This is a genomic window from uncultured Helicobacter sp. (genome assembly GCF_949282165.1).
GTDB lineage: Bacteria > Campylobacterota > Campylobacteria > Campylobacterales > Helicobacteraceae > Helicobacter_F.
Window position 1 is genome coordinate 1 of record NZ_CASDOV010000014.1, and the last position, 43303, is coordinate 43303.

Consider the following 43303-nt stretch of genomic DNA (forward strand, 5'->3'; position numbering starts at 1 on the left):
GCTATCAAAGACGCGATTAAGCTCTGGGAGATCGTTACCTATGGCAGTTGAGAGCAAGTCTAGGAGTTGATTGACTGAATCTTTTAGTGTGTTTAGCTGAGGATTGGCACCACTTAGGGTGATGCGTCTATCAGCATATCCTTCACGAGTGTGGTTGATGACTTCTAGGGATTGGGAGACGAGGGCGGAGTCTTTGTCGAGATCGCTTTGGGTTTTTTCTATCCCCTCATTGATAGCCACCGCCATCGCGCCGAGCTCGTCATTGGCTCTAGGTTTGAGCGGTGCGGGGCATTTATCACTCTCGTGGCGCAAGCACGCGAAAAATCCAAAGAGATGATGGGAGATCGCGTGGATACGCGCAAGAATATTGAATTTGACATAAAAATACACAAAAAGCACCAACACAAGCAGCGAGACGAAAATACCCGTGATAATAGTCGTCTGCAGGCTATGTAAAGACGCATACACAGAATCTTTGGGTGCTACCACAAGCACACTCCAAAAAATCCCCGTATTCACACCCACTTCAAAGGTTTTGAGCTCCACGAGCATTTCTGCACCTTGGTAGTTTTCATATTCAAACAAGCCGTGAGATTTTTTCTCAATCGCCTTGTTGAGTTCTTGTGCGCTGGGGTGGTTATTGATCTCTTTAAACTTCGCGCCCATAACCTTAGAGTCGGGATGCACGGCAATCGTTTCATCAGCAGAAAGCACAGCTCTATAATCCCTGCTAAATGCCGACATCTCTTGAGAGAGCAGAACCTCTGAAATCTCACTCAAATCGATAAAAATCCCCGCCACACCCACAAGATTGCCTTTGTTTTTGAGAGGGACATTCACTGCAAAGCCAAATCTATCGCCCTGCTTGCCTATATTAACAAGTCTCGGATCGCCAATACTTTGTGCGCCTTTTGCAATGGCTTCCTTGACACTGCCAAAGGATAAAACACTCATATCTGCGTTCAGCAGCTCCACCCCACCCACTATATCGGGCTCGTTGTCCTTGGCTAGCACCATAAAATGCCCATTTTCTAGCTTGTTGCGGGGGTTAGTGATATTGTCGCCTATGTATTTGCTATCGGTGACATACGCGTAGGCATACATACCGAATTGGTTGGCATCAAGCATATTTTTGACTTGCGCTTCAAGCCTCTCCTGTGCCACCGCTCCGCTACTATGCGCGATAATCTCTTCGATTCTCGGAGCGATGCTGGAAAGCGACATATGCACGCCATTGATGTTAGAATCTACAACGATTTTTGCTTTGTCAGCGACGGCTGAGAGGAGCTTTTCTGTCGTGATGGTTTGCTCCTTATCGACATTAGTCGTGATGAGAAACATAAGTCCAAGCATACATAAAAGCACGATAGACGCGATGCTTAAGACGATTTTTGTCCCGAGCTTGAGTGTCATTGGAAGTCCTTTTTGTTGTGGAGTTGATGATGAGGCAAAAGGGTAATTATAAACAAAAAAAAAAAAAACGCAACTTAATTTTGTCAAATTATCATACTTTTGTGCGCTTGTCGTTGTGAGCTGGCTAACGCGGGGCTGCGGGGTGTGGTGTATGCCTCATTTGCTATGTGTGCGTGGCGTTGGGGGCGTTTGGGTAGGGATTGCTTAGATTCTAGTGAGGATTAGGGAATGCTTTTTGTTTATGCCGAGGTATCTTAGAAGTTTTAAGGAAGCTTAATGCAAAGTGGATTTTACAACACAACGGGCGGTATGGTAACGCAGTTTAGCCGTCTTGATCTCATCTCAAACAACCTTGCTAATCTCAATACCAATGGCTTCAAGCGCGATGATGTCGTCATAGGCGACTATCTGCGCCTCTATCAGACGCACAAGCACGAGCTACCACTCCACAACCACACGCGCGAGGCGGCAAAATTCCTCAATCGCTCGCTTGATAGGGTGCCAATCATCAGCGAGGAATACACCGATAGGAGCCTAGGCTCTATGGCACAGACGGAGAATCCACTAGACTTCGCCCTGCGGGATTCTAATGCGTTTTTTGCCGTGCTCACGCCCGAGGGTGTGCGATATACGCGTGATGGGAGCTTCACGCTTGATGCTAATGGAATGCTTGTCACCAAAGAGGGCTTTGCTGTGCTCTCTCGCGCGGGACTTGATAGCGAGGGGGGTATCAGTATCGGGCAGGGGTTGCATATAGAAGTCGATCCGAGTGGCAATATCTACACGCGCAGCCTTAATAACGACGCCATAGGCGAGATTGCACCCATTGGCTCGCTAGCGGTGGTGGGCTTTGAAAACCCTCGCTACCTTAAGAAAGTGGGCAAAAATCTCTATGAATTCCCACAAGAGAGGCTTAGTGAGCGGCAAAACTTCCAAGATCGCGCTGTGGTGGCACAGGGCTTTATTGAAAAGAGCAATGTCAATGCGGTGCTTGAGATGAGCGCGCTTATCGAGACAAATCGCCTCGTGGATATGTATCAAAAGGTGATGAAGTCCCATATGGACGAGCTCAATAGCGAGGCGATCACCAAGCTCGCGGTGCGTGCTTAGGGTGTGGGATTGTATCATTTAATGCAATTTTGCTAGCGTAAAATTACAATCGCTCGCAGAGAGTGAATCTCCGCTCGCTCTGGCTTACGTGCTCACTCACTGCATTTTTTAGCAAGTTTATAGAATCTCTTAGTGTGAGCGCGTCAGGAATGCCGCTTGGCAATGGTGTAGATTCTATAAACCCACACTTTTGGCAGATTGTTGCCACTCTCGCGAGATGAATCCGCTCTCAGCGCTGCGTGTTTGGGGGATTACAGAATCTAGCCATTTGGATTCTGTAATCCCCTTTGGCGGTTGCGATTTCCTAGATTCTATCGCCTAAGCGCATTGTGAGAATCTAAGCCCACGCAAATACGCATTAATCCGCATTTCACATTTATCTCACAAATTATTAAGTATAATTCTCATTAACAAAAACTTGCAATAAAAGGATCGTGTGATGAAGTTTGACAAATCTCTGTGGATGAAAGTGCATTTGTATCTAAGTCTATTCTTTTTGCCTGCCGCGCTTATCTATGCGCTCACTGGGGCTTTGTATATCTTTGATGTGCGTGAAAATGCCGATGCGAGGATAGAGGAGTTTGTGCTCCCCTCTGCGCCCCAAAAGGGCGAGGAGCAGGAGGCAATCCTCTCTGTCCTAAGAGCGCATAATCTCAAAATCCCAAATGATACACAAGTGCGCATACAAAGAGGCAGCGCGACTATGGGCTCTATCAAATACAGTGCGAGTATCACGACAAATAAGCAGGGTGAATCGATTGTGCGCGTCACTGATAGGGGCTTGTATGGGATTTTGCTCCTTATGCACAAGTCAAAAGGCAAATTTTACTTTGACATCATTGCGGTAGGCTTTTCGCTCTCGCTTGTGGTGTTTTATCTCTCTGGGCTTATTATCACTTCATTTTGTAAGAAAAAGCGCAAGCAGGCTTTGGGTGCATTTGCGCTTGGGCTTGCTATCACAGCGCTTGCGGTGTGGGCTAGTATCTAGCCATAATCTCGCGCACGCGCACACACGCCTCGTGCAAATCGCTAGATTCTATGTAGTGGGCGTAGGATTGTTTTTTATACACTTTGTCGTAATACTGCTCTAGGAGGATTTGCGCGACTTTTGGCTTGTCATCGCGCTCAAAGGCTTGCTTTGCTTCAAGCCAAAATTTCTTTTGCATAAATGGTGCGATTTTTTGCATTGCGTGGGCAAAAAACGCCTCATCTATGTGCTGATAGTAGCGCAAGATTCTGTGTATGCGTAGCTCTAGGGGTGCGTGTAGATAAATCCTTGGTGCGCGCTGATAGGCGTCATACAGAGGCTTTGGCACGATGAGGCTGCCTAGCTTTTTGCTCTCGCCCTCTATGAGCACCTTTTTGCCCTCTAGCTCCCTTAGGCGCGCATATAGCGTGTTTTCAAACATCGCCACGCTTGGCTGCGCACCATAAATCGCCCCAAAGCTCGAGCCGCAATGCTTGGCAAGGGATTCTATATCTAGGGAATCTTCATAGAGTGCTAGCAGCTCGCTTTTGCCACTCCCAGTAGGCCCTATGAGTGTGAAAAACTGCATATTGGGCGTTTTGGCGAGATAGTCTAGGACAAACTTTCTGTATGCCTTGTAGCCATTTTGTAAGCGGATAGTGCGGTAGCCGACATTGGCGAGAATCGTCTGTAGTGAGAGGCTACGCATACCGCCTCTGGCGCAGTAGATTCTGATAATGTGTGCGGGAGTGAGATTGAGAGTGGGGAGGGTGCGCGCGATATTTTGACAGATGAGCGCGGCACCTAGGAGCTTTGCCTCGAAAGGATTGTGTTTATAGAGCGTGCCCACCCTCTCACGCTCCTCATCGCTTAGCACCGCGAGATTGCACGCTCCGGGGATATGAGAGTGCGCAAACTCACTAGGACTACGCACATCGATGACAACCTCCGCGCGAGAGTTCGCACTCGGACTTTTAATCTCCAAAAACCCTTGCGCGTCAAGAATCTGCATGGATAGCAAAACGCAACTTAGGATTGTTTGATGGTTTTAAAGTTTCTGACATTTTCCTCGCGTGCCTTTTTGCGCTTGAGCGCGGCTTCGTAGCGTTTGATCTCGGTAGGGGTTTTGGGCTCAAAGGGCGGGATTGTTTTTTTCTCGCCGCTCTTGGTATCGATAGCCACCATTGTGAAGTAGCAAGTGTTACAATGTGTAACAAAGTGGTTTTTGATATCCTCGCTTACGACTTTGATACCCACTTCACAGCTTGTTTTGCCCACATAATTCACGCTTGCAAGGAATGTGATGAGTGAGCCAATGGGAATGGGGTGCTTAAAGATGAGATTATCCACGCTAAGGGTTACCACGCCGTGCCCACAATAGCGCGTTGCACACGCGTATGCGACTTGATCTAGGAGCTTCATCAGCTCCCCGCCATGTACCACACCGCTAAAATTTGCCATATTTGGACTTGCCAAAATACTCATAGTTAGACAACGCGAGTCAAAAATATCTTCCATAATCCTGCCTTTTGTTAAAGTTAATGCCCCATATTATGCACTTAGGAAAGTTAATAAACTAAGCATTGGAGACAAAATTATGGGGCTATGATACGATTTATATCGTTATACACCCCAAGGCTCATAATCCCAAGCAGCAGTGCCAATCCGGCTATCATAATGGCACTTGTGATGCGCTCGCTTGGCTTTTTGCGCGTGAGGGATTGATAGAGGGTAAAGAGGATATGCCCGCCATCAAGGGGCGGTATGGGGAGGAGATTGAAAATCCCGAGGTTTATAGAGATGAGCGCGCTTAGGGCGAGGAGTGCCACCAAATCGCTTTGGGCAAAGGACGCCATCGTGTGCGTGATACCTACCACGCTGCTGATGTTTTGCACACCGATAGCACCGCTGATGAGCTTTTGTAGAGATTGTAAGATGAGTTTGGAAGATTCTATGGTTTTCTCCCACGCCTTTGTGATGGCGTGAAATCCTGTGTAGCGCACGATTTGGGTTTGGTGCGCTGCGGTAATGCCTATGGCATTGTGTTTGATAAATTCACCAAAAACATTGGCAGTCTTAGAATCCACAAGGCGGGGCATAAGCGTGAAGTCTAGCTGCGACTCCCCGCGCTGTGCGCGCATAGAAATCGCACCTATAGAATCCCGCACAAGCTTTGAGAGCTCCTCCCAAGTGTGAATCTCTGCGCCATTAATCTCTAAGATTCTATCTCCGGGCAAAATCCCAGCTTCCTGCGCGGGCATAGAATCTAGCACCTCTCCCACGATGGGCGGCACGCTCATCACGCCATAGAGATACACGCACACATAGAGCAAAAAGCCTAGTAAGAGGTTAAAGCCCGAGCCTGCAAGGAGGATGGCTATGCGCTGCAGGGGGGATTTGGCAAGGAATGAATCGCTACTATGGGCTTGTGTCTGTGAGGTGCTAGATTCTGTAACCTCACTAGTTGCGCTAGATTCTATAAACGCCTCTTGCTGTCCTTTGAGCTGCACATAGCCGCCTAGCGGGATTGCAGAGATGGCATAGAGCGTGCCTTTATACTCAAAGCTCAAAAGCCTTTTGCCAAAGCCTAGGCTAAACACCTCGACTTTTACCCCGCACGCCCGCGCCACGAGAAAGTGCCCAAGCTCGTGAAACACGATAAAAAAGGCTAAGATGACAAGCGCGATGAGCCAGCTCACGCTATGCCTTTAGGCTCTTGTAGTAGTTGATAGTGTATTCTAGCCCCGAATAAAGCGTGAGGAATGCCGCAAACCACAGCAGTGTCTCGCCACCGGGGAAAAAATCTGCGAGCAAAAAGGCGATGGCAGCGATTTGCGCGCCTGTTTTGTATTTGCCAGCATTGGAGGCGGCTACGCTTTTGCCACTTCCTGCAGCTACGACGCGCAAGCCCGTGATAAAAAATTCCCGACTTAAAATCAAAAATATCAGCCACGGCGAGGTACGCTCTAGCACTAAAAGCGCGATAAATGCCGAGAGGATAAGCATCTTGTCCGCCAAAGGATCAAACACCTCGCCAAATAGGGATTTGAGATGATACTCACGCGCGATATATCCGTCAAAAAAATCCGTCAAAGAGGCGATACAAAAGGTGAGCGAGGCAAAGTAGTTGATCCAAGTTTTGTCCATATACGAGGGGAAAATCACATCACTCTCAAGCACGATAAAAAGTAATAATATAGCGAGTAAAATCCGTGAAACGCTTAAGATATTTGGTATATGACGCAAGGGAAGTCCTTTGTTTTTGGGTGCATTATAACAAATTTACATATGCTTTGGGCTAGGTTTAAGTCAATATTTAAGATTTATGGCGTATAATCGCGCCTTTTAATCAGTCGCGGAAGTGGCGAAACTGGCAGACGCACTAGACTTAGGATCTAGCGCCGCAAGGCATGGAGGTTCAAGTCCTCTCTTCCGCACCATACATACGATATTTTCTCCCCGTTCCTAGCTTTACTTACGATTCCACAAAACACAAACCAATCTTTCACACTCCAAAAGTCGCTCTCATAGAGCTTTTGAGGCTGCTCACTCTAGGGCGTGTGTGAGAGTCTAAAATCTGCTTGCTTAGATTCTAAAAACCTTATGGGCATAAGGAATTTTGCAAAAATTCTTGCGTAAAGCGCACGCTGCTTTCTTTGATGAGATGAATCCCATCGTTTGTCGTGTAGTCGCTATGCAGGGGGCTAGGCAAAAATGTGTAGCGCGGGAAGTGTGTCTGCAAAATCTCGCGCTGCTGCAAGGGTTGCCTTAAGCCTGCTAGCTCTGAATCTATGGGCATTTGAAAAAACACGATTTGCGTGCCTAGATTCTCAAAATACTCCAAAAGTTCGTGCAAAAGTGCGAGCTTTGGCTCATAGCCCACGAGTTCTTTTTGGTAGGATTGTATGCTGCTCTCTAGGATAATGCGATACATTCTCTCATCGCGCTTTTGTGCGAGCTTTTCTGCTTCACTCCTGCCAAAGTGCTTTTTTACCACACTTAGCACGAGATTAAGAGGTGCGTAGCGTTCTTGTAGTGCTGGAATGTAGCGACGCAGTCTGTAGCCTATGGGGTGAAAAAGCCTCTCAAGCATAGCGGTGTCGATATCTCGGATAAGCGCGATGTTTTCTTCAATATAAATCGTGTGGGGAATGACGCCAGTGTGCTTGGTGTGCTCTTGGATAAGTTTTAGGCCTGTGAGTGCGCTGCCGCCACCAAAGGCGAGGTTGTAGAGGTGTTTGGGAGTGAGGAGGCTAGATTCTAAACGCGCTGCGAGCGAGGAGCCAACGATCAGGCATTGGGGGGGGGGCAATAGCATATAAATAATCTTGTGCAAAAACCATATTGCCTTGTTGTTGATTCTGAAACGCGAGAACTTGTGGCTTTGCTAGCACTATAAAGGCATTATAGCCCAGAAAAAGGGCTAAAAAAATCCCTAAAATCACAAAGATTTTTTTAAAATTGGAAATAAATAAACGCATTGCTACCTCCGCTATTTGTAGTGATAAAAAAGAGCAAAATCGCATACACGCCGCTAGAATCTAAGAAGTTTTTGTGGTATTTGAGGCTTAAGAGATGATTGGCATAATACGCTCCTATGGGCAAAGAATAGAGCAAAATACAAAGCAAGAGCATAAAATTCATCTCGCCACTTCGCACAACAAACATTTTATGAAGATACCCTAGCACATCAGAGAAGTCATTGAGCTTGAAAAGCAGCCAGCCCAAAGACACGCACGCAAACACAAAAACAGCCCTAAGGATATGCGTGCCTAGGCATTGTTTTAGTCGCACAAACTGCGAGAAAAAACGCTCCATCACAAGCAAAATCCCATGATATAAGCCCCACACCATATACGAGAGTGCTGCGCCGTGCCAAAATCCTCCCAAAATCATCACTATCATGAGATTTGCATAAGTGCGCGCTTTGCCCTTCCTATTGCCCCCAAGGGGGATATAGAGGTATTCTTTGAGCCATGAGGAGAGTGAAATATGCCACCTAGTCCAAAACTCCGAGAATGAAGCCGCAATATAGGGGAAGTTGAAGTTTTTGGGTAGCTTATAGCCAAAGAGCTTGGCCACACCGATGGCTATGAGGCTATATCCTGCAAAATCTGCAAAAATCTGCATACTATACCCTAGTAGCAGTCCGGCCAAAGTGATAGTGTTGTAGGCTTCAAAATACGGATAGGCTATCCAAAATGTCTGATCTTTGAGGTTATCTGCGATAACCATTTTGAGAAAATAGCCTATGATGATGACTTTGAGCGCGCCAATCCACGCAATGTCTCTAGGGTGTTTTGTGTGAATCTGTGGATAAAACTCGTGTGCTTTTAAAACCGGGCCTGCGACAAGTTGGGGGAAAAATGCGATAAAAAAGAGCGTTTTGTGATAATGTGTCCAAAAGTTACACGCATTTACAGAATCTAGAGATTGTTTAGAATGTGTGGGGTTGTTGGCGGGCTTAGATTCTATACATTCTAGAGAATCTAAGCTCTGTGTCCTTGCCCGCCGATACAAATCTACAAGCAGGCTAATCCCTTGGAATGTGTAAAAGGAAATCCCTACGGGTAAGGGAATGGCGATGAGAAACTCCCCTATGCTTGAGAGTGAAGTGTAGTATTCTAGCACTCTGCCAAAAAGTGGGCTGTATTTAAATCCTGCTAGCACGGCTAGATTCACAATCACGCCGCCAAGGGCGTAGAAGTATTTTTGGCCCAAAGTCGCCGCGCTCATCACTTGGTAGCTTGCAAGGGCATTAATCGAAGCCGAGATGATGAGTAGGAGGAGTAGCCACGGCTGCCCATACGCATAAAACACAAAGCTCGCAATGATGAGCACATACACCTGCCAACCGCGCCTAATCACAAAAGGCATATAATACACACAAAGCGTGGCGAGCACCAACACAACAAACGCAACACTATTAAAAAGCATATAGCCCTCACTTTCATGATGTTTGTAATATCCACAAAGCGCGGATTATAGCATATTCTGCAATGCTAATGTGAGGAGGGGGGATAGATTCTGTGTGCTATCGTAGCAAATTCTTTAAAGGCAGGGATTGTAAGAGAAGCCTTTGGTTAAGCCTATCAAGCTGCTGGCGTAGATAGCGCTCTTTGGCGTCCATAGGGTAGATTCTATCCCATTCTTGCATTTGCGCGCGCGTGTGAGAATCTAGAGGGATACCATAAGTCTTTGCCATATACAGATAGCTACGCGCGATATAGCCCTTAGAATATGTCGCGGGATAAAATCTCTGTGCCTGCCTATCTGCATACACCTCACAATCCCCATATTGCGTGAATTGCGTGGATTTGGGCGCGTTGGCATACGCATAGTTGCGCCTGTCGCGGTTGATTTGCCCAATCGTTGGCACGATATTTTGCACATCGGATTCCATTTTTTGGAAGTATGAATCTTTTTGGCATTTTTTGCGTCCGCCCTGCTTCCAGCACGCGAGGTGCTTGCCAAAAGTGTGCGCAGGCATAATGTGCTCCCACTCTATCGCGGAATGCTTAAAATCTAGCGAATCTTTGGGTAGGGGCTTTAGCTGCAGCTTGCCACGATATAAGCGCACGCTAAAGGGGATTTGACAATAAAAATCTTTGCGGAATGAGGAGTCTAAAAGTAGGTAGAGCTGCCTTAGCTCTTGCTTGGCGTCAGAAAATGTAGGGCTCGCTCCAAGCGGCAATGCCAAAAGGCATAAAACCGCAAGGCAAGCCAAAAGGCGCATTAGCGCGTGCTACTTAAATGGCTACTTGATGGGGTGCAGCTCGTTTGCGTAGAAAGACACAGAGCTCATACCCTCTTTGCTCGCCCACTCATAGGCTTTAGAGACAAAGTCCCAATTGATATGACTCCAGAACTTCTCCAAATACGCAGGGCGCGCGTTTCTATGATCGATATAATACGCGTGCTCCCACACATCAACCACGAGCAAAGGCACTTTAGATTCTGTGATTGGGGTTTGTGCGTTGCTTGTTTGCACGATTTCAAGCTTTTTGTTTGCTGTGTTATACACGAGCCAATTCCAGCCAGAGCCAAAGAGCGTCGTGCTAGAAGCGATGAATTTTTCTTTAAATCCTTCAAGCGAGCCAAACTCCGCATCGATAGCAGCCTTTAGCTCAGCGCTTGCGCTGCCACCCTTAGGCGCGATACAATCCCAATAAAAATCGTGATTATACACCTGCGCTGCGTTGTTAAACACGCCCCCACTCGCCCCTAGGATAATATCCACCAATCCTTTGCCCGCAAACTCTGTGTTGGCGATGAGATTGTTGAGATTGGTAACATAGGTTTGATGATGCTTGCCATAGTGGTAGCTAAACGCCTCGGGGCTCAAAAAATCTCCAAAATCCTTGTCGCTATAAGGTAGGGTTCTAAGACTAAACATTTTCTTCTCCTTGCTTAATTTGTCGCTTATAAAAGCGGGGGCATTGTAGCACCAAAAGGTTACAATTATTTTAACACGATGGGTTTGTTTGCGAGTTTGTCTGCACAGAGTCGTGCGATTTGTGAGGTGGTTGGAGGTGGGTTGCGGAGTGGGTTGAGCGCAAAATTTAGGAGCTTTAATAAAACTTTGTAAATAATTGGGATACAATGAAACCTTAAATCTATCTAAAAGGAGAGGAGATGAAAAAGAACATCGTGTTTTTCGAGGCAAGGGGCGGCAGCGATAAGGGTCCTGATGGGTATAGAAAAGACACTATGCCAATGGTAAATGCACTTAAGGCTAAGGGGTGGGATGCGGAAGTGGTGTTTTTTACTGATGAGATTTTACGTGACGAAGTAGAGCGAAACAAAATCTATGAGCACGTCAAAAATACCGCTGATGGCTATGTCTCACGCGTCAATCCGGGGAATCTAAAGGAGGAAAAGCTCTACTTTGATGTGCTTCGCAAGCTCTGTGAATCTGGGTTAGTGGGTATGCCTCACCCCGATGCGATGATAGGCTATGGGGCTAAGGACGCGCTCACTAAGCTAGCTGATACGCAGCTTGTGCCTAGCGATACCTATGCGTATTATGACCCCACAGAGGCTAAGAGAATCGGCGTGGCGTGGAGTGATAAGCATGACTTTAAAAAGACTTTCCCCAAAACCCTAGCTAAGGGCGAGCGGGTGCTAAAGCAAAACCGCGGCTCCACGGGTGAAGGGATTTGGCGTGTGCGATTAGAATCTGCGAGCGAGTATGGCAAGCTAGATTCACTCCCGCTTGATACCAAAATCATCTGCACCGAGGCTAAGGACAATCACACCGAGGAGCGACAATTAGGCGAGTTTATGGACTTTTGTGAGCATTATTTGGTAGGCGATAATGGAATGCTTGTGGATATGACTTTCTTGCCGCGGATTAAAGAGGGCGAGATTAGAATCCTAATGCTCTATAAAACCCCTGTGTATGTCGTGCATAAAAAGCCTGCAGAGGGCGGCGATGCGTTTTCCGCGACGCTCTTTAGCGGGGCAAAATACCGCTATGATGAGCCAAAAGATTGGCAGAGCTTAATCGATTGGTTCTTAGCCCAACTCCCTGAAATCCGCTCAAAACTTGGGAATTACGATTTGCCACTGATTTGGACGGCGGATTTTATCCTCGATACAGATTCTGAGGGCAAGGATAAATATGTGCTAGGCGAGATCAACTGCTCGTGCGTGGGATTCACTTCGCCAGCGGAGTTTATGGAAAAGATTGCCGTGATGGTGGGGGATAATATTGTCAATATTGTGAGTGAGAAAATTAAGTAGGCATTCGGCTTTGCGCGATAAATCGTTGATTCTGCGTTCGGTGCTCGGTCACTTACGCTAAGTAAGCTCCCTTCGCCCCTCACTTGAAAGCAACGATTTCTCATCGCAAATCCTAGAATGCCTAGAATGCCTAGAATGCCTTTAAGATAAGGCGTGGAATCTAAGGTAAAGACAAGCTCGGGATTAGGTAGCTCCATGCGCGCTCAAAATCCCTGTGCTGCCCCTTGTCTCTACTTGCAGTGATGTGAGCTTGGCAAACGAGACGACATTCAAGCCTTGCGCACAAAGCAAAGATTCTTTAGCAATCCTAGAATGTCTATTAAACCAAATATATGGGGTAACTCCCACTCCCACACCCGCCAAAAGCTCCACAAGTCCCACTGCAACGACTAATTTTTGCTAGCAATAGTGGCCTTACATAATCCACACCAAGCTAAGAAGGCAAAGCCAAGCGCGGAGTCTCAAGCGGATTTAGAATCCAAAGAAAGTCTAGAATCTAGTTTTGGTAATCTAGATTCTAAATCAGAATCTAACTCCACAAAATCCACTCCCACAGAAACCAATCAAAGATTCATAAAAGCAAAATTTAGATTCTAAGCCTCCCCTAGATTCTAAATCTATTGAAGTGGATTCTACATTGCTTTTTTGAATCTTGAGTGGATTGCGTGGGGGGGGGTAGATACTGCAATGTCTTAGAATCTGTAAGGCTAGATTCTAAATCCAAATTGCTAAAGCTAGATTCTAAATCTGTCCTAGATTCTATTACCTTAATGCAATTTTGCTAGAGCAGGCTTGGTATCGTGCTTTGGGGCGGAGTCCTCGCTCCCTGACTCACGCGTATCAAACCTAGAATCTATGGACTGAGCCTACTTAGATTCTATAATGCTTGCTTGCGACTCTATGACATAGCCGTTTTTAAATATCCACCAGCTTAGCGCGCGCCCCTGCTGAAGGCGTCTAAAAACCCTCTGTGCGAGCTCTTTGTCTTTGTCGCGCTCTAGTCCTTGTGCAAAATACTCAATCTGCTTGCCATCATAGATAAAGCGATTGTTTGCCACCACATCATCGCCAAAGGCTTGGTGCGCGTCGGTTTGGTAAATGCTATGTTTGTTGCTAAGAAGCGGGGTGCCAAAGCTCGTGTATGTGTGCCCATCGGGTGCGATGAGCTCTAGGATGGTTGGCATAATATCGATATGTGATCCCGTGTTGGCGATGGTGATTGGCTGCAGGCTTGGTGCGTAGAGGATAAAGGGCACGCTATGTTTGCTTTTAAGCGAGGGGGAGGGGGATTGGCTATGATTGGCAGTGAGGACAAAGAGCGTATTTGGGAATCTCGCGCTAATGTCTTGGATAAATTTGTGCAGCAGCTTATCCTGCTCGTAGGCATAGCGCAGGGAGGGCACATCGGTGTGCTTTGCGATCTGTGGGTTGGCTTGCAAAAACGCCTCTATGCGCTCTGTGAGCGCGTCTTGGGGTGTGGATTCTTCTTTGGGGTAGGGCGCGGTAAGGATAAAGTTAAAGCTGCGCTGCTGATAATTGATAAAGAGCTTGTCGCGCACGAAGTTTAAAAGATGGCGGTTGTAAGCACCCTGCGCGTGCTCATAGGGGGATTGGTAGGCGCGTGTTTTGGCGTTTTGGACAATGTGCGTATCATAAAAGCTCTCGCTAAAGCCCTGTGCACGCACAAACTCATCGAATTTTTGCCAGTGCTCGGCACTCGCGCCAAAGAAAAAGGAGGTTTTGTAGCCTAGGGAGTTGAAGTTGGTGGCTAGGGCGGTTTGGAAGCTCTGAATCTGTCCGGAGAGCAGGTGCAGGGGGATACCAATGTCAAAAAGCCCGCTTATTTGGACTTGGGTGTTGGTGATGGCTTGGGAGGCGTTTTGCAAAAACACATTTGCCTTAAACGCGCCCTTGCTTAGGAGGGATTTGAGCGCACTGCACGCCTCGATCTCATCAAACTCCTTATCGCAATACCAGCCATTCAGTCCATCAACGACGATATAAAAAATATGCTCGATTTTTGTGCTTGAAGGGTTGGTAACGCTCTTTTGGAGGAGGGTTTGGAGGTCGTAATGCTCCAAATCCGTGCTGATGTCAAAAAACTCGCCAAGGGCTTGTATGGGCGTCTGCTCGACATAATCACTAAATGCGGAATGCTCGATCTGTCGGTATATTTTATAGGCTTGTGTGAGATCTCTAAGTGCGCCGGGCAGGGATTTTTGCAAGATTCTATCAGTCGTGTGGGCTTTGAAGTCTTGGGCGAGGTTTTTCACTCTCTTATCGCTAAGCACAAAGACTTCCCAGCTTATGAAACACACAAGCAGTATGGCGGGCTGCAGGATTGTGGGGCGTTGTGAGCCAAAAGTGATATACGATCGCTTTGTGTGCAAAAACTCCACGATTTTAAACCCCATACGCATAAGCCCCAAAAACACCAAGCACCCCATAAGCAGTGCAAAAAGCTTCCAAGGCGCGTGCTCACTCCAAAGTGAGAGCATAAAGGAGGAGAGGCTATCGGTAGAAAAAAGCGTGGTATTAAAAGTATCGCCATAAACGCGATAAAATCCCGCCTCGCTCACGCCCACGCACACACTCACCACCACACACAGCGAGATAAAAAGCCGCAAAATCTTGCGCCCTGTGGGGAGCTGACACAAAAACAGCCCAAGCACAAAATACACAAGGCTTGCTATTCCAACGATTTTGCCATCGTATAACAATCCATAAAAAAAGGCACGAAAATAAGCAAGGATAGAATCTGCAAGCCCCGAAGTCTCGGAGGCATCGGAGCTAGAGAGTCCCGCATAGAGCACAAAGCCCAAACGCAGTGAAAAAAACAGCCCATACATCACAAGCGCGAATACCACGCTTTTCCATAATAATTCCCTAAACCAATGCGCGTTTTTCATAATCTTTTTGGCAATGTAAAAATCATAAAGAGCGTGTATCCCACGCTATAAAGCCATAGATATGGGCAAAACACCACCTCGATAATGCTTTTATCATCCCCCCCCCCTAATAGAATAATGCAACTCACAGCAAAAAAGATTCCCATTACAGAATCTAGGGCAATCATCACGCCCATAACGCCTAGAATGATGAGATTCTGATAGAGTGGCTCAAAGTGGTAGATATCAAGGCTAGGCGCGATATTGAGCGCGCCTAGCAGGAGTGCTGCCCCAAAGAGCGCATACAAAACAAAGCTAATGGGCTTAAGCGGTGCTAGGGCTCTAATGCCAAAATCTAGCGCAAGCACGCGCCATAGGGCACCGAGTGCTATGAGCACGCACAATAGGCTTGGCGCGCCAAAAAACGCATACACCATCTCTATGGCACTATAATGCGCAAAAAACAGCGGCACACTGCCTATGATCGCGCACAAGAGGCAGATGAGGTATTTTGGCACGATTTTTTGTGTGTAATGCGCGCTTATACGCACCACCACCGCTAGATACACAATCCACAGCCAAAGCATCAGCGCACCTTCCTATGTGCGAAGTAAAAATCATCAAATTCTATAAAGGGCTCTTCTTTTTGCTCCTGAAAAAAGGTGGGGTTTTTTTCTTTTGCTTGCGCGATGAGCTCATAAATGCTATCAAGGCGCAGCTTGGTGTATTTGATCTGCTTGCGGTTGTAGGTGTAGGTTATGTAGAGATTGTCTCTATCGAGCACCGCAGCGGGGTAGCTCACCTCGCCATTGCGCTCTTTGCTCACATCAAGCGTGAGCAGACGCTCAAAAATCCCCTTATGAGAATCTTTTAGCCAAAAGAGGCTAAGCGAGGCGCGCGCGTGGATATGTATGTCCTCGCCATAGAGCTCATAGAGCTCAAGCAGGGGGTTATCAAAGCCATCATTGTGGATGAGCACGACTTCCTCCCCGATATTGACAAACACGCTTGAGCTATCATAATTCCTAAGATTGGTGCGCACGGGCTTGTGCCATACATTGCCCATCTCATCGCAAGCCTGCAGGTAGGCAAAGTCGCTCTTGTATGAGCGCGAGAATTCAAGGCATTGCGCGGGGCTAGTGGCGACTATGCTAGGCTGGAGCTGCCCGCGTAGATTGTTTAGGCGTTTGGCAAATCGCATTTGCCCCTGCGCGTCAAAGAAGGCGACAAGCGGGTATTTGTCCGCGAGCTCGTGATAGAGCGGGAGCATAAAGCCGCCATCTTGGAGCAAAACCGCTGGCGTGCGCACCAAATGTGAAAAATTTGCCAATATCCCTAGGCGCAATTCCCCAATGTATGTGAGGCTCTCTAGCTCCTCATCAAAGCGTAGTTGATAGATTTTAGAAGTGCTCCACCCTCCTAGACTCACACCCACGACAAATAAATGCACCCTGCCCAAAGTATCCATAAACGCCACGGGATTGCCTAGCTTTTTGATAAACTTCCCGCTTTGGCGTGATAGCCACTCTGGCGTGAGGATTGCCTTTGGCTCACTCCACGACTTCGCGCCCTTATACAAAAAACTCTGATAGATTTTCACATCGCGCGCGCCCTCTCTATTCCCGGCAAAAAAGAGCACCATAAGGCGCGTCCCCAAATCCACAAGCGAGCTTGCGTGCGCGATTTTTTCAAAATTTGGCACGAGTAGGAAGTCCTGCAGGGATTGTGCAAAATCTTCAGTCGGGGCGTTTGGGGTAAGGATAGAATCGTGTGAGGAGAGCGCGTGTGAATCTAGGCTATATGGGACAAATGGCGTGGTGTTGGTGTGATGGGGCTCATAGAATCTATAAGTGAGCGCGCCTAGCACCAACGCGCAAATCCCAAAGGATAGGAGTTTTACCGCTCGCATTAAGGGCTAAATGTCTTTGATAAATCGCGCGATACGCTCTATGCCTGCTTGAATCTGCTCAATCCCGCACGCAAAGGAAAAGCGCACATAGCCATCTTGCCCAAACGCACTGCCGGGCACTAACGCCACGCCTTGGGCTTGGAGCAGCTCTTGGCAAAAGCGCATAGAATCCCCGCCAAATTTGCCAACCCCTTGGATATTTGGGAAGAGATAAAACGCGCCCTGTGGCTTTTGGAGTGTGATACCCGGCAGCGTGCTAAAGAGCTTGTAAGCCACTTCCATACGCTCTTTAAACGCGAGGCGCATCTCCTCTATATCCGCCGCACACTCCTTGCTGAGCGCGACTACGCTAGCCTTTTGTGCGATAGAATTGACATTTGAGGTGCATTGGCTTTGGAGATTGTCGATGTATTTGACAAGCTGCTTGTCCTTGCACGCGAGATAGCCCACGCGCCACCCCGTCATCGCCACTGCCTTGCTTAGTCCATTGATCACAATCGTGCGCTCACACATATCCTGACTAACCGCCGCAGCCGAGCAAAAAGTCGTATCGTAGATGAGTTTTTCATAGATTTCATCGCTAAGCACCCAAATGCCACTCCCTGCCAAAACCTGCCCAATCTCCTCTAGCTCCTCCTTGCTATACACCACGCCCGTGGGATTTGAAGGGGAGTTTAGCACGAGGATTTTTGTTTTTGGCGTGATGGCTTCTTTGAGCTGCTTTGGGGTGATTTTGAAGTTGCTTTTTTCATCGGTGGGGATGAAGACATTTTTGCCGCCGCAGTAGGTTACGATCTCGGGGTAGCTCACCCAATAGGGTGCTGGGATAATCACCTCATCGCCCTCGCACACAAGCGCGGAAAATACATTAAAGAGCGAGTGCTTGGCACCATTGCTTACAAGTATCTCGTTAGGCTCGTAATGCAAGCCGTTTTCGCGCTCGAGCTTTGCACAGATCGCCTTAAGCAGCTCGGGTATGCCGCTCACCGCTGTGTAGTGCGTAAATCCGCTGTTAAGCGCTCTAATCGCCTCATCTTTAATGGGCTTTGGCGTGTCAAAATCGGGCTCGCCAGCAGAAAAGCTTAGGATATCTTTGCCCTGTGCTTTGAGCTCGCGTGCTAGGGAGCTGATGGCAATCGTCGTGGATTCACTAAGAAGCTGGATTCTAGGTGCGTATGTGGGATTTGGCATACTCTCTCCTTTGTGTTGTGCGTTTGCAAATGGTCTTGATTGTAGTATATATTTACTTGTAGAAAACTTATAAGATTCTAAAGCCTTGGGATTGTGGGAGGTGCGCAAAGCGGTATTAAATAAATGGGCTTTGGGTTAGAGAATTTGCTCTATTACTAAGTGGTACTCCCGGATGTGGCTTATGGTATAGATTCTAGAATCTCCTCAAAGGCTAAAGTGTGGGCATGCAATGGAGGGAGTGAGGATTTTAAGCATCTGCGGGCAAAAATATGAGTGAAAAATAAGGGCGCAGTTTTTGTAACAAACACACAATCTAGCTTAGGCAATGTGTAGATTCTATACGAGCGTATAAGTGGAGGGGAGTGGGGATTGCTCCCCACAAGCGATATGTAAGTTTTGTCATGGCAAAGCTTGTATCGACTCTAGACAAGCTTATTGCTTTTGCGCCAGATTTTCATTTTCTCTGCCGCAGCGATGAGATCCTCACGGAAGTTGGGGTGCGCCACCGAGATAATCGCCTCGCATTTATGCCAAGTTGAGAGCCCTTTGAGATTGACTTTGCCATACTCGGTTACGAGATAATGCACATTGGCGCGCGTGGCGGTTACGATACTACCAGATTCTAAGGTTGGCAAAATGCGAGACTTGAGCGCACCATCTTTGCCCACAAAGGTTGAGGTGCAGCAGATAAAGCTCTTGCCATTTTTAGCCAAATACGCTCCTAGCACAAAATCTAGCTGCCCGCCCGCACCGCTTATGTGCCTTGTGCCCGAAGATTCTGAATTTACTTGTCCAAAAAGATCGACATCTACGGCATTGTTGATAGAGACGAAGTTCTCAAGCGATGAAATTGTGCGTATGTCGTTGGTATAATCCACGGGTGCGCTCATACACTCGGGATTGTCGTCCAAGAAGTCATAGAGCTTTTGACTTCCCATAGCAAAGGAGTAGGTTTGTCGTCCTTTATCAATATTTTTCTTGCTGCCATTGATTTTGCCCGCTAGGCTCATCTCGACAAACGCATCGGCATACATCTCGGTATGCACGCCGAGATCTTTGAGATCGGATTTGGCGATATAAGAACCCACGATATTTGGCATACCACCGATTCCTAATTGGATACAGCTACCATTGCGGATTTCCTCTACGATGAGTTTGGCTATTTTGTCATCAGCATCGCTAGTTTTGGCTGGCGGGAGGGCGATGGGCTGTGGATTGTCGCCCTCGACGATGATATCCACTTGCGAGATATGCACATCTGCGCCCATACCGCCTAGGCAACGCGGCATATTGGCATTAACCTCGATGATGACAATCTCTGCCATCTCCACACAGGCTTGCATATGAGAAGCCGAGGGGCCGAAGTTAAAATACCCATGCTTATCCATCGGCGCGACTTGCATAATCACGACATTGGGGCGCGGTGCGTTGTCACGATAATAGCGTGGCAGTTCTGAATAGCGCATCGGTGCATAAAATCCAAGTCCCTCATCGATGAGTTTGCGTCCCACGCCGCTTGCGTGCCAAGTATGCCAGCAGACATGAGGAGCGGGATTTTCTACTTTGAAAACCTCGGGAACCTGCAGGAGTATGCCCCCACGCAGTTTCACATCTTGCAAGTCTTTGATACGTTCGCTCAAGGCCTTGTCGCACGCCACAGGTGTGGTAACCGCCCAACCATAATCCACCCAATCCCCAGATTTTATGACACTTACCGCTTCTTTGGCGGTTTTTAGTTTTTGTCGGTATAGTTGTGTAAAATCCATCATAGCTTCCTTATGTAAGTTTTGATAACCTTAAGCCCACAATGGGGCTTTACTAGAGCGCGAAGAGATCGCTAAACTCATTAAAGGGCATAGATTCTAATGTCGCTTGGTTGGCGCAGATTTCCTTAATCTTAGCGCATTTTTTGGGGCTAAGCTTGCGTGCGATATTGCGCTCAAACTTCGCGACAAGCACAGGGATTCCCTCATCTCTCCTGCGGCGGTGCCCGATAGGATACTCCACCTCTACCTTTTGGCTCTTGCTGCCATCTTTGTAGAAAATCTGCACGGCATTGGCGATGGAGCGCTTATCAGATTCTAGATATTCCTTAGTGTATCTATCATCGACTTCTACCACCATTTTTTCACGCAGTGCGTCAATACGCGGATCGTTTGCTACGCTATCTTCATAATCTTCAGCGCTCAATCGCCCAAAGATAAGCGGCACAGCTACCATATATTGGATACAATGATCTCTGTCAGCAGGATTAGCGAGCGGTCCGACTTTGTTGATGATTCTATGTCCAGATTCTTGAGTGGTGATGATTATTTTTTCTACAGAATCTAGCCTGTCCTTGACTTCGTCATGGAGTTTGAGCGCGCACTCTACGGCAGTCTGTGCGTGGAATTCTGCAGGGAAGCTGATTTTAAAGAGCACATTCTCCATCACATAGCTGCCAAATTCTTGTGGGATAGTGAGTTTAGTGCCTCGCATTTTCACATCTTCAAAGCCCCAAAACTTCGCACTTAGCGCGCTTGGATAGCCCATCTCGCCACTTAGGGCTTTGAGAGCTAGATTCACACCGCGAGAGCTCGCATCGCCTGCCGCCCAGCTTTTGCGGCTTCCGGTATTTGGCGCGTGGCGATAAGTCCTCAACGCTCCACCATCGATAAATGCGTGGCTCACAGCGTTGCGCACTTCTTCAAAGCTTCCGCCAAGCATCGCACACGCCACCGCCGTAGAAGCGATACGCACGAGCAATACATGATCGAGCCCGACTTTGTTAAAGCAGTTATCCAGTGCGAGCACACCTTGGATCTCGTGCGCCTTTATCATCGCACTTAGCGCGTCTTTTACCGTGAGAGGTGCTTTGCCCTCAGCGATATTTTTGCGGCTAAGGTAATCTGCTACCGCCCAAATCGCTCCGAGATTATCGCTTGGGTGCCCCCACTCTGCGGCAAGCCAAGTGTCGTTAAAATCAAGCCATCTAACCATCGCTCCGACATTAAATGCCGCCCTCTCTGGCTCTAGCTGATAGCTAGTCCCCGGTATTTTTGCTCCCAAAGGGCGGAACTCCGCGCCCTCTACCACAGGTCCTAATAGCTTAGTGCAAGCGGGAAACTCCAATGCCAAAAGCCCGCAGCCAATCGTATCCATAAGGCAGTAGCGCGCGGTTTCATACGCGAGTTTAGAATCTATCTTATACTCTAGCGCGTATTTTGCGATTTTTGTTAGTAACTCATCAAATTCTGGTCGTTTTGTGTCTAATATTCCCATATCAGCACTCATTGTGTTCTCCTTAGTTAAGTTAAAGTTAGTTTGGTTAAGGCATTCAGCTTTCCGCGATAAATGCGGGAGCTGCGAAAAAGACTGCGGGTCATTACCGCTTAGGTAACTCCCCTTGTCTTTTCCTTGCAACCCACATTTCTCATCGGAAATCTTAGAATGCCAAGGGGCAAGCCAAGCGCAGAATCTAGGGCAAGTTCAGAATCTACTAAATGCTTAGATTCTAGATTCAGAAGTTGAGAATCTAAAAAAGCTTTAGATTCTAAAAAATCTCAAGAATTATAGAATCTGCCATTTTAGAGAATCTCATCAAGGCTTGCCAGAAATTCTAGGATTGTGCGTAAGATTTGCTTGTTTTGCAAATGAGCGCGCCGGGAGCTACCTTAAGCGGTAGTGACCAAGCGCGAATGCAGCAATCAAGCAAAGATTGCGTGCAAGCCGAATTTCTAAACCTCTAGCGGTCTTCGATTCTTATATACGCCTTATTCTCCGGTCCCGTATATTCCGAACTCGGGCGTATGAGCTTGTTATCAGCACGCTGCTCATACACATGCGCGAGCCAACCACTCGTGCGGCTCATAATGAAAATGGGCGTGAAATACGAAGTGGGAATGCCCATGAAGTGATACGCAGACGCGCTATAAAAATCGAGATTTGGGAATAGCTTTTTCTCATCCCACATAATCTTTTCAATCGCCTCGCTGATAGGATAGAGGAGTTTGGTATCCCCCACATCATCGCCAAGCTTTTTGCTCCATTCTTTGATCACGACATTGCGCGGATCTGCCTTGACATACACGCGGTGTCCAAAGCCCATAATCTTAGCCTTATTAGCAAGCTTTTCATAGATGCCTTTTGTGGCTTCCTCTACGCTTTTGAACTCTTCTAAGAGATCCATAGCCGCCTCATTTGCCCCGCCATGGAGTGGCCCTCGTAATGCCCCAATAGCTGCAGTGATCGCTGAATACACATCAGAGAGTGTCGCACTCACCACGCGTGAAGTGAAGGTAGAGGCGTTAAACTCGTGCTCGGCATAGAGGATAAGGCTCACATGCATGGCACGCACCCATAGCTCTTTTGGCTCCTTGTTGTGGAGTTTTTCTAGGAAGTATCCACCGATAGAATCTTGCTTAGATTCTGTATCCATCTCTACGCCGCTTTTGTGCCAATGATGCCAAAAGAGCAGGATAGAGGGGAAAATCCCAAGCAAGCGAATGCCGATTTTGAGCTGATCTGGGAAGCTCATCGTGGCCACATTTAGGTTTTCTTGCTCCAAGCAACCTAGCACCGAGCAGCCTGTCCTCATCACATCCATTGGGTGTGCGTCTTTGGGCAGGAGCTTGAGTGCTTCACGCATTTCTTTGGGCAGTGCGCGCGCTTTGATAAGCTCGGCTTTAAAATCCGCCAACTCCGCTTTGGTGGGCAATGTGCTCTTAAGTAGCAGGTAGGCTACTTCCTCAAACTCCGCGTGTTTGGCCAAATCATAAATGTCATAGCCACGATAGTTTAGCCCATGCCCTGTGCCAACGGTGCAAATTGCAGATTTTCCAGCGATAACTCCAGCTAGTCCGCCAACTTTTCCTTTTGCTGCTTCTCCCATAATGTCTCCTTATGTTTTAGATTTAAGATTATTTTTTAAACAACGCATCGAGCTTTTGCTCATAGGCGTGGTAGCCTAGCATTTCATAGAGCTCATCGCGTGTTTGCATTTTTTCAATACTTGCTTTTTGTGAGCCGTTTGCCAAAATGTCGTTAAAGACTTCAAGCGCGGCTTTATTCATCGCGCGTGCGGCACTTAGCGGGTAGAGCACCATAGAGATTCCCACGCCCTTGAGCTCATCGGTGGTAAAATATGGTGTCTTCCCAAACTCTGTGATATTTGCTAACACAGGGACTTTGATCACATCTGTAAATTGCTTATACTCCTCAAGCGTGTGGATAGCCTCCGCAAAGATCATATCCGCACCAGCCTCCACATAGGCTAATGCCCGCTCTATCGCGGCTTGCTGCCCTTCGCTTGCGTGTGCATCGGTGCGCGCCATCACGACAAATTCAGAATCTATCTTGCCATCAATAGCGGCTTTAATCCTATCGCACATCTCCTCTTTGCTCACAAGCTCCTTGTTTGGGCGGTGTCCGCAACGCTTTTGGGCGACTTGATCCTCTATGTGGCAGCCTGCCGCGCCAGAGCGCGTGAGATCTTTTATCGTGCGTGCGATATTAAATGCCCCGCCCCAGCCCGTATCGGCATCCACAAGCAGTGGCAAATCGCTCACATTGGTGATCCTGCGCACATCGACACACACATCTTCAAGCGAGCTAATGCCAAGATCGGGCACGCCCAAACTCATTGCAGCCAACGCCCCACCGCTTAGGTATAATGCCTTGGCACCGCTTTTTTGTGCTTGTATGGCAGAGTAGGCATTGATCACGCCCAGAATCTGTAAGGGGTGATTGTTTTTGAGGGCTTCTCTGAATTTTTTTCCAGCACTCATTTTCGCTCCTTTTTCCCAAATTTGAGATTACTTAAATCGTAACCTGCTTTTATTGTAGGCAAAAAGTTATAAATAGACTAGGGGTTGTGTCTCATTTTTGCACAAAAAAATTTTAACTTTTTGGAATCTAGATTTTTACAGAGGGAGAATTTCCCTTAAAATAGGGAAACTCATCGTGTTACATTAGGAAACATTTATTGTGATGCAAGTTTTTGCTATGGCAAAAACTTGTTGCCGCTCGCTCCGCTGCGCGTGTATATACGCAATCTTTGGTGAGATTTTGTGGTTTTCTAGTGCTAGCGCGTCAGGAATGCCGCTTGGCAATGGCGTAGATTCTATACACCGAGCTAGATTCTATTGTGAAGCGTTTATGAAACATTGCGGATTTTTTTGCCAAAAGCAATGCAGGGCTTTTCTACATAGAAATGCGCTAGGGTGGCGATTGCTATGATAAAAGCAAGATAAATGAGTGCGTAGAGGTTTGCAAAGAGCGCATTGCCAAAGTCCAAATACGGCTTTGGGGCATTTGCTATGTAGATTTGCTCCCAAAGCCCAAATTTTTTGGCCAAAGCTTTGGTGAGAATGCCCATAAGAAACATACTAAAGGCGTGTGTGATATAAATGCTATAAGATATTTTTCCAAAAAACACAAAAGGCTTAAGACATAAGAGCTTGCTTATGCTTGCCCCCCCCCCCAATAGCATTAGAGGATACAGCAGATAGAGCAAAAACGAGCACCACAAAAGGAAACACGATGATGGAGGCGCCATCTAGGCCTATTTGAAAAATCGCCAAAAGCGCAACAAGTCCCATAACCTCGGCTATGCGCAGCAGTATCGGGGGTAGGGAGATATGTCGGAGTTTGGCAAAAATAAGATACACAACGCACCCAGCAAAGAAAAACAAAATCCCCTTTTGTGCCTCGCCTCGCAAGACATCTAAATAGTGCGCGAAGCTAAGAATGGGAAGTGTGATAAAAAGCGCGTATCGCACGATTTTGGGCGCAAACATCAAAAGCCCAAAGCACAGATACAAATACCATTCTATGCTAAGACTCCACGAGGGGAAGTTAAATGAAGAAGAATCCGTGTGTGGCAACCAAGATTGCAAAAGTAAGAAATTAGGCAATAGCTCCCCAATCTGTTTGTGCTCACTAAAGGGCGGTATCCCAAAAGAAACAGCAAAGTATGTGTAGGCAATGTATTTGCAGCATTCAAACGCGACAAACAAAAACAGCACAAGCCAATACAAAGGCAAGATTCTAAACGCGCGTGCGGCGAGAAAATCTTTAAACTTAAATGTGTCGTTGTGATACACATAGGCTATGATGAAACCGCTTAAGACAAAAAAGAATGGCACACCCAAATGCCCATGTCTGAAAAATTCTACTTCAGTAAAGGATCGATAGATATGCAAATGAAGCAGGACGACGCTAAGAGCTGCAATGCCTCTAAAGCTATCAAGGGGCGTGAGGTATGAGACTTTCATGTAAAAACTCCTTATGTTGATTTAATGCAAGTTTTTTGCGGTGCAAAAACTTGTTATCACTTGGGCGGAGTGAATCTCCGCTCGCTCCGCTTACGCGAGCATACACGCAATCCTTGGTAAGATTCTGTGGTTTTCTAGTGCTAGCGCGTCAGGAATGCCGCTTGGCAATGGCGTAGATTCTATAAATGTGTTTTGGTAGCACGAGATTCTGTGCTTAAGGATTTACATTCCCAGCATTCCAGCGAAGTCATTAGGCACGCCCATAATGTCCAAAATCGCAGCGATTTGTCCGCGGTGGTGGATGCTATGATTGAGCAAGGCTAGGAAATACTGCGCTATTGGTTTCTCAAAACTCACGCCCGGGAATGAGAGAGTTTTTACCTCGCTAAAATCTGCGATTGCATCGACAAGCTCGATAATCGCCCTATCGGCTTCTTTACGCAAAGCACTAAGGGATTCAAAACTTTTGTCCTGCAAGCCGCTTGCTAGAGCATCTTGGAGATTTTTAACATCTAGGGGATTTGGCGCATAGGCGTTGATAATGCCTAGCAAAATCGCTATATCGCCCTCCAAAATATGGCAAAAAGTGCCGAGCACAGAGGTGTAATACACGCCCACATCTTTTTGGAGCTCGCTAGGGCTTAGATTTTCTAAAACCGCTAGCATATTGTTGTTGGCAAACTGATTGTATCGTGCCTGAAGTCGTAACATCTCTCGCATAAAAACTCCTTTTGTTGTTTTGGGTTGAAGCCCGGCATTGTAGCACAAAAGTAATCACAATCTAGAGCAATGCGAGATTGCTAAACACTCCATAGCCCCCATAGCCCACCATACACAGCCCTGCGAGCGTGTTGAAAAACGCGGGTTTGAGCACGCGCATAAGGCTTGAGGCAAAGAGCGCAAAGGCAAACATCACAAGCGCGCTGGCCACTCCAAAAATCCCCATCACCACAGCCCCACCCATCGCGCTCCCGCTTGCCACCGCGCTTAGGAGGAAGTAATACACAATGCCACAGGGCAAAATGCCATTACACACACCAAGCAGGAAAAACGAGCCCATAGAGCGCGAGCGCAGCAGATAGGCAAAAAGCCCAAAAATCGCCGCGAAAGCGCGCTTTGGGAGGGATTGGCGGTGCGTGGATTGGGCGTCTTTGGCGGAGTGTGAATCTTGTGGAGTATGAGGAGAGAGCGAGGGCTCAAAAATCCTCAAAACATTTGGAAAGAGCAGATAGGCAAAGCCAAAAATGAGCAAAAGCGCGCCCACGCCCACGCCCATAATCGCTTTTGTGTGCATATTTTGGGCAAACACCGCCCCAAAGCCCCCAAACACCGCGCCTAAAGCCATATACGCACACACACGCCCGCAGATATACAGGAGGTGGGAGAGGGCATTACGCAAAAGGGCGCGGGGGTTGTGGAGCTTGGCGCGCGTGTAGGCGACGACTAGCCCGCCACACATACCCACGCAATGCCCAAGTGACGCGACAAGAGCGATGACAAAAATACTCACAAAACTCAAATGCTCCATACTTAAGTGCCTCCTAATATGTTTAATGCAAGTTTTTTGCACCGCAAAAAACTTGCTATCGGGGCGTGAGGCAGAGCCTCCCACCCCTCCGCTTACGCGTTCATACACGGCGTTTTCTATAAACCAAAGATTCTATCAAAAACGCGCCATAGAATCTAAGCAACTTACAGAATCTACTACTTCAAAAAATCTTATCAAGGCTTTGCCAAATATAAACAATAGTGCGTGCGCAAGCACGAGGCCTAAGCAGAATCTAAGTCCTTAGATTCTGCCATTTTTGCGGAGCAAAAATCCAATCAATTATGTAGGTGCGATAGCACCTACCGACACTCGCCCTTGTCGTGTGTGGCAAAGCGTAAGTTTCTTTAGAAAAATGCGTTAAGAAAATGCAGGAGTGTATTTTTAGCATTTTTGCCTAGACAAGGAAAAAGCGAGGCACTCCCCTTGATTGCCGAAAAGAATAAAGCGCCGCTTTATTCTTTTCGGGGCTTTAGCGAGCGGGGAGGGGATAAACCCCTTTTCTTTTTGCGCAAACAAGTGATTTTGAGAATCTAGGGAATATCTGTGAGAGCGTGAATCTAAGAGGCTAGATTCTAAGTTTGAATCTAAATTACTAAGCTAGATTGTGAATCGATCTTGGATTCTGAATCTAAAGCAGAAACTCCAAATCTAGATTCTAAATCCGCTTTAGATTCTGCTAGGTATTGCGCTTACGCGCTCCATTATTTGTTGGCATAGCCTTACACAAAGTTTTTTGAAGTGGGGGATTCTGAATCTATGGGAATAGATTCTAAAATGGCTTTGGATTTTGCGAGGCTAGATTCTGCAATGCCTTCTATGCGATTAGATTCTGTAATTTTTTAGATTCTATCTTTGTGATAAGCAATACCCAAACCACCAAGCCCACTAAGCCGAGTTTAAAAAAATTTAATCTTTGTTTTGCTACAATCCCGCGTTTAAATTAACTTTAAAGGTTGCAACGATGAAAAAAGGTATCCACCCAGAATATGTCCCCTGCAAGGTAACTTGCGTAACAAGCGGCAAAGAAATCGAAGTGCTTAGCACCAAGCCGCAACTGCGCATCGATATCTCGAGCTTTTGCCACCCTTTCTACACAGGGAGCGACAAGATAGCCGACGCGACAGGACGCGTAGAAAAATTCCGCCAAAAATACAATCTCAAATAACTCGTGCTTACGCTCCTCCCAGCTCCTATTGGCAATCTCTTAGACATTAGCCTTAGGAGTTTGCAGGCTCTCGCACAGGCGCAGGTGGTGCTGTGTGAGGATACGCGCGTAGCGAGGAAGCTCTACACGCTACTACTAGATCGCTCGCTTTTTGGGGCGTTGCTCGATTCTGCCTCTCTTTCTCAAAAACGCTTTATCGCCTTGCATTCTCATAATGAACAAGAACTCATCGCAACATTTGATAGCGAGTTTTTTGCCCAAGATATCGTGTATCTTAGCGATGCGGGTATGCCCACTATCAGCGATCCGGGCGCCAAGCTCGTGCAGTGGTGTATCACGCATAATATACCATACGATGTGCTGCCCGGCTCGAGCGCGCTTAATGTGTGTTTTGCCTCAAGCGGCATAGAATCTCAGAGCTTTTTTTTTGGCGGATTTTTGCCGCATAAGCAGTCCCAAAGGCAGCAGATTCTGCGCCGATACGCCGCGCTTGGCGTGCCCTGTATCTGGTATGAGAGCCCACAGAGAATCTTGCAGAGCCTCCAAGAGATAGCATCGATATTGCCAAATGCGTATTTGTGCGTGTGCAAGGAGCTTAGCAAGATTCACCAAGCGCGATTTTTTGGGAATGCTAGGGAGATTTTGGAGCAGTTAGAATCTACAAAAATCTGCGGGGAATGGGCGCTGTGCCTCATTGATAGCGTGCAAGAGGAGCCAAGCCTTAGCCTAAGCGAGGCAAAAGCCCTCGATATCGTCCCAAAAGCAAAGGCAAAAATCCTCTCAATCCTCACGAAAAAAAGTATAAAAGAGTGCTACCACGAGCTTATGGAGGCTCAAAATAGTGAAAATATAGAATCTAAGCCCATTAGCGACATTGCAGAATCTAAGCCCACTCTAGATTCTCAAAGCCCCCAAAACGCGCCCAAATCCCCTAGCGATAAGGCGCGCTCGTGATCGTCTTTGGCAAGCAGCCCGTGGAGTATGTGCTCAAATCCCATCAGGACAAAATCACAGAGATTTATATCGCCAAAGAATTGCCAAGGGAGCAGTTTGCGCGCCTCAAGGCGACTAAAAAGCCCCTAAGAGTGCTAGATTTTAAAAAAGCCCAAGCCCTCGCACACGGGCGCAACCACCAAGGCGTGCTGCTAGAGATCGCTTACAATCCACTCCAAAATGTGCGCGATATGCTAGAATCTGGCGCGCTTGTGGTGCTGTGTGGGCTTAGCGATGTGGGCAATATCGGCGCAATCGTGCGCAGTGCGTATGCGCTGGGGGCTAGCGGCGTGGTGCTCACTGATGTGAGCCTCCAAGCAAACGCGATGGAGGGGATTATGCGCTCAAGTGCTGGCGCGCTTTTGGATATGCCATTTTGTGTGCTTCCGCGCGCGCTAGATCTCATCAATGAGCTAAAAATGGCGGGCTTTGTGCTGCTGGGTGCGGATATGGCGGGGGAGGACATAGGGAGCTTTGTGCGCGCTCCCACGCTGGTGCGATCTCTGCCACGAGATTCACTAAATTCGCAAAAAAACGCTATAATGCAGCCCTTGCGTTTTCAAAATACCAAATGGGCGTTGTTTATGGGGAGCGAGGGAGATGGCCTCCCTGCAAAAATTTCTAAAAGACTTGATAAGACATTGAGTATTCCTATGGCGCACGCTTTTAACTCTCTGAATGTGGCGCACGCGTGTGTGATTTTGCTACATAGATTATTGTGTATGAAAGGCTAATATGAAAAATAAGACACTAGATGAGCAGCTTGAGTATCTCAAGGGGCTTGGGCTCAAAGAGATAAACAAAGCCACCAAGCTCGCGACAAACAAAATCGATGATATTTTGCACAAGCGTTTTGACAAAATCGATAGCGTGCGCTCTAAGGGCTTTATCGCAATGCTAGAGCGCGAGTATCAGCTCGATCTCTCCGCGTGGCTCAAAGAATACGCACTCTACCACAATAAAACCTCCCAACCCCCGCTAGGAGAAAGCACGCCACAATCAGGCGCAATAGCCGATCTTGACATCAAAAATAAGGCTTCCAAAGCCGCTATGAAAACCCCTACAAAAGAAGTCCCCACCACAATCCAATCCCTCAAACTCCCCGAGAAAGACACGCAGGATAAGTCGATGAAGCTCCCCAAAGAAAAGGGCTCAAATGCCTTTGTAATCGTGCTTTTGTCGCTCATTGTGCTTGTGTGCGTGGGGTATTTTGGCTACAGGGTGTTTGCGCAGCACTCTAGCACAATGCCCCAAAAGCCACATATGTCCGCAGTGAGTGCGGATAAAACGCCCCAAATCGTGCTAGATTCTCAAACACAGAATCTAGAGGGAGCCACAGCGCAGCCTAGTAGTGTAAATACACAAAGCACGCAAGATTCTATAAAACAAAAGGATAGCGGCTATGAGGGAATCTACATAGATTTTAACGCTATGCCCCAAACTCTAGACAGTGAGTCCCCGCTCCGAGCACAGCAAGGGATTGAAACTAGGCAAGACTCCCAAACACAGCAAGATTCTGCAGAATCCCTGCAAGCCCCACAATCCTTGCCCCAACCCCTCCAAAAACTCAAAATAATCCCAAATAGCACGCTATGGGTGGGTATCATCGATCTCACAAGCCAAAAATCCTCGCAGCTTAGCCTCAAAGAGCCCTATGAGATTGCGCTAGAGAAGCCACATATCTTTGTCTTTGGGCATAGCGATTTTGAAAGCATTATCGATAATCAGATATTCCCGCACAAGCGGAAAAATTTCGTGCGCTTTTATTTTGATGGCAAGGAGTTAAAAGAGATAAATTACAGCACATACAAGCAGCTCAATCCCCACGAGAATTGGCAATGAGAGGGCGCGTAGCATGAGGAAGCGCATAATGCGGGCGTGCATCAAAAAGTGTTTTGTGCTTTTTTTGTGCGCACACTCCCTTTGGAGCGACGCGCTTGATGAAAAGATTAAAAACCTCATTGGCGAGCGCAATTACAAAGTGAATGCGAACTTTATCCAAAACATATTCCGCGATAAAAGCGCGTTTTATGCTAATGGCGGTATCAATATGAAAAATGTCGTGCAAGCCCTCAAAAACAATGGTTTGCTCATCCTCAAATTCCCCTCTCCGCTAGAAGTGCAGCTCACCTTTGTCGCGCGCACAAGCCCCATACTGCTCAATCGCACGATAAATGACATACTCTCGAGTATGGGCTATGCGTTTTTTAATGTCCAAAAGGCTGATTATCATAATGGTATCACCACGCTTAGCTTTGTGTTTGTCACCGAGCACACGCCCGATCTTGGGATTATTATGAGCGAGCTAGAAAAGCGCGGGATAAGCTGCATTGATATCAAGCACCAAAGCGCGCAAAATTGGGAATACCTCCTAGAGATTAACAACCCACAGATTCCAAACGCGCGCCTGCTGCTCGCTAATCAAGCCCTTTCTTTGCGCGATGTTTCTGGGCAGTATTGGCTTAGCCTGCAGACACAGGGCAAGATGAAAATCTCTGCGCAATCTAAATGGTATCCGCGTATCGTGCTTTATGATAGGCATTTGCGCATTTTAGATTCTCTACTAAGCGGGGATTCTAAGACAAGCGTGAGTGTCAAAATCCCACAGGGCGTGAGCTTTGTGATGATAACTGATAGCAACAATCCCGCCAACCTTAGAAGCGGTATCAATGTGCAGTTTGACTAAGCGTGTATCCAAGCGTATATTAATGTAAGGAGCAAAAATGTTTGATGAGATTGAGTTTGAAAAAATAAAGCGTTTGCCAAAGTATGTGTTTGCCGCGATCAATGAGATTAAGCTCCAAATGCGCCAAAATGGCGAAGATGTCATAGACTTTTCTATGGGCAATCCCGATGGTGCGACCCCGCAGCATATCATCGATAAGCTTTGTGAAGCTGCCAACAAGCCCAAAAACCACGGCTACTCCGTGAGCAAGGGGATTTATAAGCTCCGTCTAGCCATTTGTAATTGGTATAAGCGCACCTATAATGTGAATCTCGATCCTGAGAGCGAGGCGTGCGTAACGATGGGGAGCAAGGAGGGCTACGCGCACCTTGTGCAGGCTATCACAAGCCCGGGCGATAGTGCCATAGTCGCTGAGCCAGCCTATCCTATCCACTCCTATGCGTTTATTCTAAATGGCGCGAATGTGCATAATTTCCCTATCAAATGGAATGAAAATATGGAGCTTGATGAGGAGGAGTTTTTCGCCTCTCTGACACAAACACTTTGTGAAAATGTGCCAAAGCCTAAGTTTGTGGTGGTGAATTTCCCGCACAATCCCACTACAACCATTGTCTATAAGGGCTTTTATGAACGCCTCGTGGCACTTGCTAAGAAGGAGCGGTTTTATATCATTTCAGATATTGCGTATGCCGAGCTGTGCTTTGGGGAGTATAGGACGCCAAGCATTTTGGAGATTGAGGGCGCAAAAGATGTCGCGGTGGAGACTTATACGCTTAGCAAAACTTACAATATGGCGGGGTGGCGCGTGGGCTTTGTCGTGGGCAATCCCAAAATCGTGCAGGCGTTGCAAAAGATTAAAAGTTGGCTTGATTATGGAATCTACACGCCTATGCAAATCGCCGCCACCATCGCCCTTGATAGCGATCAGAACTGTATAGAGGAGATAAAAAACAAATACCAAACGCGTATGGAAGTGCTCGTGAAGTCCTTTAAAGACGCGGGGTGGGAGATAAAAAAGCCAAAGGCGAGTATGTTTATTTGGGCAAAAATCCCAAAAAGCGTGGAGCATTTGGGCAGTATGGAGTTTTGTAAGCGGCTTTTGCAAGAGGCGAAAATCGCGCTAAGTCCGGGCGTGGGCTTTGGGCATCACGGCGAGGGCTATGTGCGTATCGCGCTTATTGAAAATGAAAAGCGAATCCGCCAAGCCGCACGCAATCTCAAGGCGTTTTTGAAGCAATTTGAGCAAGAATCCAAATAAAGAGAGTGGGCAGGATATGCGAACGCTAAATATCGGCATTATCGGCGTTGGGGTTGTGGGAAGTGCGGTGGTTAGGATATTAGAGCAAAATAAAAGCCTCATTAGCGCGCGCGCGGGCGCGGAGTTTTGCCTCAAAAGAGGCGTGGTGCGTGATATTGCTAAGGCAAAAGAGCGGCTAGGCGGGGTTGCCATACCCCTTAGCAGCGATATCGATGATGTGCTAGAAGATGAGAGTATCGATGTCGTTATCGAGCTTATGGGTGGCATTGAGCAGGCATACCAAGTGGCTAAAAAAACGCTCCAAAAGGGCAAGGCACTCATCACTGCCAATAAAGCAATGCTTGCCTATCATCGCTTTGAGCTCGAGCAGATAGCGCGCGGGATTCCCATAGGCTTTGAGGCGAGCGTGGGTGGTGGGATACCCATCATCCGCACGCTCAAAGACGGACTAGGCTCAAACCATATCCTAGCCCTGCGCGCGATACTCAATGGCACGAGCAACTATATCCTCACGCAAATGTTTGAACACAATAAGAGCTTTGCGCAAGCACTGCAAGAAGCACAGAATCTAGGCTATGCCGAGGCGGATCCCACGCTAGATATCAATGGCTATGACGCGGGGGCTAAGCTCCTAATCCTCGCCTCTCTAGCTTATGGTATCAACGCGCTGCCCGAGGATATCCTCATTGAAGGGATTGAGGGGATCACAAGCGATGATATGGAGTTTGCCAAGGAATTTGGCTATGTGATAAAGCTCCTAGGCATTGCTAAGCGGTACGAGGATACGCTCGAGCTGCGCGTGCATCCTACGCTTATCAGTCAAGATTCTATGATTGGCAAAGTCAGCGGCGTGATGAATGGCATTAGCGTGCTTGGGGATTGTGTGGGCGAGAGTATGTATTATGGAGCGGGCGCGGGTGGCGAGGCGACGGCGAGCTCTGTCATCTCCGATCTCATCGAGATTGCGCGCGATACGCACTCAAGTATGCTTGGCTTTTCAGAATCTATCCAGACTTCCCTCACGCTCAAAGCACGCGAGGAGATTGCCTCCAAATACTATATCCGCCTCTACACACAGGACAAGCCCGGGGTGCTAGGGCACATAGCGCAGATTCTAGGGGATAATGGCATATCGATAAAGGCGTTTTTGCAAAAAGAGCACGAGGATAGAGGCACAGCCAAGCTGCTCTTTTCTACCCACACCAGCACAGAATCTAGCATCGCCAACGCGCTCAAAGCCTTTGAATCTCTCCCAAGCGTGCTCACCAAGCCCTACACCATCCGTATTGAGGATTAGATTCTATGTCCGCGGTTAGAGAATCTAAAGAGTGTCAAAAATCCAAAGGAGCGCGAGCCGAAGCGCAGGCGTGCGCGTATCTTAAGGGTTTGGGCTTTGAGATTATTGAGCGCAATTTTTTTGCGCGTTATGGCGAGATTGACATCATCGCTAGGCGCGGCGGGCTTTTGCACTTTATCGAGGTAAAGAGCGGCGCGGGATTTGAGCCCATTTTTAACATCACGCCAAGCAAGCTTACAAAGCTCCAAAAAGCCATAAGGCTTTATCTCGCCAAACACCCCTCCAAGCTCCCCTACTGCCTCGATGCACTCATCATACGCTATGGGGAGCGCGCGGAGTTTGAGCTCTTAGAGAATATCACGCAGGGCTAGGTATGCAAAGACGCGGTGGGGTTTTGGGCGCATTTAGCGCGGTGTTTAAGCCAAAGGCGGATTTTATCCCACTGCCTTATGTCAAAAATCTCCACGCCCTTAGCCAATGCGCGCAATGCGAGGGGGCGTGTGCCACAATCTGCCCCGAGCAAATCATCATCAAAGCCCAAGGGAGCGCGCCGTATCTGAATTTTATGATTGGGGGCTGCACCTTTTGTGGGGAATGCGCGCGTGAATGTGTGAATCTATGGGCTGAGTGCGCGCCACTAGAACTCACACATACCGCCAATGCCCAAAACTCCGCTCAAATTACAGAATCTAGCCCAAAAGATTGCATCGCTGCTAAGGTTTCTATCAATCCGCTCTCCTGCCTCGCGTGGCAAAAAACCACTTGTGTGAGCTGCAAGGACGCGTGCGGGGAGAATGCCATAATCTTTAGCGCGGGATTGTATCCCGAGGTGGATATGGGACGCTGCAGTGCGTGCGGGGCGTGCTATGCGAGGTGCCCAAGCTTTAGTATTAGTATCACAAGCACGCTTGTGGGTTGAGACTCTGGGAGCAGGGCAGGGCAGAGCAAGCGCGTGGCGCGTGATTTGGGAGTGCTGGGAGTTTTTAGAAGTGTTTGGAAGCACTTGGGAGCGAGATAGCAAAGGAGGCTAGAGATGATACACATCGTGCTTATTGAGCCACAAATCCCCCAAAACACGGGCAATATCGGGCGTCTGTGCGTCGCTACCAAATCCACGCTCCACCTTATCCACCCCCTAGGATTTCGCACTACCCAAAAGGAGCTAAGGCGCGCAGGGCTTGATTATTGGCAACATTTGGAAGTGAGAGAATGGGAGAGCCTCGCGCATTTTTGGGAGCACCACCCTATAGAATCTAGAGGGCATTTTTTCTTTAGCACCAAGGCGCGGCAGATTCACTATCAGGCGCGCTTTTGTGAGGAGAGTTATTTGTATTTTGGGCGTGAGGATAGGGGGATAGATGAGGGGATTTTGCGCGCATTTAGCGAGCAAGTCTATCGCCTACCTATGGCACCCATAGCGCGCAGTCTCAATCTCGCTACTTGCGTGGGCGCGGTGCTGTATGAGGCACTGCGGCAGAGTGGGGGCTATGAGGCATTGCGCTAGAGCTTTGCCTTGCGCGCGATACTTAGGACAATCCCTAGGCTTAGGCAGCTTGCTAGCAGCGAGCTACCTCCATAGCTTAGGAATGGCACGGCGATACCCTTGATGGGCGTGATGCCCGCTATCCCAAAGGCATTGATGATAAATGAAAACGCCAAAAGTAGCCCAACGCCAACACAAAAGAGATAATACATTGTGTTTTGAATCCTATTGGCGATTTTAAAGATATAAAAAATCATCGCGCTAAAGAGCACCACGATACCAAAAACTCCCAAAAATCCCATCTCCTCGGCGATCCCAGCGAGCACCATATCGGTATGCACTTCGCTCAAAAACCCGAGCTTAATGAGTCCATCGCCCAAGCCATTACCCAAAAATCCGCCATTATACATAGCGTTTGTGGCGTGGTAGATTTGGTAAGGCTCGGGGAGATTTTCAATACGCAGGGACTGCGCCCACGCTTGTGGAAGCAGCCCGAGGATAGAATCTTGCGCATTTGCCCACCAGAGCTTGACACGCATAATGCGATGAGGACTCGTGATGATAGCCACAAGCCCGATACCAATGGTGAGGAGCAAAAGCAGCCCCAAAAAGCGCAGGCTCCCCCCCGCAAAAAGCAGCATAAAGCCAAGCGTGAGCGCGAGCACGATGACTTGCCCCAGATCGTTTTGGAGCACGGCGATGAGCACCACTGCCACCAAAAACAAAAAGAAATAGGGGATAAAGAGCTTAATCTCGCTTTTTAGGCTCAGAGGCGTGTGCATACCAAATTTGCGCGAGAAGCTCCACGCTAGGAAATACACAAAGGCGATTTTGAAAAACTCCGAGGGCGCGAGGGAGAAGCTTGGTAGGCGTATCCATCGCTTTGCCCCGCCTGCGGAGCTCACCCACGAGCTTGGCAAAAAGTGCATACCAATCATCAGCACTAAAGAAGTGAAAAAAAGCAGCCAACCAAGCCTCTTAAAGCTAGAATCGGGATTAAGCTGCGCTAGAAGCCACATCAGCGTGATCCCCACGCACGCGACAAAAAACTGCCGCAAAAAGAAGTGGAATTCCCCATAGCCAAAAAACCCCACGGGATAGACAGAGAGCGAGTAGCACATCACTACGCCTATGCTAACAAGCAAAACAACCACAAAAAAAAGTCGCAAGTGAATCACACAAATCCTTTAGGGCAGGGCTTAAAAGAGTGCAATTGTAGCCAAATCTGTGGTGTTTGCGCAAGGGAGCGCGGGCGTGCTTTAATATGATTTTTGGTTAGGCTTTGAGTGTTTGAGTGCTACAGAATCTATGTGCTAGATTCTGTAGCGATTTAGATTCTGTGGAGTTAGATTCTAAAGCCAAAGCCTTGAATCTCGCTTTTTTAAACGAAGCAGGCTTGCAAGTAGGATAGCCACCAAAGGAGAGGGGAGCCAAAGCCCCCGAGCCTTAAGAGACAAAAGATACTTTGATTTTTAGAGCAAAAAGCCTAAAATTTAGGTATAATCTGCACTTAAGGACTCGCTTATGATTTCTCAATAAGAACTCCTTTGTTTGGTTTTGCCCCCGATTGGGGGCGCGGTATTATACCACACTCCTATTTTTATCCCCCCCCTCCTTTTTCATACATAAAATCTATAATCACAAATCACATATCTAGACTTACAGAAGTTAAAAGTTATAATAAATAGAAGCGGGAAGTAAGTATGGTTTGGGATGGCGAGCTAGGGTAATCGCAGGTGTCAGAAAGCTAGCAAAGTAGGGAAGCAGGGATAGCCACCAAAGGAGAGGGGAGCCAAAGCCCCCCGAGCCTTAAGAGACAAAAGATACTTTGATTTTTAGAGCAAAAAGCCTAAAATTTAGGTATAATCTGCACTTAAGGACTCGCTTATGATTTCTCACCCGATTTGGGGGCGCGGTATTATACCACACTCCTAACTTCCCCCTTTCTTACACATATTTTTAGACAATATTCGCCACGAGCAAACTTGCACAAAGGGCAAACTCTAAGCATACAGCGGCTATAATGTGGGCTTAAATTTATCTTAAAGGAGTTGTTATGTTGAGTAAATACCACGCATTGTGGCAGAAAGCTCAAAGGTATTTGGGCACAAAATCTATGAGTAAAGCCGAGCTAGAATCCGATAGGCGGGCGTATATCGCACTTAATACCGATAGCAGATTTGCCATAAGCAAGGAGTTTGATTATATCTGTGCGATGGATAAATACGCGCAAAATGGGAGCTTTGATAACCAATACTTCATCCAAGACATTTGGGGCGCGCGCAAGGTGTGCGAGGACAAGCCAGAGATTCACTACGATGTGGGCTCATCCGTAGCGGGGTTTATCGCGCATTTGCTGGGTATGAAGCAAAAGATTCAGCTCATCGACATTCGCCCGATGCAAAATGATCTCAACACGCGATTTTTGAACTCGGGGGGGGGGCATTACCTACTATCAGTCAGACGCCACGCATCTTGACAATATCAAATCCCGCAGTATCCACTCACTCTCCGCGCTTTGTAGCATCGAGCATTTTGGCTTAGGCAGGTATGGCGATCCCATAGATCCACAGGCGTGGGAAAAAGCTCTCAAATCCTTCCAGCGCGTCCTAGCCCCCGGCGGCAAACTCTACATCAGCGTGCCAGTAGGCAAAACCAACAAAGTCTGTTTCAACGCACACCGCGTCTATCTCCCCCAAACCATCATCGACACACTTGATGAGATGGATATCATCGAGATGAGCTACATCAGCGGGTTTGATACGATCGTGTGTATGGAGCGCGTGGGCGGGGTGCTAAAAACCCATCAGCAGGCTTTAGATGCTATCCCCGATATGCGCAATAACGGCACGACGGGGCTTTTTGAGTTTGTCAAGAGGTAGTTGTGGGATTGCAAAGGGCGATAGCGTAGAATCTCAAGCTAGATTCTGCAAAAGCCTTGGAATCTGTTGGGCTAGATTCTGTAGTGCTTAGATTCTGCCTTTGTGCGTTGCTTAGAATTTCTTTAGATTGTATGCCCCCTACATTTATTTTTGTAGATTCTATGCCCTCTAGATTTGTGTTTTTGATTTTTTTAGAATCCCTTTAGATTCTGTATTTGTGAATCTAAGCAACTTACAGAATCCACAACGCTAAAAAATCCTAGCAAGGCCTTGCCAAATATCAAATAATGGAGCGCGCAAGCGCAAGCCGAGCAGAATCTATGGAAATAGATTCTGCCATTTTTGCGGAGCAAAAATCCAATCAATGTGTAGGTGCGATAGCACCAACCACCTCTCGCCCTTGTCGTGGTGGCGAAAATGCGTTAAAAAAATGCAGTAGTGCATTTTTAGCATTTTTGCCTAGACAAGGAAAAAGCGAGGCACTCTCCCCGATTGCGCAAAAAGACCCAACGGGTTGCAAGCGCAGCGCAGCAAAAAAGCGGCGCTTTATCTTTTTCGGGGCTGGGGAGAGCAGGGAGAGGGGAAACCCCTTTTCTTTTTGCGCAAACACAAGATTCTAAAAAATTAGAAAATATTCGTGAGAATGCGATTCTAAGAAACTTAGAATCTATAGATTCTTTAGATTCTGCTCGGCTCGTGCTTGCGCACGCACTATTATTTATATTTGGCAAAGCCTCGCACAAGTTTTTTGAAGTGGGAGATTCTGTAGTTGATTTAGATTCTATGGAGCTAGATTCTGAATCTTTTTTTAGATTCTGAATCTGCGTCAGATTCCACGCTTGGCGTGCCCTTGGCATTCTAAGATTTTAGATGAATTTTTAGGGTTCTTCCGCTTCGCTGCACATCACTGCAAGCAGAACAAGCAAGGGGCGAAGGGAGCTTGACTGCGCATAAGTGAGCGAGCACTGAGCTAGATTCCCTAAAAAGTCGCTAAAGCCCAATGCCACAAACACAGAATCTAGAATCTTACGAATACACAGCCTGTATAAACTCCCGATTATCCCCATCTCTCTCTAGCACAAACTGCACGCTGGAGCCATCTTTGAGCCTATCCTCTAGGATAAGCTCAGCAAGCTTGTCCTCCACCTCCTCATACAGAGCGCGTTTGAGCGGGCGCGCCCCATAGATAGGATCAAACCCCGCTTTGGCGATATACTCCCTCGCCTCATCGCTTAAGCTTATGGTTATGCCCTTTTGTCCCGCTACCTGCGCGATTTGGGCAAACATAATATCCACAATCTCCATAATGCTTGTAAGCCCAAGCGGATTAAAGATCACCACCTCATCAAGCCTGTTTAAAAACTCTGGCTTAAAATAGCCCTTAAGCAGCTCGCGCACCGCGCCTTCACGCGCAGCCTTATCCTCTAGCTCTAAGATTCTCTCGCTCCCGATATTGCTTGTAAGGATAATGATCGTGTTTGAAAAATCCACCACCACGCCTTTATTGTCCGTCAATCGCCCATCATCAAGCACTTGCAAGAGGATATTAAACACATCGGGATGAGCCTTTTCTATCTCATCAAAGAGCACCACGCTATAGGGCTTGCGTCTAATGGCTTCGGTGAGCTGCCCGCCCTCCTCATAGCCCACATAGCCCGGCGCCGCGCCCACGAGGCGACTTACGGAGTGCTTTTCCATATACTCGCTCATATCAAGCCGCACGAGGTTTTTTGTGCTATCAAAGAGGAAGTTGGCTAGGCTCTTAGCACTTTGGGTTTTGCCCACGCCCGTAGGCCCTAGGAACAAAAAGCTGCCTATGGGGCGATTTGGCGCGCTTAAGCCCGCCTTATTGCGCTTGATGGCGCGTGCGATAGCGTGCAATGCCTCATCTTGCCCCACCACGCTTTTGCGCAGCTCATCTTCTATGCCCAAAATCCGCTCTTTTTGGCTTTGTAGCATTTTTTTGATAGGGATTTGCGTCCATCGGCTCACAATCCCCGCGATGATCTCCTCTGTCACGGCGTTTTTGAGCAGTGTGCCCTCCTGCACCATAGCTTCCCATTTACTTTGGAGTCTTTGCTCCTCCTCTCTAGCTTGGGGGATCTTGCCATAGTCGATTTCCGCGGCTTTGTTGTAGTCGCCATTGCGCTTGGCGATTTCAGATTGGCTCTGGAGTGAATCTAGCTGCGTCTTTAGCTCCGCGATTTGGCGGAATACCTCCTTTTCGCTCTCAAACTGCCCCTCTAGGGTGCGCTTCTCCTCATTATAGTTTGCCAAATCCTGCTGTATTTCTTGCAGGCGCGCGGCGTTGTTTTTGTCCTTTTCCATATTGAGTGCTTGCTTTTCGACTTCTAGACTTTGAATCTGTCGCTTTATCTTGCTAAGCTCATAGGGCTCGGATTCTATTTGCATTTTGAGCTCGGCTGCGCCCTCATCGATTAGATCGATCGCCTTATCGGGCAAAAACCTATGCGGAATGTAGCGTTGCGAGAGCTTGACTGCCGCTACAAGCGCAGAATCCGTAATGCTCACATTATGGTGCGCCTCGAGCTTTTGCTTTATCCCGCGCAGGATTTGCAGGGCTTCATTGGTGTTTGGCTCATTTAGCGTGATGGGCTGGAATCTCCTTGTGAGCGCGGCATCTTTTTCGAAGTATTTGCGGTATTCTTTGAGCGTGGTGGCGCCTATGGTGTGGAGCTCGCCGCGCGCTAAGGCGGGCTTTAGGATATTTGCAGCGTCCATACTGCCCTCGCTCGCCCCCGCGCCCACGATGGTGTGAATCTCATCGATAAAAAGTATCACATTCCCCGCTTTTTTGACTTCATTGATCACCGCTTTGAGCCGCTCCTCAAACTCCCCGCGATACTTCGCCCCAGCAATCAGCGCGCTCATATCAAGGGCGATTACGCGTTTGTTTTGCAGCGACACAGGCACGGCTTTTGCCACGATTTTTTGTGCCAATCCCTCCACCGCCGCGGTTTTGCCCACGCCGGGCTCGCCAAGCAAAATGGGATTGTTTTTTGTCTTGCGGATAAGGATTTGCATCATCGCTGTGATCTCCTCATCGCGCCCTATCACGGGATCTATGGCGTTTTCTAGGGCTTTTTGTGTGAGATCGATGCCGTATTTCTCAAGCGATTGGAGGTTAGAGTCGTCATTTTGATCACTGATTTTTGCCCCTGCGCGGATAGATTCTAGAGTTTTTTTGAGCTCATTGCTATCGAGGTATTTGCCAAAAATATCCCTAAAGGCTTGGTGAGCGAGGTTGGCGATGATGAAAGTATCTAGCGCGATATAGCTATCGCCATTTTTTGTGGCTTGCCCTTGGGCTTGTGCGAGCGCGTCGCTAAGGCTTTTGGCTATGCTTAGATTCTCTTTTGACACGCTAGAGGATTTGGGGAGCTTATCCACCACGCTGCGCGCTTCTAGCTCTATGGGGGCTTTGTCGATGTTGAGCTTGTTTAGGGCTTGGTTTAAGATGGATTGGGTGTTGGTGAGCAGTGCCCAAAAGATATGCGCGACATCGATTTCTTGGTTTTGACTATGCAGCGCGAGTGCGGCTGCGCTATCGAGGGTTTCTTTGAGTTGGTTTGTGAGTTTTTCAAAAATATTCATAATGTTCTCCTTGCAATCTTAAGTTAGATGGCATTATATAAGTTTAGTCGTTTAATGTCAAGTTTTTTTATAAAAATACACATAATTTTTGGTTTGTGCTAAAAACTTTGTGGGGCGATGTGAAAAATGCAGAGTATCACAAACCCCAGCACAGGGCTATGTGTGGCAAAGTGGCACAGATATTTCTTTGTGTGGGTATAATGGCGCACTCGTGCGTATCGGGCTAGTGTGAGTCTGTATGCGTGAGGATAAATCATATTAAGGAGCAGGGCGTGGAGCAGGAAGCGGCAGCAAAGGAGCGATTTTGGGCGGATATGGGGGAGGTGTATAGAATCTATGAGGAGGGGATGAGGGGGCATTATAGGTTTTATAGTGTTTTAGATTCTATAAACTTGGCTTGCACTCGGGAAAACGGCTCTTTGGGTATGCAATGCGATAAGATTGCGGATTTTTCGGAAGGCACGGACGCCAAGTCCGCTAACCTTCCAAAAAATCCGCAAAGCTTACACAGCCACACCCAAAGCTTACACAGCCACACCGCAAATACTAATTTTTTTGCTTGCAGTAGCAACCCCACAGAATCCACACCAAGCGAGGCAAAGCCAAGCGTGGAGATTCAGGAAAATACAGAATCTAAGGAAAGTTTAGATTCTAGCTTGAGCAGTTCAGATTCAGAATCTGCCACGCTAAAAAATCCTAGCGAGGCTTTGCCCGATTCAAACAATAGTGTGTGCGGTAGCACGAGCCGAGCGCAATTGCAAAATTGCGCCATTTTTGCGGAGCAAAAATCCAATAAAATGTGTAGCGCGTCAGCGCATACCGACACTCGCCCGCTTCGTGGTGTGCAATCGTTGGAGCAAGGAGGCAGTAGTGCCTCCGCAACGATTGCGCTAGAAGCG

45 protein-coding genes, 1 tRNA gene and 2 pseudogenes are annotated in these 43303 nt (G+C 47.7%); 21 read left to right on the forward strand and 27 right to left on the reverse strand.

What is annotated here, in order from left to right; translation table 11 throughout:
* Positions 1-1413, reverse strand: a 1413-nt coding sequence (locus ACH2BK_RS07330) for a hypothetical protein (RefSeq protein WP_395003024.1), incomplete at its 3' end; no start/stop codon positions are given.
* A gap of 276 nt (positions 1414-1689) precedes the next feature.
* On the opposite strand from ACH2BK_RS07330, the gene ACH2BK_RS07335 reads away from it, so the two are divergent.
* Positions 1690-2523, forward strand: a complete 834-nt coding sequence (locus ACH2BK_RS07335; protein WP_394997609.1) for a flagellar hook-basal body protein — start codon at positions 1690-1692, stop codon at positions 2521-2523.
* Positions 2524-2566: 43 nt separating this feature from the next.
* Here the strand turns inward: ACH2BK_RS07335 and ACH2BK_RS07340 are convergent, their stop codons facing one another.
* Positions 2567-2731, reverse strand: a complete 165-nt coding sequence (locus ACH2BK_RS07340; protein WP_395003026.1) for a hypothetical protein — start codon at positions 2729-2731, stop codon at positions 2567-2569.
* A gap of 231 nt (positions 2732-2962) precedes the next feature.
* Here ACH2BK_RS07340 and ACH2BK_RS07345 point away from each other — a divergent pair, with 231 nt between their 5' ends.
* Complete coding sequence (locus ACH2BK_RS07345) at positions 2963-3511, forward strand: PepSY domain-containing protein (protein ID WP_395003028.1); 549 nt, start codon at positions 2963-2965, stop codon at positions 3509-3511.
* Here ACH2BK_RS07345 and mnmH read toward each other — a convergent pair.
* The 4 genes from mnmH to pgsA all read right to left on the reverse strand — a co-directional run bounded on the left by mnmH (position 3501) and on the right by pgsA (position 6736).
* On the reverse strand, positions 3501-4502 hold the full coding sequence (mnmH, locus tag ACH2BK_RS07350) for a tRNA 2-selenouridine(34) synthase MnmH (RefSeq protein ID WP_395003098.1): 1002 nt from the start codon (positions 4500-4502) through the stop codon (positions 3501-3503). The genes ACH2BK_RS07345 and mnmH overlap by 11 nt on opposite strands.
* 17 nt (positions 4503-4519) lie before the next feature.
* The gene (locus tag ACH2BK_RS07355) at positions 4520-5008 is read right to left on the reverse strand and encodes an acyl-CoA thioesterase (protein WP_394997611.1); all 489 of its coding nucleotides are present in this window, start codon (positions 5006-5008) and stop codon (positions 4520-4522) included.
* Positions 5009-5085: 77 nt separating this feature from the next.
* Positions 5086-6189, reverse strand: a complete 1104-nt coding sequence (gene rseP, locus ACH2BK_RS07360) for an RIP metalloprotease RseP (protein WP_395003030.1) — start codon at positions 6187-6189, stop codon at positions 5086-5088.
* 1 nt (position 6190) lies between these two features.
* Positions 6191-6736, reverse strand: a complete 546-nt coding sequence (gene pgsA, locus ACH2BK_RS07365; protein WP_395003032.1) for a CDP-diacylglycerol--glycerol-3-phosphate 3-phosphatidyltransferase — start codon at positions 6734-6736, stop codon at positions 6191-6193.
* A gap of 109 nt (positions 6737-6845) precedes the next feature.
* Between pgsA and ACH2BK_RS07370 the strand changes: the two genes are divergently transcribed.
* Positions 6846-6930 (forward strand) — tRNA-Leu (locus tag ACH2BK_RS07370).
* A 161-nt stretch (positions 6931-7091) separates the two neighbouring features.
* Here ACH2BK_RS07370 and ACH2BK_RS07375 read toward each other — a convergent pair.
* From ACH2BK_RS07375 to sodB, 4 genes are all read right to left on the reverse strand, one after another.
* Positions 7092-7808 carry a hypothetical protein gene (locus ACH2BK_RS07375; RefSeq protein ID WP_395003033.1) on the reverse strand — a complete coding sequence of 239 codons (717 nt, stop codon included), beginning with the start codon at positions 7806-7808 and terminating at the stop codon, positions 7092-7094.
* Between the two features lie 137 nt (positions 7809-7945).
* Positions 7946-9427, reverse strand: a complete 1482-nt coding sequence (locus ACH2BK_RS07380; protein WP_395003035.1) for an MBOAT family O-acyltransferase — start codon at positions 9425-9427, stop codon at positions 7946-7948.
* A 97-nt stretch (positions 9428-9524) separates the two neighbouring features.
* Complete coding sequence (locus tag ACH2BK_RS07385) at positions 9525-10226, reverse strand: endonuclease (protein ID WP_395003037.1); 702 nt, start codon at positions 10224-10226, stop codon at positions 9525-9527.
* Between the two features lie 21 nt (positions 10227-10247).
* Positions 10248-10886, reverse strand: a complete 639-nt coding sequence (sodB, locus tag ACH2BK_RS07390) for a superoxide dismutase [Fe] (protein WP_395003040.1) — start codon at positions 10884-10886, stop codon at positions 10248-10250.
* Positions 10887-11125: 239 nt separating this feature from the next.
* Between sodB and ACH2BK_RS07395 the strand changes: the two genes are divergently transcribed.
* A complete protein-coding gene (locus ACH2BK_RS07395; RefSeq protein WP_395003043.1) occupies positions 11126-12235 on the forward strand; it encodes a Cj0069 family protein in 1110 nt (369 codons plus the stop codon).
* Between the two features lie 183 nt (positions 12236-12418).
* Here the strand turns inward: ACH2BK_RS07395 and ACH2BK_RS07400 are convergent, their stop codons facing one another.
* Positions 12419-12616, reverse strand: coding sequence for a hypothetical protein (locus ACH2BK_RS07400; protein WP_395003045.1), 198 nt, complete (start codon positions 12614-12616; stop codon positions 12419-12421).
* A gap of 15 nt (positions 12617-12631) precedes the next feature.
* Between ACH2BK_RS07400 and ACH2BK_RS07405 the strand changes: the two genes are divergently transcribed.
* A complete protein-coding gene (locus tag ACH2BK_RS07405; RefSeq protein ID WP_394997625.1) occupies positions 12632-12832 on the forward strand; it encodes a hypothetical protein in 201 nt (66 codons plus the stop codon).
* A 269-nt stretch (positions 12833-13101) separates the two neighbouring features.
* Here the strand turns inward: ACH2BK_RS07405 and ACH2BK_RS07410 are convergent, their stop codons facing one another.
* From ACH2BK_RS07410 to ACH2BK_RS07465, 12 genes are all read right to left on the reverse strand, one after another.
* Positions 13102-15144 (reverse strand): LTA synthase family protein, encoded by a 2043-nt coding sequence (locus tag ACH2BK_RS07410; protein ID WP_395003047.1) that lies wholly within the window; start codon positions 15142-15144, stop codon positions 13102-13104.
* The gene (locus ACH2BK_RS07415) at positions 15141-15710 is read right to left on the reverse strand and encodes a hypothetical protein (RefSeq protein WP_395003050.1); all 570 of its coding nucleotides are present in this window, start codon (positions 15708-15710) and stop codon (positions 15141-15143) included. The genes ACH2BK_RS07410 and ACH2BK_RS07415 overlap by 4 nt, the downstream gene beginning before the upstream one ends.
* Positions 15710-17032 carry an exo-alpha-sialidase gene (locus ACH2BK_RS07420; RefSeq protein WP_395003054.1) on the reverse strand — a complete coding sequence of 441 codons (1323 nt, stop codon included), beginning with the start codon at positions 17030-17032 and terminating at the stop codon, positions 15710-15712. The genes ACH2BK_RS07415 and ACH2BK_RS07420 overlap by 1 nt, the downstream gene beginning before the upstream one ends.
* Before the next feature lie 6 nt (positions 17033-17038).
* Positions 17039-18223, reverse strand: a complete 1185-nt coding sequence (locus tag ACH2BK_RS07425; RefSeq protein WP_395003058.1) for a pyridoxal phosphate-dependent aminotransferase — start codon at positions 18221-18223, stop codon at positions 17039-17041.
* Positions 18224-18645: 422 nt separating this feature from the next.
* Positions 18646-19989, reverse strand: a complete 1344-nt coding sequence (locus tag ACH2BK_RS07430; RefSeq protein ID WP_395003060.1) for a butyryl-CoA:acetate CoA-transferase — start codon at positions 19987-19989, stop codon at positions 18646-18648.
* 52 nt (positions 19990-20041) lie between these two features.
* Complete coding sequence (gene prpD / locus ACH2BK_RS07435) at positions 20042-21496, reverse strand: 2-methylcitrate dehydratase (protein WP_394997634.1); 1455 nt, start codon at positions 21494-21496, stop codon at positions 20042-20044.
* Positions 21497-21947: 451 nt separating this feature from the next.
* Positions 21948-23093, reverse strand: coding sequence for a 2-methylcitrate synthase (gene prpC, locus ACH2BK_RS07440; protein WP_395003064.1), 1146 nt, complete (start codon positions 23091-23093; stop codon positions 21948-21950).
* A gap of 28 nt (positions 23094-23121) precedes the next feature.
* Positions 23122-23988 (reverse strand): methylisocitrate lyase, encoded by an 867-nt coding sequence (gene prpB / locus ACH2BK_RS07445; protein WP_395003066.1) that lies wholly within the window; start codon positions 23986-23988, stop codon positions 23122-23124.
* Between the two features lie 368 nt (positions 23989-24356).
* The gene (locus ACH2BK_RS07450) at positions 24357-24638 is read right to left on the reverse strand and encodes a hypothetical protein (protein WP_394997639.1); all 282 of its coding nucleotides are present in this window, start codon (positions 24636-24638) and stop codon (positions 24357-24359) included.
* A 7-nt stretch (positions 24639-24645) separates the two neighbouring features.
* The gene (locus tag ACH2BK_RS07455; protein ID WP_395003068.1) at positions 24646-25476 is read right to left on the reverse strand and encodes an acyltransferase family protein; all 831 of its coding nucleotides are present in this window, start codon (positions 25474-25476) and stop codon (positions 24646-24648) included.
* 222 nt (positions 25477-25698) lie between these two features.
* Positions 25699-26196 (reverse strand): DinB family protein, encoded by a 498-nt coding sequence (locus ACH2BK_RS07460; RefSeq protein ID WP_394997641.1) that lies wholly within the window; start codon positions 26194-26196, stop codon positions 25699-25701.
* A gap of 61 nt (positions 26197-26257) precedes the next feature.
* Positions 26258-27004 carry a sulfite exporter TauE/SafE family protein gene (locus ACH2BK_RS07465; RefSeq protein WP_395003070.1) on the reverse strand — a complete coding sequence of 249 codons (747 nt, stop codon included), beginning with the start codon at positions 27002-27004 and terminating at the stop codon, positions 26258-26260.
* 25 nt (positions 27005-27029) lie between these two features.
* Here ACH2BK_RS07465 and ACH2BK_RS07470 point away from each other — a divergent pair, with 25 nt between their 5' ends.
* The 11 genes from ACH2BK_RS07470 (at position 27030) to ACH2BK_RS07520 (ending at position 35928) form a co-directional block, all read left to right on the forward strand.
* A complete protein-coding gene (locus ACH2BK_RS07470; protein WP_395003072.1) occupies positions 27030-27269 on the forward strand; it encodes a hypothetical protein in 240 nt (79 codons plus the stop codon).
* Between the two features lie 717 nt (positions 27270-27986).
* On the forward strand, positions 27987-28190 hold the full coding sequence (gene rpmE, locus ACH2BK_RS07475; protein WP_394909428.1) for a 50S ribosomal protein L31: 204 nt from the start codon (positions 27987-27989) through the stop codon (positions 28188-28190).
* Positions 28191-28193: 3 nt separating this feature from the next.
* A complete protein-coding gene (rsmI, locus tag ACH2BK_RS07480) occupies positions 28194-29144 on the forward strand; it encodes a 16S rRNA (cytidine(1402)-2'-O)-methyltransferase (protein ID WP_395003074.1) in 951 nt (316 codons plus the stop codon).
* Positions 29141-29917, forward strand: coding sequence for a TrmH family RNA methyltransferase (locus tag ACH2BK_RS07485; RefSeq protein WP_395003078.1), 777 nt, complete (start codon positions 29141-29143; stop codon positions 29915-29917). The genes rsmI and ACH2BK_RS07485 overlap by 4 nt, the downstream gene beginning before the upstream one ends.
* Before the next feature lies 1 nt (position 29918).
* On the forward strand, positions 29919-31025 hold the full coding sequence (locus ACH2BK_RS07490) for a hypothetical protein (protein WP_395003080.1): 1107 nt from the start codon (positions 29919-29921) through the stop codon (positions 31023-31025).
* A gap of 13 nt (positions 31026-31038) precedes the next feature.
* Entirely contained in the window at positions 31039-31869 is an 831-nt protein-coding gene (locus ACH2BK_RS07495) for a hypothetical protein (protein WP_394997647.1), read from the forward strand.
* A gap of 37 nt (positions 31870-31906) precedes the next feature.
* Positions 31907-33127, forward strand: coding sequence for an LL-diaminopimelate aminotransferase (locus ACH2BK_RS07500; RefSeq protein WP_394997649.1), 1221 nt, complete (start codon positions 31907-31909; stop codon positions 33125-33127).
* A 16-nt stretch (positions 33128-33143) separates the two neighbouring features.
* Positions 33144-34424, forward strand: coding sequence for a homoserine dehydrogenase (locus ACH2BK_RS07505; RefSeq protein WP_395003100.1), 1281 nt, complete (start codon positions 33144-33146; stop codon positions 34422-34424).
* 5 nt (positions 34425-34429) lie between these two features.
* Positions 34430-34795, forward strand: a complete 366-nt coding sequence (locus ACH2BK_RS07510) for a YraN family protein (RefSeq protein ID WP_394997651.1) — start codon at positions 34430-34432, stop codon at positions 34793-34795.
* Positions 34796-34797: 2 nt separating this feature from the next.
* Entirely contained in the window at positions 34798-35343 is a 546-nt protein-coding gene (locus tag ACH2BK_RS07515) for a 4Fe-4S binding protein (protein WP_395003082.1), read from the forward strand.
* A gap of 114 nt (positions 35344-35457) precedes the next feature.
* Positions 35458-35928, forward strand: a complete 471-nt coding sequence (locus ACH2BK_RS07520) for a tRNA (cytidine(34)-2'-O)-methyltransferase (RefSeq protein ID WP_395003084.1) — start codon at positions 35458-35460, stop codon at positions 35926-35928.
* Here ACH2BK_RS07520 and ACH2BK_RS07525 read toward each other — a convergent pair.
* Together ACH2BK_RS07525 and ACH2BK_RS07530 are read right to left on the reverse strand one after the other, a co-directional pair.
* Positions 35925-37085, reverse strand: a complete 1161-nt coding sequence (locus tag ACH2BK_RS07525; RefSeq protein ID WP_395003086.1) for an FtsW/RodA/SpoVE family cell cycle protein — start codon at positions 37083-37085, stop codon at positions 35925-35927. The two genes, ACH2BK_RS07520 and ACH2BK_RS07525, sit on opposite strands and share 4 nt — an antisense overlap.
* Before the next feature lie 97 nt (positions 37086-37182).
* Positions 37183-37341 (reverse strand): hypothetical protein, encoded by a 159-nt coding sequence (locus ACH2BK_RS07530; protein WP_395003088.1) that lies wholly within the window; start codon positions 37339-37341, stop codon positions 37183-37185.
* 622 nt (positions 37342-37963) lie between these two features.
* Between ACH2BK_RS07530 and ACH2BK_RS07535 the strand changes: the two genes are divergently transcribed.
* The 3 genes and pseudogenes from ACH2BK_RS07535 to ACH2BK_RS07545 all read left to right on the forward strand — a co-directional run bounded on the left by ACH2BK_RS07535 (position 37964) and on the right by ACH2BK_RS07545 (position 38789).
* Positions 37964-38386: a hypothetical protein gene (locus ACH2BK_RS07535; protein ID WP_395003090.1), complete on the forward strand. Its 423-nt coding sequence runs from the start codon at positions 37964-37966 to the stop codon at positions 38384-38386.
* 82 nt (positions 38387-38468) lie between these two features.
* Positions 38469-38540: pseudogene (locus ACH2BK_RS07540) on the forward strand (hypothetical protein); the annotation flags it as partial.
* A 6-nt stretch (positions 38541-38546) separates the two neighbouring features.
* Positions 38547-38789, forward strand: a complete 243-nt coding sequence (locus ACH2BK_RS07545; RefSeq protein WP_395003092.1) for a hypothetical protein — start codon at positions 38547-38549, stop codon at positions 38787-38789.
* Positions 38790-38980: 191 nt separating this feature from the next.
* On the opposite strand, the gene ACH2BK_RS07550 is transcribed toward ACH2BK_RS07545, so the two are convergent.
* Positions 38981-39154, reverse strand: a complete 174-nt coding sequence (locus ACH2BK_RS07550; RefSeq protein ID WP_395003094.1) for a hypothetical protein — start codon at positions 39152-39154, stop codon at positions 38981-38983.
* Between the two features lie 127 nt (positions 39155-39281).
* On the opposite strand from ACH2BK_RS07550, the gene ACH2BK_RS07555 reads away from it, so the two are divergent.
* On the forward strand, positions 39282-39608 hold the full coding sequence (locus ACH2BK_RS07555) for a hypothetical protein (protein ID WP_394997662.1): 327 nt from the start codon (positions 39282-39284) through the stop codon (positions 39606-39608).
* A 207-nt stretch (positions 39609-39815) separates the two neighbouring features.
* Here ACH2BK_RS07555 and ACH2BK_RS07560 read toward each other — a convergent pair whose 3' ends face one another.
* On the reverse strand, positions 39816-42404 hold the full coding sequence (locus ACH2BK_RS07560) for an ATP-dependent Clp protease ATP-binding subunit (RefSeq protein ID WP_395003096.1): 2589 nt from the start codon (positions 42402-42404) through the stop codon (positions 39816-39818).
* Between the two features lie 272 nt (positions 42405-42676).
* Between ACH2BK_RS07560 and ACH2BK_RS07565 the strand changes: the two are divergent.
* Positions 42677-43303 (forward strand): annotated as a pseudogene (locus ACH2BK_RS07565) (hypothetical protein); the annotation flags it as partial.

Bases quoted from the DNA above. Each gene is read 5' to 3' on its own strand.
- ACH2BK_RS07345 (WP_395003028.1), top strand. From the start codon at position 2,963: ATGAAGTTTGACAAATCTCTGTGGATGAAAGTGCATTTGTATCTAAGT.
- rpmE (WP_394909428.1), top strand. From the start codon at position 27,987: ATGAAAAAAGGTATCCACCCAGAATATGTCCCCTGCAAGGTAACTTGC.
- ACH2BK_RS07500 (WP_394997649.1), top strand. From the start codon at position 31,907: ATGTTTGATGAGATTGAGTTTGAAAAAATAAAGCGTTTGCCAAAGTAT.
- sodB (WP_395003040.1), bottom strand. From the start codon at position 10,886: ATGTTTAGTCTTAGAACCCTACCTTATAGCGACAAGGATTTTGGAGAT.
- ACH2BK_RS07380 (WP_395003035.1), bottom strand. From the start codon at position 9,427: ATGCTTTTTAATAGTGTTGCGTTTGTTGTGTTGGTGCTCGCCACGCTT.
- prpC (WP_395003064.1), bottom strand. From the start codon at position 23,093: ATGGGAGAAGCAGCAAAAGGAAAAGTTGGCGGACTAGCTGGAGTTATC.
- ACH2BK_RS07375 (WP_395003033.1), bottom strand. From the start codon at position 7,808: ATGCTATTGCCCCCCCCCCAATGCCTGATCGTTGGCTCCTCGCTCGCA.
- ACH2BK_RS07515 (WP_395003082.1), top strand. From the start codon at position 34,798: ATGCAAAGACGCGGTGGGGTTTTGGGCGCATTTAGCGCGGTGTTTAAG.
- ACH2BK_RS07510 (WP_394997651.1), top strand. From the start codon at position 34,430: ATGTCCGCGGTTAGAGAATCTAAAGAGTGTCAAAAATCCAAAGGAGCG.
- ACH2BK_RS07425 (WP_395003058.1), bottom strand. From the start codon at position 18,223: ATGCCAAATCCCACATACGCACCTAGAATCCAGCTTCTTAGTGAATCC.
- ACH2BK_RS07490 (WP_395003080.1), top strand. From the start codon at position 29,919: ATGAAAAATAAGACACTAGATGAGCAGCTTGAGTATCTCAAGGGGCTT.
- ACH2BK_RS07460 (WP_394997641.1), bottom strand. From the start codon at position 26,196: ATGCGAGAGATGTTACGACTTCAGGCACGATACAATCAGTTTGCCAAC.
- ACH2BK_RS07430 (WP_395003060.1), bottom strand. From the start codon at position 19,989: ATGGATTTTACACAACTATACCGACAAAAACTAAAAACCGCCAAAGAA.
- ACH2BK_RS07420 (WP_395003054.1), bottom strand. From the start codon at position 17,032: ATGCGAGCGGTAAAACTCCTATCCTTTGGGATTTGCGCGTTGGTGCTA.
- ACH2BK_RS07385 (WP_395003037.1), bottom strand. From the start codon at position 10,226: ATGCGCCTTTTGGCTTGCCTTGCGGTTTTATGCCTTTTGGCATTGCCG.
- ACH2BK_RS07470 (WP_395003072.1), top strand. From the start codon at position 27,030: ATGCAAGTTTTTTGCACCGCAAAAAACTTGCTATCGGGGCGTGAGGCA.
- ACH2BK_RS07520 (WP_395003084.1), top strand. From the start codon at position 35,458: ATGATACACATCGTGCTTATTGAGCCACAAATCCCCCAAAACACGGGC.
- ACH2BK_RS07355 (WP_394997611.1), bottom strand. From the start codon at position 5,008: ATGGAAGATATTTTTGACTCGCGTTGTCTAACTATGAGTATTTTGGCA.
- ACH2BK_RS07505 (WP_395003100.1), top strand. From the start codon at position 33,144: ATGCGAACGCTAAATATCGGCATTATCGGCGTTGGGGTTGTGGGAAGT.
- ACH2BK_RS07465 (WP_395003070.1), bottom strand. From the start codon at position 27,004: ATGGAGCATTTGAGTTTTGTGAGTATTTTTGTCATCGCTCTTGTCGCG.
- mnmH (WP_395003098.1), bottom strand. From the start codon at position 4,502: ATGCAGATTCTTGACGCGCAAGGGTTTTTGGAGATTAAAAGTCCGAGT.
- ACH2BK_RS07560 (WP_395003096.1), bottom strand. From the start codon at position 42,404: ATGAATATTTTTGAAAAACTCACAAACCAACTCAAAGAAACCCTCGAT.
- ACH2BK_RS07415 (WP_395003050.1), bottom strand. From the start codon at position 15,710: ATGCTTTGGCTGTGGATTGTGTATCTAGCGGTGGTGGTGCGTATAAGC.
- ACH2BK_RS07495 (WP_394997647.1), top strand. From the start codon at position 31,039: ATGAGGAAGCGCATAATGCGGGCGTGCATCAAAAAGTGTTTTGTGCTT.
- ACH2BK_RS07455 (WP_395003068.1), bottom strand. From the start codon at position 25,476: ATGAAAGTCTCATACCTCACGCCCCTTGATAGCTTTAGAGGCATTGCA.
- ACH2BK_RS07535 (WP_395003090.1), top strand. From the start codon at position 37,964: ATGTTGAGTAAATACCACGCATTGTGGCAGAAAGCTCAAAGGTATTTG.
- prpB (WP_395003066.1), bottom strand. From the start codon at position 23,988: ATGAGTGCTGGAAAAAAATTCAGAGAAGCCCTCAAAAACAATCACCCC.
- ACH2BK_RS07410 (WP_395003047.1), bottom strand. From the start codon at position 15,144: ATGAAAAACGCGCATTGGTTTAGGGAATTATTATGGAAAAGCGTGGTA.
- prpD (WP_394997634.1), bottom strand. From the start codon at position 21,496: ATGAGTGCTGATATGGGAATATTAGACACAAAACGACCAGAATTTGAT.
- ACH2BK_RS07395 (WP_395003043.1), top strand. From the start codon at position 11,126: ATGAAAAAGAACATCGTGTTTTTCGAGGCAAGGGGCGGCAGCGATAAG.
- ACH2BK_RS07335 (WP_394997609.1), top strand. From the start codon at position 1,690: ATGCAAAGTGGATTTTACAACACAACGGGCGGTATGGTAACGCAGTTT.